This is a genomic window from Pseudomonas sp. GW821-FHT09C10 (assembly GCF_059418085.1).
In genome coordinates, this window is the sequence record NZ_JBWKPE010000005.1 from 339,684 (window position 1) to 397,354 (window position 57,671).

General features: G+C 63.5%; 50 protein-coding genes (1 of these 50 only partly in view). 38 read left to right on the top strand and 12 right to left on the bottom strand.

The annotated features are described in order from the left end of the window. Window positions 1-83: 83 nt before the first annotated feature. The gene (locus AC07OT_RS13095; protein WP_495108239.1) at window positions 84-1,454 is read right to left on the bottom strand and encodes a glutamine synthetase family protein; all 1,371 of its coding nucleotides are present in this window, start codon (window positions 1,452-1,454) and stop codon (window positions 84-86) included. A gap of 345 nt (window positions 1,455-1,799) precedes the next feature. Here AC07OT_RS13095 and AC07OT_RS13100 point away from each other — a divergent pair, with 345 nt between their 5' ends. Together AC07OT_RS13100 and AC07OT_RS13105 are read left to right on the top strand one after the other, a co-directional pair. Beyond that, on the top strand, window positions 1,800-2,573 hold the full coding sequence (locus AC07OT_RS13100; protein WP_495101216.1) for a transporter substrate-binding domain-containing protein: 774 nt from the start codon (window positions 1,800-1,802) through the stop codon (window positions 2,571-2,573). 50 nt (window positions 2,574-2,623) lie between these two features. Then, on the top strand, window positions 2,624-3,463 hold the full coding sequence (locus AC07OT_RS13105) for a cache domain-containing protein (protein ID WP_092356617.1): 840 nt from the start codon (window positions 2,624-2,626) through the stop codon (window positions 3,461-3,463). Between the two features lie 69 nt (window positions 3,464-3,532). On the opposite strand, the gene AC07OT_RS13110 is transcribed toward AC07OT_RS13105, so the two are convergent. Beyond that, window positions 3,533-5,050: an MDR family MFS transporter gene (locus tag AC07OT_RS13110; protein WP_495108240.1), complete on the bottom strand. Its 1,518-nt coding sequence runs from the start codon at window positions 5,048-5,050 to the stop codon at window positions 3,533-3,535. Between the two features lie 66 nt (window positions 5,051-5,116). Next, a complete protein-coding gene (pobA, locus tag AC07OT_RS13115) occupies window positions 5,117-6,301 on the bottom strand; it encodes a 4-hydroxybenzoate 3-monooxygenase (RefSeq protein WP_177414174.1) in 1,185 nt (394 codons plus the stop codon). A gap of 189 nt (window positions 6,302-6,490) precedes the next feature. Here pobA and AC07OT_RS13120 point away from each other — a divergent pair, with 189 nt between their 5' ends. Next, window positions 6,491-7,357, top strand: a complete 867-nt coding sequence (locus tag AC07OT_RS13120) for a helix-turn-helix domain-containing protein (protein ID WP_495108241.1) — start codon at window positions 6,491-6,493, stop codon at window positions 7,355-7,357. Between the two features lie 4 nt (window positions 7,358-7,361). On the opposite strand, the gene AC07OT_RS13125 is transcribed toward AC07OT_RS13120, so the two are convergent. Both AC07OT_RS13125 and AC07OT_RS13130 read right to left on the bottom strand, forming a co-directional pair. Then, window positions 7,362-7,538: a hypothetical protein gene (locus AC07OT_RS13125; protein ID WP_162844255.1), complete on the bottom strand. Its 177-nt coding sequence runs from the start codon at window positions 7,536-7,538 to the stop codon at window positions 7,362-7,364. A 100-nt stretch (window positions 7,539-7,638) separates the two neighbouring features. After that, the gene (locus AC07OT_RS13130) at window positions 7,639-8,544 is read right to left on the bottom strand and encodes a LysR family transcriptional regulator (protein WP_495101214.1); all 906 of its coding nucleotides are present in this window, start codon (window positions 8,542-8,544) and stop codon (window positions 7,639-7,641) included. 107 nt (window positions 8,545-8,651) lie between these two features. On the opposite strand from AC07OT_RS13130, the gene AC07OT_RS13135 reads away from it, so the two are divergent. Beyond that, window positions 8,652-9,515, top strand: coding sequence for an MBL fold metallo-hydrolase (locus tag AC07OT_RS13135; protein WP_495108242.1), 864 nt, complete (start codon window positions 8,652-8,654; stop codon window positions 9,513-9,515). A 34-nt stretch (window positions 9,516-9,549) separates the two neighbouring features. After that, window positions 9,550-10,164, top strand: coding sequence for an NAD(P)-dependent oxidoreductase (locus AC07OT_RS13140; RefSeq protein ID WP_495108243.1), 615 nt, complete (start codon window positions 9,550-9,552; stop codon window positions 10,162-10,164). A gap of 48 nt (window positions 10,165-10,212) precedes the next feature. Here AC07OT_RS13140 and AC07OT_RS13145 read toward each other — a convergent pair whose 3' ends face one another. Continuing rightward, on the bottom strand, window positions 10,213-11,085 hold the full coding sequence (locus AC07OT_RS13145) for a LysR substrate-binding domain-containing protein (RefSeq protein WP_495108244.1): 873 nt from the start codon (window positions 11,083-11,085) through the stop codon (window positions 10,213-10,215). Window positions 11,086-11,196: 111 nt separating this feature from the next. On the opposite strand from AC07OT_RS13145, the gene AC07OT_RS13150 reads away from it, so the two are divergent. Then, window positions 11,197-12,822, top strand: a complete 1,626-nt coding sequence (locus AC07OT_RS13150) for a 5-guanidino-2-oxopentanoate decarboxylase (protein ID WP_495108245.1) — start codon at window positions 11,197-11,199, stop codon at window positions 12,820-12,822. Next, complete coding sequence (locus AC07OT_RS13155; RefSeq protein WP_495108246.1) at window positions 12,819-14,261, top strand: aldehyde dehydrogenase family protein; 1,443 nt, start codon at window positions 12,819-12,821, stop codon at window positions 14,259-14,261. Before AC07OT_RS13150 ends, AC07OT_RS13155 begins: the two co-directional genes overlap by 4 nt. Before the next feature lie 268 nt (window positions 14,262-14,529). On the opposite strand, the gene AC07OT_RS13160 is transcribed toward AC07OT_RS13155, so the two are convergent. From AC07OT_RS13160 to AC07OT_RS13170, 3 genes are read right to left on the bottom strand one after another with little or no spacing between them, the layout of a single operon-like run. Continuing rightward, window positions 14,530-15,462, bottom strand: coding sequence for a sulfonate ABC transporter substrate-binding protein (locus AC07OT_RS13160; RefSeq protein WP_495101208.1), 933 nt, complete (start codon window positions 15,460-15,462; stop codon window positions 14,530-14,532). Continuing rightward, window positions 15,459-16,790, bottom strand: a complete 1,332-nt coding sequence (locus tag AC07OT_RS13165) for an LLM class flavin-dependent oxidoreductase (RefSeq protein ID WP_495108247.1) — start codon at window positions 16,788-16,790, stop codon at window positions 15,459-15,461. Before AC07OT_RS13165 ends, AC07OT_RS13160 begins: the two co-directional genes overlap by 4 nt. A 1-nt stretch (window position 16,791) precedes the next feature. Next, entirely contained in the window at window positions 16,792-18,975 is a 2,184-nt protein-coding gene (locus AC07OT_RS13170) for a TonB-dependent receptor (protein WP_495108248.1), read from the bottom strand. 209 nt (window positions 18,976-19,184) lie between these two features. On the opposite strand from AC07OT_RS13170, the gene AC07OT_RS13175 reads away from it, so the two are divergent. Together AC07OT_RS13175 and AC07OT_RS13180 are read left to right on the top strand one after the other, a co-directional pair. Then, window positions 19,185-20,207 (top strand): LacI family DNA-binding transcriptional regulator, encoded by a 1,023-nt coding sequence (locus AC07OT_RS13175; RefSeq protein WP_495108249.1) that lies wholly within the window; start codon window positions 19,185-19,187, stop codon window positions 20,205-20,207. A gap of 29 nt (window positions 20,208-20,236) precedes the next feature. After that, window positions 20,237-20,851 carry a TetR/AcrR family transcriptional regulator gene (locus tag AC07OT_RS13180; RefSeq protein WP_115486958.1) on the top strand — a complete coding sequence of 205 codons (615 nt, stop codon included), beginning with the start codon at window positions 20,237-20,239 and terminating at the stop codon, window positions 20,849-20,851. A 462-nt stretch (window positions 20,852-21,313) separates the two neighbouring features. On the opposite strand, the gene AC07OT_RS13185 is transcribed toward AC07OT_RS13180, so the two are convergent. Continuing rightward, the gene (locus tag AC07OT_RS13185) at window positions 21,314-24,064 is read right to left on the bottom strand and encodes a beta-glucosidase (RefSeq protein WP_495108250.1); all 2,751 of its coding nucleotides are present in this window, start codon (window positions 24,062-24,064) and stop codon (window positions 21,314-21,316) included. A 507-nt stretch (window positions 24,065-24,571) separates the two neighbouring features. Here AC07OT_RS13185 and AC07OT_RS13190 point away from each other — a divergent pair. From AC07OT_RS13190 to AC07OT_RS13295, 22 genes are all read left to right on the top strand, one after another. Then, window positions 24,572-24,799, top strand: coding sequence for a hypothetical protein (locus AC07OT_RS13190; protein ID WP_065927288.1), 228 nt, complete (start codon window positions 24,572-24,574; stop codon window positions 24,797-24,799). A 128-nt stretch (window positions 24,800-24,927) separates the two neighbouring features. Next, complete coding sequence (gspE, locus tag AC07OT_RS13195) at window positions 24,928-26,658, top strand: type II secretion system ATPase GspE (RefSeq protein WP_495108251.1); 1,731 nt, start codon at window positions 24,928-24,930, stop codon at window positions 26,656-26,658. Beyond that, window positions 26,655-27,857: a type II secretion system inner membrane protein GspF gene (gene gspF, locus AC07OT_RS13200; protein WP_495108252.1), complete on the top strand. Its 1,203-nt coding sequence runs from the start codon at window positions 26,655-26,657 to the stop codon at window positions 27,855-27,857. Before gspE ends, gspF begins: the two co-directional genes overlap by 4 nt. 20 nt (window positions 27,858-27,877) lie before the next feature. Then, window positions 27,878-28,303: a type II secretion system major pseudopilin GspG gene (gene gspG / locus AC07OT_RS13205; RefSeq protein ID WP_027607415.1), complete on the top strand. Its 426-nt coding sequence runs from the start codon at window positions 27,878-27,880 to the stop codon at window positions 28,301-28,303. A gap of 9 nt (window positions 28,304-28,312) precedes the next feature. Beyond that, window positions 28,313-28,744: a type II secretion system protein gene (locus tag AC07OT_RS13210; protein ID WP_027607416.1), complete on the top strand. Its 432-nt coding sequence runs from the start codon at window positions 28,313-28,315 to the stop codon at window positions 28,742-28,744. After that, a complete protein-coding gene (locus AC07OT_RS13215) occupies window positions 28,741-29,109 on the top strand; it encodes a type II secretion system protein (RefSeq protein ID WP_092354855.1) in 369 nt (122 codons plus the stop codon). Before AC07OT_RS13210 ends, AC07OT_RS13215 begins: the two co-directional genes overlap by 4 nt. Beyond that, window positions 29,106-29,735 (top strand): type II secretion system protein GspJ, encoded by a 630-nt coding sequence (locus tag AC07OT_RS13220; RefSeq protein ID WP_495108253.1) that lies wholly within the window; start codon window positions 29,106-29,108, stop codon window positions 29,733-29,735. The genes AC07OT_RS13215 and AC07OT_RS13220 overlap by 4 nt, the downstream gene beginning before the upstream one ends. Further along, window positions 29,732-30,457, top strand: a complete 726-nt coding sequence (locus AC07OT_RS13225; protein WP_043293746.1) for a hypothetical protein — start codon at window positions 29,732-29,734, stop codon at window positions 30,455-30,457. The genes AC07OT_RS13220 and AC07OT_RS13225 overlap by 4 nt, the downstream gene beginning before the upstream one ends. Further along, on the top strand, window positions 30,454-31,497 hold the full coding sequence (locus AC07OT_RS13230) for a PilN domain-containing protein (RefSeq protein WP_495108254.1): 1,044 nt from the start codon (window positions 30,454-30,456) through the stop codon (window positions 31,495-31,497). Before AC07OT_RS13225 ends, AC07OT_RS13230 begins: the two co-directional genes overlap by 4 nt. Further along, the gene (gene gspM / locus AC07OT_RS13235; RefSeq protein WP_065940309.1) at window positions 31,472-32,083 is read left to right on the top strand and encodes a type II secretion system protein GspM; all 612 of its coding nucleotides are present in this window, start codon (window positions 31,472-31,474) and stop codon (window positions 32,081-32,083) included. Before AC07OT_RS13230 ends, gspM begins: the two co-directional genes overlap by 26 nt. Continuing rightward, window positions 32,080-32,604: a type II secretion system protein, XpsN-like gene (locus tag AC07OT_RS13240; protein WP_115486964.1), complete on the top strand. Its 525-nt coding sequence runs from the start codon at window positions 32,080-32,082 to the stop codon at window positions 32,602-32,604. The genes gspM and AC07OT_RS13240 overlap by 4 nt, the downstream gene beginning before the upstream one ends. Beyond that, window positions 32,601-34,823, top strand: coding sequence for a type II secretion system secretin GspD (gene gspD, locus AC07OT_RS13245; protein ID WP_141155550.1), 2,223 nt, complete (start codon window positions 32,601-32,603; stop codon window positions 34,821-34,823). Before AC07OT_RS13240 ends, gspD begins: the two co-directional genes overlap by 4 nt. 1,141 nt (window positions 34,824-35,964) lie before the next feature. Then, window positions 35,965-38,358 (top strand): TonB-dependent receptor plug domain-containing protein, encoded by a 2,394-nt coding sequence (locus tag AC07OT_RS13250; RefSeq protein ID WP_141155549.1) that lies wholly within the window; start codon window positions 35,965-35,967, stop codon window positions 38,356-38,358. A gap of 15 nt (window positions 38,359-38,373) precedes the next feature. Continuing rightward, window positions 38,374-39,339 carry an amino acid ABC transporter permease gene (locus AC07OT_RS13255; RefSeq protein WP_141155548.1) on the top strand — a complete coding sequence of 322 codons (966 nt, stop codon included), beginning with the start codon at window positions 38,374-38,376 and terminating at the stop codon, window positions 39,337-39,339. Further along, the gene (locus tag AC07OT_RS13260) at window positions 39,332-40,105 is read left to right on the top strand and encodes an amino acid ABC transporter ATP-binding protein (RefSeq protein ID WP_065927298.1); all 774 of its coding nucleotides are present in this window, start codon (window positions 39,332-39,334) and stop codon (window positions 40,103-40,105) included. Before AC07OT_RS13255 ends, AC07OT_RS13260 begins: the two co-directional genes overlap by 8 nt. 18 nt (window positions 40,106-40,123) lie before the next feature. Further along, a complete protein-coding gene (locus AC07OT_RS13265; protein WP_115486969.1) occupies window positions 40,124-41,047 on the top strand; it encodes an ABC transporter substrate-binding protein in 924 nt (307 codons plus the stop codon). A gap of 12 nt (window positions 41,048-41,059) precedes the next feature. Then, entirely contained in the window at window positions 41,060-42,643 is a 1,584-nt protein-coding gene (locus AC07OT_RS13270; protein WP_495108255.1) for a flavin monoamine oxidase family protein, read from the top strand. An 11-nt stretch (window positions 42,644-42,654) separates the two neighbouring features. Further along, on the top strand, window positions 42,655-43,077 hold the full coding sequence (locus AC07OT_RS13275; RefSeq protein ID WP_027607428.1) for a RidA family protein: 423 nt from the start codon (window positions 42,655-42,657) through the stop codon (window positions 43,075-43,077). Window positions 43,078-43,310: 233 nt separating this feature from the next. Beyond that, window positions 43,311-43,811, top strand: coding sequence for a DUF2165 family protein (locus tag AC07OT_RS13280; RefSeq protein WP_065940302.1), 501 nt, complete (start codon window positions 43,311-43,313; stop codon window positions 43,809-43,811). Window positions 43,812-43,847: 36 nt separating this feature from the next. Next, the gene (locus AC07OT_RS13285; RefSeq protein WP_141155546.1) at window positions 43,848-44,954 is read left to right on the top strand and encodes an efflux RND transporter periplasmic adaptor subunit; all 1,107 of its coding nucleotides are present in this window, start codon (window positions 43,848-43,850) and stop codon (window positions 44,952-44,954) included. 21 nt (window positions 44,955-44,975) lie between these two features. Next, window positions 44,976-48,059, top strand: coding sequence for a MexW/MexI family multidrug efflux RND transporter permease subunit (locus tag AC07OT_RS13290; protein ID WP_495108256.1), 3,084 nt, complete (start codon window positions 44,976-44,978; stop codon window positions 48,057-48,059). Then, window positions 48,056-49,498 (top strand): efflux transporter outer membrane subunit, encoded by a 1,443-nt coding sequence (locus AC07OT_RS13295; RefSeq protein WP_495108257.1) that lies wholly within the window; start codon window positions 48,056-48,058, stop codon window positions 49,496-49,498. The genes AC07OT_RS13290 and AC07OT_RS13295 overlap by 4 nt, the downstream gene beginning before the upstream one ends. On the opposite strand, the gene AC07OT_RS13300 is transcribed toward AC07OT_RS13295, so the two are convergent. Next, window positions 49,465-50,202, bottom strand: coding sequence for a nitroreductase family protein (locus AC07OT_RS13300; RefSeq protein WP_495108258.1), 738 nt, complete (start codon window positions 50,200-50,202; stop codon window positions 49,465-49,467). The two genes, AC07OT_RS13295 and AC07OT_RS13300, sit on opposite strands and share 34 nt — an antisense overlap. A 35-nt stretch (window positions 50,203-50,237) precedes the next feature. Further along, on the bottom strand, window positions 50,238-50,891 hold the full coding sequence (locus AC07OT_RS13305) for a helix-turn-helix transcriptional regulator (protein WP_065940298.1): 654 nt from the start codon (window positions 50,889-50,891) through the stop codon (window positions 50,238-50,240). Window positions 50,892-51,234: 343 nt separating this feature from the next. Here AC07OT_RS13305 and AC07OT_RS13310 point away from each other — a divergent pair, with 343 nt between their 5' ends. From AC07OT_RS13310 to ribD, 7 genes are all read left to right on the top strand, one after another. Beyond that, the gene (locus AC07OT_RS13310; protein WP_115486974.1) at window positions 51,235-52,290 is read left to right on the top strand and encodes a class I SAM-dependent methyltransferase; all 1,056 of its coding nucleotides are present in this window, start codon (window positions 51,235-51,237) and stop codon (window positions 52,288-52,290) included. Continuing rightward, window positions 52,290-53,183: a VOC family protein gene (locus tag AC07OT_RS13315; RefSeq protein WP_495108259.1), complete on the top strand. Its 894-nt coding sequence runs from the start codon at window positions 52,290-52,292 to the stop codon at window positions 53,181-53,183. Before AC07OT_RS13310 ends, AC07OT_RS13315 begins: the two co-directional genes overlap by 1 nt. A gap of 74 nt (window positions 53,184-53,257) precedes the next feature. After that, window positions 53,258-54,289, top strand: a complete 1,032-nt coding sequence (locus tag AC07OT_RS13320; protein ID WP_027607437.1) for a formylglycine-generating enzyme family protein — start codon at window positions 53,258-53,260, stop codon at window positions 54,287-54,289. Window positions 54,290-54,299: 10 nt separating this feature from the next. Then, a complete protein-coding gene (gene ribA, locus AC07OT_RS13325) occupies window positions 54,300-54,896 on the top strand; it encodes a GTP cyclohydrolase II RibA (protein ID WP_027607438.1) in 597 nt (198 codons plus the stop codon). Between the two features lie 28 nt (window positions 54,897-54,924). Then, entirely contained in the window at window positions 54,925-56,613 is a 1,689-nt protein-coding gene (locus AC07OT_RS13330; RefSeq protein WP_495108260.1) for a WD40 repeat domain-containing protein, read from the top strand. A 17-nt stretch (window positions 56,614-56,630) separates the two neighbouring features. Further along, entirely contained in the window at window positions 56,631-57,287 is a 657-nt protein-coding gene (locus tag AC07OT_RS13335; protein WP_495108261.1) for an SAM-dependent methyltransferase, read from the top strand. Beyond that, a protein-coding gene (ribD, locus tag AC07OT_RS13340; RefSeq protein ID WP_495108262.1) for a bifunctional diaminohydroxyphosphoribosylaminopyrimidine deaminase/5-amino-6-(5-phosphoribosylamino)uracil reductase RibD crosses the window boundary here: on the top strand, window positions 57,284-57,671 show its start. 716 nt of this gene lie beyond the right edge of the window; the window shows 388 of its 1,104 coding nt (coding positions 1-388); the start codon lies at window positions 57,284-57,286; the stop codon falls past the right edge of the window. Before AC07OT_RS13335 ends, ribD begins: the two co-directional genes overlap by 4 nt.

Consider the following 57,671-nt stretch of genomic DNA (forward strand, 5'->3'; position numbering starts at 1 on the left):
AAACGGTAGTGAACGACCTTGATTCGCAGCTTAACCCTTGCAACGTGAAAAAAAGGTCGAAGCCCTCACCGCCGTAAAAACCATCACGCCTGATGCAGATACCAACGCCAGTCCTGCTCGCCCACCTCGCCCATGAACTGGCGGTATTCAGCATGTTTCACCGCCAGGTACACGCCCAGGAACTCGCTGCCGAACGCCTCCCGCGCCCAGCTTGAAGCCTCCAGTGCGCGCAGGGTGGTGAGCCAATCGGTGGGCAGCAATTCCTTGGCCTGGGCGTAGCCATTGCCTTCCACCGGGGCACCGGGGTCGAGTTGTTCGCGAAGGCCACGGTGGATGCCCGCCAGGATCGCGGCCGCCGCCAGGTAAGGGTTGGCATCGGCGCCGCAAATGCGGTGTTCGATATGCCGGGAATGGGCCGGACCACCCGGTACCCGCAGGCTGACGGTGCGGTTGTCCACGCCCCAGGTGGCGGCCAGCGGCGCATAGCTGTTGGTTTGGAAACGGCGATAGGAGTTGGCGTTGGGGCAGAACATCAGCAGTGAATCGAGCAGGGTGCTGAGCATGCCCCCCACCGCGTGGCGCAGCAGTGGCGTGCCGTCGGCGGCTTCACTGGCGAACAGGTTGTTGCCCTCGGCGTCGGCCAGGCTGACGTGCATATGCATGCCGGTGCCCGCCAGGTCATCGAACGGCTTGGCCATGAAGCACGCCGCCATGCCGTGCTTGTGCGCCACGCCCTTGACCAGGCGCTTGTAGCGCACCGCTTCGTCCATGGCTTGCAGGGCATCGGCGCGGTGTTCCAGGGTGATTTCCACCTGGCCCGGGGCGTATTCGGAGATTGCCGTGCGCGCCGGAATGCCTTGCAGTTTGCAGGCGCTGTAAAGGTCGGCGAGGAACGGTTCGATCTGCTCCAGCTCACGCAGGCCGTAGACCTGGGTCGCGCGTGGGCGCCCGCCGTCCACGTCCCGTGCGGGTTGCGGGCGGCCATTGCTGTCGGGCTTCTGGTCGAGCAGGTAGAACTCCAGTTCCGCCGCCATCACCGGGTAATAACCGTCGGTGTTCAGGCCCTCGATCACCTTGGCCAGCAAATGCCGGGGGTCGGCCACGGTGGCGGGCAGGCCTTCGGTGGGGTGCATGCTAACCTGCACCGCGGCAGTGGGGATCAGCCGCCATGGCATGCGCTGCAAACTGCCGCTGATCGGGTAGGCGCGGCAGTCGATATCGCCCACCTCCCACACCAGCCCGGAATTCTCCACATCGTCGCCATTGATGGTCAGGCCGAGGATGGTGCTGGGCAACGGACGGCCGCTTTCATACACCGCCAGCAATTCATCGCGGTGCAGCAACTTGCCGCGCGGCACGCCGTTGTTGTCGAGGATAAACAGCTCGAACATCTCGATGTCCGGATGCTGTTCAAGGAAGGCGTGGGCTTCGTGCAGGCTGGCAAAAACACTCATGGGGGTTCTCTTACGTTTGTTTCAGGCAGGCGCGCACAAGGGTGCGTCATCCGTGGGGTAAATCAGCGTAGGAGAAGGGAATCTGGCGGGCGCGCGTGGCGGCAGTGGAACAGGGCCCAGAAGGCGAGTTCGGAGGGCAGTGTCGCAGGGTGAGTGTCGGGGGAGCCGCCCATGGGTGGATCACAATGATAGAGATGCGCCCAGCGTCACACGCCCGCATAGGTGTTTAAATTCAGGGTTGGCGGAGTTTGGTTGCGACTTGGCTAAACATTCGCCGCGCCTTGCTACCTTGGCCCTTGCTGGAAATAATGACCGCCCCCGAGCATGCCCCAAGGACCCGATCGCATGAAAACAACGATAACCCTGTGCGTACTGGCAAGCCTGGCCACCTCCGCCCTGGCCGACACCGCCCCCTCGCGCCTTGACCAGGTGCTTGAGCGCGGCACCCTCAGCGTCTGCACCACCGGCGACTATAAGCCCTACACCTCGTTGCGCACTGATGGCAGCTATGAAGGCATCGACATTGCCATGGCCGAGTCCCTGGCCAAGAGCCTCAATGCCAGGATCCAGTGGGTGCCCACCACCTGGAAAACCCTGATGCCGGACTTCCTCGCCCAGCGCTGCGACATCGCCGTGGGCGGGATTTCGGTGTCCCTGGAACGCCAGAAAAAAGCCTTCTTCAGCCAGTCCCTCGGGGTCGACGGCAAGATCCCGCTGGTGCGTTGCGCCGACGTCAAGCGCTACCAGACCGTGGAGCAGATCAACCAGCCCCAGGTGCGCGTGATCGAACCGGCGGGCGGCACCAACGAAGTCTTCGCTCGCGCCCACCTGGGCCAGGCGCAAATCCGCCTGCACGACAACGTGACCATCTTCGACGAACTGCTGGCCGGCAAAGCCGACGTGATGATCACCGACGCCAGCGAAGCGCGTTACCAGCAGAAGCAAAAGCCCGGGTTGTGCGCGGTCAACCCGGAGCGGCAGATGCAGTACAGCGAAAAAGCCTTCCTGCTGCCCCGCGATGATGTGGCATGGAAGAGCTATGTCGACCAGTGGTTGCACCTGAGCGTGGCCACCGGCGTCTACGACGGCATCGTCAGCCAATGGTTGGCGGCGCCCTGAGCCAGAGCCGTCTACGCTGTGCTCACATCAATAAGAACGAGGGACGGGACATGAAGGGACTGCTCCGCATAACCTGGCTGCTGCTGTTGTGTTTCAGCCAGGTGCACGCCGCGACCACTCAGGACGAGGACGCCCAGGCTGCCAAGGCCCTGCTGGAAAAAGCCCTGGCCTACTACCAGAGCAACGGCGACAAGGCGCTCGCCGTGTTCAGCCGCCAAGGCGAGTTTGTCGACCATGACCGCTACGTATTCGTGGTCGACACCCAGGGCGTGCTGCTGGCCAGCGGCGGGCCCTCCTCCGCCTTGATCGGCCGGGATGTGTCCGAGGTACTCGGGCCAGAGTTGCGCCAGTCATTCAAGGACGCGCTCAAGGTGCCGGAAGGCCAGGGTATCCAACAGGCCGACTACCGTTGGCAGAACTGGAACGACGGCAAGGTCGAGCACAAGCATGTGTTTTACCAGCGCGTCGGCGAGCGCATCCTGGCCGTGGGTTATTACCTGCCGCGCGCCACCCCGGAACAGGCCCGGGCCCTGCGCAACAAGGCGGTGAACGCGTTGCTGAAGGATGAAGCCGGCACACTCAAGGCCATCAACTCATTGCAGGGCGGTTTCCTGCAGGATGACCTCTATGTGTTTGTCGTGGACTTGAACACCCAGCGCTACGTGGCCCATGGCACCAACCTGCGCCTGATCAACACCGACTTCAGCAAGATCAAGGACCCCGACGGCAAGCCGGTGGGCGAGCCGATCCTCAAGCTGATGGCCGAGCAGGACCAGGGGGAATACAAGTACCGTTGGAAGAACCCGGTGACGGATAAGGTCGAGAACAAGCATGCGTATGTGCGCAAGGCCGGACATTTCATGGTTGCGGTGGGTTACTACAGCCCCTGATCTGAACTGGAATGCATTCAAATGTGGGAGGGGGTAAGCCCCTCTCACATCAAATCTCTATTGTGTCAGTCAGCGGGTTTTGTCTTCTCGCCCGCGCAGCACGCGATTGGGCATCGCGATCGCCGCCGCCAACCCCAGCAGCGACACCCCCGCACTCACCAGCAGCAAATGCCGGAACGTCACCCCCAGCTCCCCGCGCAGGGCATCCTGCGCCGGGCCTGGCGCGGCGTTCAGGCCGTCGAGCAGCACATTGCCGGAACCGCCCTCGGCCACCAGCGCACCGCTGGCCAGGTGGGCGAAGCTGGAGTCCTGCAACAGCGCCAGCAGCAACGCCGACATACACGCCACCCCCACCGCGCCGCCCAGGGAGCGGAACAGGTTGGTGGTGCTGGTAGCAACGCCGATGTCCCGTTGCTGCACCGAGTTCTGCGCCCCCACCAGGGAGGTGGGGAACTGCATGCCGGCGGCGATCCCGCACAGCAACATGAATACGCCGGTCAGCAGCATATCCTGAGGCGCACTGTAGGCCATGCCCAGGATCGCCAGCGGGCTCAAGAGCGCACCGCCGAGGATCATCGGTTTGTAACGCCCGGTCACCGAGGTCATGCGCCCGGCGCAATAGGCGCCGATGGGCAGGCCCATCGCCAGGGGCAGCAAATGCAAGGCGGCACTTTCGGCACCGCCGCCGGTCACTGTCTGAAAGCGCAGGGGCATCAGCACCGTCAGGGCAATCGCCTGGAAGCTGGTGAAGAAAATCGTGCACCAGCACAGCACCGCACTGCGGTTGGCAAACAGGTGCATCGGCAGCAAGGGCTCGCGGGCGCGGCGCTCGTGCCAGACGAACAGGGTCAATGCCACCAGGGCACAGGCCAGCAGCCCCAGCACCTGGCTGTCACGCCAATGATGGCCCTGGCCGATTTCGGTGATGCCCAACAGCAAGGCGGTGAGGCCGATGATCATCAGCACGGTGCCGAGGTAATCGATAATCGGCTTGCGTTGCGGTGCCGGCAGCCCCACCAGGGTGCGATGGGCCACGTACCAGGCACCGGCGCCCAACGGCAGGTTGATCAGGAACACCCAACGCCAGGATAAGTACTCGGTCATGTAGCCGCCCAGCACCGGCCCGGCCACACTGGCCACCGCGTACATGCTGCTGAAATAGCCCTGATAGCGCCCGCGCTCACGGGGCGGGATGATGTCGCCGATGATCGCCTGGCTCACCGAGATCATCCCGCCGGCGCCGATGCCCTGCAGCACCCGCGCCAGCACCAGTTGCTCCATGCTCTGGGCCATGCCGCAGAACAACGAAGCGACGGTGAACAGGCCCATGCCGATCAGCATCATCGGCCGCCGCCCGTAGAGGTCGCCGAGCTTGCCGTAGATCGGCACCGCCACCGTCATCGCCACCATATAACCGGAGATGACCCAGGCCAGCAGGTTGACGTCGTGGAATTGCGCGGAGATGGCGGGCATGGACACGGCGACGATGGTCTGGTCCAGGGCACCGAGGAAGATCGCCATCATCAACGAGGCGAGAATACTGCGCACCGCGGGGAGCGGTGGCGCGGGCTGATTGAGCTGAGTCACGGCAGAACCTTCGAGCAGGGCCCGCGGGAAAAGGCGGCCCGCGGGAATGCTCGATACGATAGCAGGCTATTCGATAGGCTCGTAAGGAAGTCCGACGTAATTTTCCGCGATGGTCTGGCGCCCGGCTTCGGAGTGGATGAAGTACTCCAGCTCGCTCTGGGCAATGCGCTGGCTGAATCCGTCGGACTCAGGGAATTGATGCAACATAGAGGTCATCCACCAGGAAAACCGTTCGGCCTTCCACACCCGGCGCAGGCAGATGGCGGAATAACGTTCCAGCAAGTCCACGCGCCCCTCGCCATACACCTTGAGCAAAATCCGGAACAAGGTGCTCACGTCGCTGGCCGCCAGGTTCAAGCCCTTGGCCCCGGTGGGCGGCACGATATGGGCCGCATCGCCGAGCAGGAACAGGCGCCCGTACTGCATCGGTTCCACCACAAAACTGCGCAGGGGCGCGATGCTTTTTTCGATGGAGGGGCCGGTGACCAGTTGTTCAGCCAAGGCGCTGGGCAGGCGGGTTTTCAGTTCCGCCCAGAAGCGTTCGTCCGACCATTCATCCACGGGTTCCTCGGCCGGCACTTGCAGGTAGTAGCGGCTGCGCGTCGGTGAACGCATGCTGCACAGCGCAAAGCCCCGTGAATGCTTGGCGTACACCAGTTCCGCGTGCACCGGCGGGGTGTCGGCAAGGATGCCCAGCCAACCGAAGGGGTAGACACGCTCGAACACTTTCAGCGATTCAGCCGGGATCGACTGGCGCGCCACACCGTGGAACCCATCACAACCGGCGATGTAGTCGCACTCCAGGCGAAACGCCTGGCCCTGATGCTCGAACGTCAGCCAGGGTCGATCACTTTTAAGATCATGGGGCTGCACGTCGCGTGCTTCATACAGGGTGGTGGCGCCAGCGGCGGCGCGGGCGGCCATCAGGTCGCGGGTGACTTCGGTCTGGCCGTAGATCATCACCGATTGGCCGCCGGTCAGCGCCTTGAGGTCGATGTGGGTCAGTTGGCCGTCCAGCGCCAGCTCGAAGCCATCATGCACCAGGCCTTCGGCATCCATGCGCTGGCTCACGCCCGCCTCGCGCAGCAGGTTGACCATGCCTTGCTCCAGCACCCCGGCGCGGATGCGGCCTTGTACGTAGTCGGCACTCTGGCGCTCAAGGATCAGGGTCTGGATACCGGCGTTGTGCAACAGCTGGCCGAGCAAGAGTCCGGAGGGGCCGGCGCCGATAATGGCGACTTGGGTTTTCAGGGTTTTCATTATTTTTATCGCCCGCAAGTTCCACCCGAACGGATCGAGTGAAAGAGTTGTCATTGATCTTGTGGCTGACAGTTTTCACTTGAGTGCGCAGTATAAGAAGGTGAAAACTGCGACAAAACCTGCGCTTTTTGCCAATTTGGGCGATTACCGCACCACTGTCCTGAGTATCGGATTGAAACCATGACCAACACCGCGATTCCGGTCTTCAAGCTTTACGGAGAAAGCCAGCAATGGCCGACCCCCGATTTGTTGCACTGCGAAACCATTTCCCGGCGCAGTCGGGAATACCAGTGGGAAATCCAGCCCCACCGGCACGCGGATCTGTGCCAACTGCTGTACGTGCACAAAGGCCAGGCCGAGTTGGAAATCGAAGGCCAGCGCACCACCCTCAAAGAAGCCACGCTGCAGGTATTGCCGCCGTTGTGCGTGCATGGGTTTCGCTTTGCCGAAGATGTGGAAGGCTATGTAGTCACCCTGGCGGCACCGCTGGTCAGCCACTTGCAAGCCCAGCTGGGCGCCTCGGCAGGCGGTTTGCAGACCCTGGGCAGCTACCCGGCGGGCAAGGACAGTGACTACCTCAACAGCCAGTTCGCCCGCCTGCAGGACGAGTACGCCGACGACCAACCGGCCAGGGACATGCTGATGCATGCGCTGGTCAGTGTGCTGCTGGTGTGGATCAGCCGCCAGGCCATCCAGCGTCGCCACCCGCGTGCGCCAAGGGGCCGCGAGTATTTCCGGCGCTTTACGCAATTGGTTGAACAGCACTATCGGGAACACCCGAAGATTGAGGATCTGGCCCACAAACTGGGTATCTCGGTCTCACACCTGAATGGGACGTGTCGGGAACTGGGTGGGCAGCCTGCCTTGCAGATCATGCATGACCGCCAATTACTCGAAGCCAAGCGCCTGCTGACCTACACCAGCATGACCATCAACGAGATGTCGGAAGTACTGGGTTTTTCCGACCCAACCAACTTCTCTCGGCTGTTCCGCCGACGGGTCGGGTTCTCACCCAAGGCGTTTCGCGAACAACTCAAGGCCGAATAACCGCCTACCTGAGTGCACTGAAACTGCCGGTGTGGGGAACGCATTGGTCCTGATGGCAGCTGATCGCAAAGGTCGGCTGCATCCGGGTCTGCTCCACGCGGTAGGCGGCGGTGCCATACAGGCCGGTCGCCAAGGCGCAGAGGAAGAAAATCATCAGGTATTTGCGGGTTTTAATGCTCATGGCACAGACCTCTGAGCGGATCTACAGGGTGCTGTTTAAAGCATAGGTCAACCAGGGCGAGTTGCCATTATTGGGCGACATTCAACAGGGTTATGTCGCCCTAAAGACACCTATCCCACACCGGCTCCTCGGGGAACCTCACCACCAGGAAATCCAGCAGGCTGCGCAACGCCGATGGCATGTGTTTGCGTGACGCATAGACCGCGTAGATGTTCATCTGCCGGGGTTCGGCCTCGGGTAGCAGACGTACCAGTTCACCACGGCGGATGTGATCGCCGGCCTGGTAGCTGGGCAACATCGCCACCCCCGCACCGGCCAGCGTCACGCGTAACAACGTACTCGCTTCGTTAGCGGTGATATTGCCGTGCACCGGCACCGAGACGTGCTCGCCGTGCTCCTCGAAATGCCACAGGCTTTTGCCGAAGTACGAATGGGTCAGGCAGTTGTGCCGGGCCAGGTCCTCGACTTTCTGCGGCGCCGGGTGCTCCAACAGGTAGGCCGGGGTTGCGCACACCACGGAGCGACAGACCGTCAGGCGCCGGGCGATCAGGTTGGGGTCCAGGTCGTTGCTGGTGCGGATTGCCAGGTCGATGCGCTCGTCCACCAGGTTCACCGTGCGGTCGAGCATTTGCAGGTCAATCGTCACCAAGGGGTAGCGCTTGACGTACTCGGCAATGGCCTCGGCCAATTGCGCCTGGCCGAACGAGGTGCTGACACTCAGGCGCAACAGGCCACGGGGCGCATTATCGGGCTCACTGACGGCGGCCTGCATATCGCCGCACAACTCCAGGAGTTGCCGACAGCGTGGCAGGGTTTCGCCACCGGCCGCCGTAAGGCTGAGCTTGCGGGTGGTGCGGTGCAACAGGCGCGCGCCGACCCAGTCTTCCAGCTCGGCCAGGTAACGCGACACCACAGGGCGGGACAGGTCCAGATGATCGGCAGCGGCGGACTGACTGCCCAGGTCCACCACCGTGACAAACACGCGCATTGCTTGAAGACGATCCATGATTTGCCCGATTTCAGAAACAAACTATGTCCCAGCATCGCATTTTTAGTCTCGTTTAGTGCAACTAAGCTCTGTGCATCCTTTGAACTCACTGCTGGAGCCGCCCGATGTTCTCAACCCTCAAGCGCTTGACCTTCACCGCTGCCTTGGCGTTTGCCGGCCATGCAGCGGCGGCCGACCTGACCCTGGATGTCTACAACCCAGGCGAGGCGGCGATCTTCCCGGTCAGCTCGGTGCTGGTCAGCGGCGCCAAAGACGCGATCCTCGTAGACGCGCAATTCGGCAAGGGCCAGGCCGAGCAACTGGTGCAGAAGATCCGCGCCAGCGGCAAACACCTGACCACCATCTACATCAGCCACGGCGACCCGGATTACTACTTCGGCCTCGACACCCTGACGGCCGCGTTCCCCGACGCCAAGGTCCTGGCACCGCAACCGGTGGTCGACCATATCAACGCCACCGTGGCCGGCAAACTTGAATTCTGGGGCCCGAAAATGGGGGCCGACAAACCGGGCAAAACCATCGTGCCCCAGGTGCTGCAAGGCCACAGCCTGACCCTTGAAGGGCAGCAACTGGAGGTGATCGGCCTGGATGGCCCGCAGCCGGACCGCAGCTTCGTGTGGATCCCGTCGATCAAGGCCGTGGTCGGGGGCGTGGTGGTCGCGCAAAACATTCACCTGTGGATGGCCGACACCCAAAGCGCGCAATCCCATAAAGACTGGCTTGCGACCCTGCAACGCATCGAACAGCTGAAGCCACGCACGCTGATTCCGGGCCACTACCTGGGCACGCCGTCGCCGCAATCCGTGGCCTTTACTGCCGATTACATCAAGGCCTTCGACGTAGAAACCGCCAAGGCCAAGGACGCCGCCGCCCTGATCGCGGCCATGAAAAAGCGTTACCCCACCCTCGCCGACGAAAGCTCGCTGGAACTGAGCGCCAAAGTCGCCAAGGGCGAAATGAAGTGGTGAATGGCTTTAAACCCTGACCGTACTGGAGAACATCATGAGCAAGATCGCAATCATTGGGGCCACTGGCCGTGCCGGCAGCCAATTGCTGGAAGAAGCCCTGCGTCGTGGGCATAGCGTGGTGGCTATCGCGCGTAACACCGACAAGCTGGCTGTACGCCCCGGCGTCACCGTCAAGCAGGTTGATGCACTGGATGCCAATGCCCTGGAACAAGCCATCAGCGGCAGCGATGTGGTGATCAGCGCGGCACATTTCGCTACGCTGCCCGCCAGCGCTGTGATCGGCCCGGTGAAAAAAGCCGGGGTGAAACGCCTGCTGGTGGTGGGTGGCGCCGGTTCGTTGCGGCTGCCCGGTGGTGGGCGGGTGATCGACAGCGCGGGCTTCCCTGCCGAATACAAGGCCGAAGCCAGTGCAGGCGCCGAGTTTCTTGACGTGCTGCGTCAGGAAAAGGACCTGGATTGGACGTTCCTGTCGCCGTCGGCCTTGTTCGATGGCACCGAACGCACCGGTAAATTCCGCCTGGGCCAGGATGATTTGCTGGTGAGCAGTGACGGTAGCAGCTCGATCAGCTTTGCCGACTACGCCATCGCCATGCTCGATGAAGTGGAAGCACCGAAGCACTCGCGCCAGCGCTTCACCGTCGGCTACTGACACCTGTGAGAGGGGGCTTGCCCCCTCTCACATTTGGATCTTCAGCGCCTACGCCGGTTGCGCCTGGCTCACCAACCAATCCATCAACGCTTCAAGCCCTGCCGACGGCACCGTCCCCGGCGGATACACCAGGTAATAACCCTTCCCCGTCGGCACCCGCAGTTTGAACGGCATCACCAGCCGACCCGCCTTGAGATCCTCGCCCATCAACGCACTGTCGCCCATCGCCACCCCGGAGCCCTGGGAGGCCACGTTCATCGCCAAGTCCAACGTCTCGAAATGATGCCCCTGGCTCAAGTTGCTCAACCGCGTATCCGCCGCCTTGAGCCACCGCGCCCAATCGCGCTCATCCCGCGTGGGGTGCAACAGCACCTGTTGCTGCAGGTCCGCCGGGGTGTGCAAACCGGCGAGCAGCGCGGGGGCGCAGACCGGGGTGAGTTGCTCATCGAACAAATGCCGCGCCTCGGCCGACTGCTCGGCGATGGGCGCATAGATCACCGCCGCGTCGAATTGCTCGCGACGAAAATCCACGCTGTAGGCCACGGTGGTAGTGAGTTCAACCGGCACATCCGGGCGTTCCTTTTGCCACTGCATCAAGCGCGGCAACAACCAGCGCATGACACAGGTGGAGGCCTTGATTTGCAGGGTCTGGCGGCGATTGCCGATCTGTTCCAGCGCGTCACCGAGCAGGCCAAACACCTGCTGCACCCGTTGCGCCCACTCACGACCTTCCTCGGTCAGGCTCAACCCCCGTGCCTGGCGCTGGAACAAGGCGTAGCCCAAATGGCTCTCCAGCCCGGCGATCTGCCGGCTCACCGCGCCTTGGGTGATGTGCAGTTGCTCGGCGGCGCGGGTGAAGTTGCAGCACTGGGCCGTGACCCAGAAGGTATGCAGCGCGGGCAGGGGCGGAAGGCGTTTCATAAGGGCGCAGCCATGACGTGAAGACATGGCTAGTATGACTTTTTATCGATTGTTGCCGCTACGGGCCAGCCGTTCCAATACCGCCACGATTCCATAACAAGAGCGACACCTATGGCGACCTGCGGCGAAGTATTGGTCAACCTCCTGGAACGCTACGGCGTGGACCAGGTGTTTGGTATCCCCGGCGTGCACACCGTGGAGCTGTATCGCGGCCTGGCCCGCTCGAGCATCCGCCACGTCACCCCGCGCCACGAACAGGGCGCCGGCTTTATGGCCGACGGCTACGCGCGCACCCGTGGCAAACCGGGCGTGTGTTTCATCATCACCGGCCCCGGCATGACCAATATCACCACCGCCATGGGCCAGGCCTACGCCGACTCGATCCCGATGCTGGTGATTTCCAGCGTGCAATCGCGCAGCCAGTTGGGCGGCGGGCGCGGCAAGCTGCATGAGCTGCCGAACCAGGGCGCGATGATGGCCGGGGTGGCGGCGTTCTCCCATACATTGATGTCGGCAGCGGAATTGCCCGCCGTGCTGGCGCGGGCGTTTGCGTTGTTCCAGGCCGGCAGGCCGCGCCCGGTGCATATCGAGATTCCGTTGGATGTGCTGGTGGAAAACGCCGATGCACTGTTGGGCAGCAAGCCGATCAACGTCACCCGTGCCGGTGCGGCACCGGCGGCGGTCAGGCAGATGAGCCAGTTGCTCGCCGCCGCCAAACGTCCGCTGATCCTGGCCGGTGGCGGCGCGATTGAGGCGGCCGCCGAATTGACCCGCCTGGCCGAAACCCTCGGCGCGCCGGTGGCCCTGACCATCAATGCGAAGGGCATGCTGCCTTCCGAGCATCCGCTGCTGATCGGCTCCACCCAGTCCCTGGTCGCTACCCGCGCGCTGGTGGCCGAGGCCGATGTGGTGCTGGCCATCGGCACCGAGCTGGCCGAGACCGACTACGACGTGACCTTCGCCGGTGGCTTCGAGATACCCGGCGCGCTGCTGCGCATCGATATCGACCCCGACCAGACCGTGCGCAATTACCCGCCGCACCTCGCACTGGTGGCCGATGCGCAGATCGCCGCCGATGCCTTGCTGACCGACTTGAACCGCACGCCGCTGGGCCCCCGCCACACCGACTGGGGCGCTCAGCGCGTCGCCCGGTTGTGGGCCGAACTGGCCCCCGCCTGGGACGCCGCCACCCGCGCGCAAACCCTGTTCCTCACTACAGTGCTGGAGGCATTGCCGGGCGCCGTGCTGGTGGGCGACTCGACCCAACCGGTGTACAGCGGCAACCTGACCCTGAACCTCGACCACCCGCGCCGCTGGTTCAACTCCTCCACCGGCTACGGCACCTTGGGCTACGCCCTGCCGGCCGCCATCGGCGCGTGGCTGGGCCGTGGCGATGGGCAGCCGGTGGTGTGTTTGATCGGTGACGGCGGGCTGCAATTCACCCTGCCGGAACTGGCCAGTGCAGTGGAAGCGCGCACGCCGATCATCGTGCTGCTGTGGAATAACCAGGGTTATGAAGAGATCAAGAAATACATGCTCAACCGCGCCATCGAACCGGTCGGCGTAGACATCTACACCCCGGACTTTATCGGGGTGGCCAAGGCCCTCGGCAGTGCTGCCGACAGCGCCCACAGCGTTGCACAGCTGCGCAACGCCTTGCGCGCCGCCGCCGATCGCCCGGGGCCGACGCTGATTGAGATCGACCAGGACCTATGGATGAAGGAGACAGCGGTATGAGCGCAGTAGTGAACGGTGTGTATATCGACGGCGCATGGCGTGCCGGCCATGACGTGCTGGAGGTGATCAACCCGGCCACCGAGGCGACCCTGGCCCGCGTCAGCGTCGGCGATGGGCAGGCCGTGACCCAGGCCGTGGATGCAGCCAGCGCGGCCTTTATCGACTGGTCGAAAAGTAGCGGCCGTGATCGCGCCAGCCTGCTGCGCAAAATCGCCCAAGGCGTCAGCGCGCAGCGCGAACAGTTGATGCACCTGCAATCGAGCAACAACGGCAAGCCGCTGTTTGAAGCCGGCATCGATGTGGACGACGTGATCGCCACGTTCGAGTACTACGCCGGTATCGCCGACGACATGGACGCCGGCCAGGACCGCCCGGTGGCGCTGCCCAGCGACGACTTCAGCGCGCGGCTGCGCCGTGAGCCGTGCGGCGTGGTGGGGTTGATCGTGCCGTGGAATTTCCCGATGGTCACCACCGCCTGGAAACTCGCCCCCGCCCTTGCCGCCGGTTGCTGCGTAGTGCTCAAGCCCTCGGAAGTCACGCCATTGGCGGAGTTGCAGTTGGCGCAAATCATCGCTGACGCGGGCTGCCCGGCGGGGGTGTTCAACCTGGTCTGCGGCACCGGCTTGGCCGTTGGCGCACCGTTGGCCGCAGACCGTCGCGTGGCGAAGATTTCCTTCACCGGCAGCAACGCCGTGGGGGTGCAGGTGATGCAACGTGCAGCGGAAACCATCAAAGGCGTGAGCCTGGAATTGGGCGGTAAATCTTCGCTGCTGGTACTGGCGGATGCCGACCTCGACCTGGCGGTGGAGCTGGCGTGTGGCGGTGGTTTTTTCAACGCCGGGCAAATGTGTTCCGCCACCAGCCGCGTGCTGGTGGCCGACAGCCTGGCGGATGAATTCCTGCAACGCTTGCAGGCACAGGCTGAAGGGATTCGCGTCGCCGACCCATTTGCCGATGACGTGGAAATGGGCGCGTTGATCAACTGCGTGCAGTATCAGCGGGTGCTGGGGCATATCCAACGGGGCGTTGAGGCTGGCGCGCGATTGGTGTGTGGCGGCGAACGCCCGGCGAATCTGGCGAAGGGCTACTTCATTCGCCCGACGGTGTTTACCGACGTGCCATTGGACAGTGCGTTGTGGAACGAAGAAATCTTCGGCCCGGTGCTGTGTGTACGAGCTTTTGCCACTGAGGAAGAGGCCATTGCCCTGGCCAACGACAGCGATTTCGGCCTGGTGGCCAGCGTGGTCAGCCGCAGCGTCGAGACCACCGAGCGCGTGGCGAATGCCTTGCAGGCCGGGTTGGTGTGGATCAACGCACCGCAGGTGATCTTCCCGCAGACCGCATGGGGTGGTTACAAGCAGAGCAGTATCGGCCGTGAGCTGGGGCCGTGGGGGCTGGCGGCGTTTCAGGAGATCAAGCATGTGATCAGATCTATCTGACGACGCAGAACAAATATGGGAGGGAGCTTGCACCTAATGCCAGTCAGTTAAGGAGGAACACTGTAACTGTGGTGAGCGGGCTTGCCCCGCGTTGGGCTGCGCAGCAGCCCCAAAACACAGCCCCGGACCTGCCTGGCACACTGCAGCGCTCTTATTGGGGCTGCTACGCAGCCCAACGCGGGGCAAGCCCGCTCACCACAGGTGACTGTTTGCCCGTTCTATCTCTTAACTGATCGGCATTAGGACTTGCCCCTCCCACATTTGGATCTCAGTTGGCTTTGGAATTCCACACGGCCTTGTTGACCTCGATGGCTTTGGGCAACAACCGGTTCTGGAAAAACAGATCCGCCGTCGCCTGCTGCGCCTGAATGATCCCCTCGTCAATCGGCAAAATCGGCGAAGGCGGGCGGTTGTCCATATAGCGCGCAACCACCTCGGCGGGCAGGCCCATGAACTCGGTCAGTACTTTCAAACTGTCTTCGCGCTGGCTGCGGGTAAGGGCTTCGGCGGCGGTGAGTTCGTCGAGCAGGTCATGGATAAAGGCCCCATTGTCCCGCGCATACTCGCGCCGCGCGCTGTACACCGGTCCAGACAGGCCCAAGCCTTCGCCATTGGCCAGCACATGGCTGGGGCTCTGGCTCAAGGCGAGTGACGAGTAGGGTTCCCAAATCGCCCAGGCATCGACGCTGCCTTGTTCGAACGCCGCTCGCGCATCGGCCGGGGGCAGGTACACCGGTTGGATGTCCTTGTAGCTCAGGCCGGCGTTGTTCAGCGCGCGCAGGATCAGGTTGTGGGAGCTGGAGCCCTTCTGGAACGCCACTTTCTTGCCCTTGAGGTCCGCGACCGAATGCAGCGGGCTGTCATTGCGCACCAGGATCGTCTCGGCGCTGGGCTTGGGCGGTTCGGCGCCGATGTAGACCAGGTCGGCCCCGGCGGCTTGGGCGAACAGCGGCGGGATGTCGCCGGTGGAACCCACATCCAGTGCCCCCACGTTCAGCGCTTCAAGCATCTGCGGGCCGGCGGGGAACTCGATCCACTTCACCTCCGTCTTCGGGAAACGCTTTTCCAGCAGGTCATGTTGCTTGGCGAGGACCAGGGCGATGGAGCCTTTTTGGTAGCCGATGCGCAAGGTGGCGGGGTCGGCGGCCAGGGCGGTTTGCGTCACCGCCAGCAGGGCCAGGATCAGTGCTGGAAACTTCATGCTTTACCCTCTGTAAAACGATGGGCCGGGCGCGCCAGGCCGAGGTTTTCGCGCAAGGTGGAACCGCTGTATTCAGTGCGAAACAGGCCGCGCCGCTGCAGCTCCGGCACCACCCATTGCGCGAAATCTTCCAACCCACCCGGCAAGTGCGGCACCAGGATATTGAAACCATCGGCCGCGCCGTTTTCGAACCAGTTCTGCAGCTCGTCGGCAATCTGCGCAGGCGTGCCGATCAGGCTGTAATGCCCCCGGCCCCCGGCAATTCGCCGACCCAATTGCGCGAGGGTCAGTTGCTCACGGTTGGCCAAGTCGCTCAGCAGTTGCTGGCGACTGCGTTGTCCGCTGTCGGTCAGCGGCAGCGCCGGCAACGGCCCGTCCAGCGGATAGCCGGACAGGTCGAAATTGCCCAGCATGCGTCCCAGCAACGCGACACCCACCTCCGGTTCGACCAGATCCTGGAACGCCTCGAATTTGGCCTGGGCCTCGGCCTCGGTCGCCCCGACCACCACAAACACGCCGGGCATGATTTTCAGCGAATCCGGCCCGCGCCCGTACCGGCTCAAGCGGCCCTTGAGGTCGGCATAAAACGCCTGGGCATTGGCCAGCGAGGTCTGTGCGGTAAACACCACCTCGGCGGTCTGCGCGGCCAGCTCACGGCCGGCTTCGGAAGAACCGGCCTGCACGATCACCGGCTGGCCCTGGGGCGAGCGCGCCACATTCAGCGGGCCCTTGACCCGGAAGTGTTCGCCCACATGGTCCAGTACATGCAGTTTCGTCGGGTCGTAATAGTTGCCGCTGGCCTTGTCGCGCACAAAGGCATCGTCTTCCCAGCTGTCCCACAACCCGGTCACCACCTGATGAAACTCCTTGGCGCGGCTGTAGCGTTCGCCATGGCCGAGGTGTTCGTCGCGGCCAAAATTCTGCGCTTCGGCGGCGTTGTCCGAGGTCACCAGGTTCCAGCCCGCACGCCCGCCGGACAGGTGATCCAGCGAAGCGAATTTGCGCGCCACATGGTAGGGCTCGTTGTAGCTGGTGGTCGCCGTGGCGATCAGGCCGATGTTATCGGTCACCGCACTCAGCGCCGAGAGCAGGGTGAGCGGTTCGAAATGGTCCGAGCGCGCCATATGGCTGGCAATCGCGCCGGTGGCGGCGGCGATGCTGTCGGCCACGAACAGCGCATCGAACTTCGCCGCTTCGGCCACCCGTGCCAGGTGTTTGTACTGGGCGAAATCCAGCCCGGCATCCGCCGGCACGTCCGGGTGGCGCCAGGCGGCGACATGGTGCCCGGTGGCCATGAGAAAGGCGCCGAGTTTCAGTTGACGGCTCATGCTAGAAATCCTTGCGCAGTTGCACGCCGAAGTAACGCTCATCGTCACGGGGTACGGCGCGGTAAATGTAGTTGCCGCCACTGGCCAGCAGCGGTGAGTAGGACTTGTCGGCGAGGTTCTTGGCCAGCAACGCCACGCGCCAGCCGTTGGTGTAGTCGGCCAGGGCTACGCTGGCGTTCCAGATGCCGTAGGCGCCTTGCTTGGTGTCGACGTTCTGACTGATGTCGTACTGCACTTCGCTCTGCCAGCTGTAGTCGGTGCCCAGTTCGATGTCCAGGCCGTTATCCAGCGGGATCGTGTAGTCGGCGCGCACGTAGCTTTTCCAGTCCGGGCTGAAGGGCAGTGGCTTGCCATTCACGTTGCACGTCGCCGCTGCACCGGCCGGGCAGGCGAACTCATCAATGCGCGCACGGGTGTAGGCCAGGGCGCCGGAAAGCTTGAGTTGCTGGGTGGCCTGCAGCGCGTAATCCAGCTCGACGCCTTCGGTGCTGACGCTGCCGGCGTTGATCAGGCGGGTCACGACCTGGCCGGCGACGGTGTCGAAAAAGTTCGCCTGGTAGTTGTCGTAGTCGCTGTGGAATACCGCCAGGTTGGTGGTCAGGCGGTTGTTCCAGGCGGTGGCCTTGATCCCGGCTTCCCAGGTGTTGGAGGTTTCCGGCTTGAGCGCGTCGGTGTCGCGCGGTTGCATATTGAAGAACACGTTGTAGGCCGGGCCCTTGTAGCCGCGCGAGTAGGTGAGGTAGCTGGTGACGCTGTCGCTGAGGTCGTACTGCACCCCGAGGCGGCCGGACCAGCCGTCTTCGTCCACCGAGCCGGAGCTGGAGGTGGCCGGTTGAATCCCGCTGACCGTGGTGGCCGAGGTGGAGACGCGGCGGTGATCGTATTTCAGCTCATCGTGGGTGTAGCGCAGGCCGGCGATGCCACGAAAGCGCGAGGTGAAGTTCAGCGTGGTCTCGCCGAACACCGCGTAGCTGTCGCTGGTGGTGCTGTAGTCGGCGATGCCACGCTCGGTGCGCGTGGTGGTCGTGAGCGTGCGCTGATAGGTTTCCTCGTCCTTGCCGTGCATGTAGAACAGGCCGCCGACGTACTCCAGGAACTCACCCTTGGGCGAAGCCAGGCGCAGTTCCTGGGAGTATTGGTCGAAAGCCAGCTCGCCCTTGTCGGCGGTGCCGGGGAAGGCGGCAGTCACCGTGCCGAGGCGGTCGCCGTCCTGGTACTGGGTGTTGTCCCAGCCACGCCAGGCCGTGATCGAGGTCAGGGTGTAGTCGCCGAGGTTCCAGTCCAACTGAGCGGACAAGCCTTTATTGGTGTCCTCGACATGGCTGCGCGTATCGGTGTTGATGTCGCGGTTGTCGCCGGAGGCGCGCACCGGGCTCAAGGCATTGCTGAAGGCCGGGCTCGGGGACTTGCTGACCACGCCATTCGGCACGTCGTCGTGGGACTGCATGTAGTCGGCGATCAGGGTCAGTTTCACGTCATCGTTGGGGGTGAATTCCAGCTTGCCGCGGATGCCCTTGTGGTTGTAGCCGTTGACCTCCTGGCCGTTGTGCGGGTTATCGACGTTACCGTCGTAGCTGCCGAACAGCGTGCTGATCGAGCCCTTGAGCACCTCCGGCACCAGGCTGCCGCCGATGCCGAAACGGGTGCGGCTTTCGTTGCCGCTGTAGTACGCCTGGTCGATATAGCCGTGGGGCTCGGCGCTGGGCGCCTTGCTGGTGATGTTGAGCACGCCGGCCGAGGCGTTCTTGCCGAACAAGGTGCCTTGCGGGCCGCGCAGCACTTCGATGCGTTCCAGGTCCAGCAGGTCGAGGGTGGCCTGGCCGGGGCGTGCATAGACCACGCCGTCGATCACCGTTGCCACTGTCGGCTCCACCCCAGGGGAGGTGGAAATGGTGCCCACGCCGCGCACGAACAGCGAGGTGTCCTTGTTCGAGGCGCCGGTGCGGAAGTTCAGCGACGGCACTTGCTGGGTGATGCTTGCGACGCCGTTGCGGTTGTCGCGCTCCAGTTGTTCGCCGTCCAGCACCGAGACCGCCACCGGGACTTTTTGCAGGGATTCTTCACGCCGGGTGGCGGTGACCGTCACCGCTTTGAGCGTGGGTTCCTGCTCGTCGGCGGCAAAAGCGCCGGGCACAGGGAGGGCGGTCAAACCGGCGAGAAGGAATAAGTGCGTGTGCCTGTGCATGGTGTGTTCGCTCGAAAAAATGCCCTGAACCGCTGCGGTTCTTACGACCGTCAGCGCCTGTGGAAACTGCCTTGGGCATTCGCTTGAGCGAGTAGCAGACAGCGCGCCTTGTTAGCGCTAACATCGGCATTATTGGTAACTCGGGTTTAGAACGTCAAAGACTTAAAAATTATCCCTATATTCTTTTTGGTTGTTAGCAGGATGGTCCCGTGAGCGAAGACAAACCGCGCAAACGCCGTGGCGCCGGGCGCGTCACCTTGAACACCGTGGCCCGCCAGGCCGGGGTGTCGGCGATCACCGTGTCGCGCTATTTCAACCAGCCGGAGCAAGTCTCGTCCGAGCGTCGCGAGCGCATCGCCGAGGTGGTGGCGGAGCTGGGTTATGTGCCCAACCTGGTGGCCGGCGGGCTGGCGTCGGCGCGGGGGCGGATCGTGGCGATGGTGATCCCGAACATCTCGGGGCCGATCTTCGCCAACACGATCCAGGGCTTCAGCGACACCCTCAGTCGCCATGGGTATCAGCTGTTGCTGGCGTCCAGTTACTTCAGCGCCGAGCAGGAAGAAAGCGCGGTGCGCGCGTTCCTCGGCTGGTCGCCGGCGGCGCTGGTGTTGACCAGCCGCTTCCACAGTGCAGGCACCGAAAAGATGATCGCCGACACCGATATCCCGGTGGTGGAAACCTGGGACTACGTGCCCGAACGCGCGCCGGTGCAGATCGGTTTTTCCCACTACGACGTCGGCGTCACGGCCGCGCGCTACCTGCATGGCAAGGGCTATCGGCGCATGGCCTTCGTGCAGAACAGCGCCACGGGCGACTTCAGCGCGCTGGAGCGGGGTGATGGGTTTGCCGCGACCCTGATCGAACTGGGTGTACAGCCCCGGGTCTTCGTCCCGGACGCTGACAGCGCGCCGTTCGAAGCCGGCAAGCAGGCGATGCAAGCCCTGATGAACCACGCCACCCCACCTGACGCGATCTTCTTCGCCAATGACAACCTCGCAGCCGGTGGTTTGCTGGCGGGGCAGCGTTCCGGGTTAAAGTGCGCGGTGCTTGGGTTCGGTGACTACCCGTTTGCCGAAATGCTGTTGCCCAGCCTGAGTACGATCAAACCGCCGGCCCTGGAGATCGGCGTACTGGCGGCAACCCGCGTGCTGGAAAGCCTCGGCGTGTTGCCGCATGCCGTACAGCGTTTGAACCTGTTGGATTGCCGCTTGATCGAACGGGAAAGCGCCTGAGCTTTTTTATCTCCCACTAGGACCTGCCCATGACCGAACCCGCCCCCAAGACCCGCCGCGCCCCCAAAGGTGAAAAACGCCGCGAAGAGCTGCTGGACGCGGCCCTGCAGGTGTTCTCCCTGGAAGGCTACAGCGGCGCCTCGATGGCCCAGGTGGCGGCGATCGTGGGTATTTCGGTGGCCGGGCTGCTGCATCATTTTCCCAGCAAGATCTCGCTGTTGATGGGGGTGTTGCAGCGTCGCGATGAGGTCAATCAACGGATTGCCGATGAAGTGCGTGCGGAGAAAACCCTCAATGGCTTGCTCGGCAGCCTGCGTGCGATCAATCGTTCGAATGCCACGGCACCGGGCGTGGTGCGCGCGTTTACTATCTTGAATGCCGAAAGCCTGCTGGACACCCATCCGGCCTGGGCCTGGTTCCAGGCGCGCTATGCGGCGATTCACCAGCGCATGCAGGGGCAGTTTGCCGACCTGGTCGCGGCGGGGGAGGTGCGCAGCGATGTGGACATCGCCGGGCTGGTGGAAGAAATCCTGGCCATGATGGATGGCCTGCAGATCCAGTGGCTGCGGTTTCCCGAGCAGGTGGACCTGGTGGCGCGGTTTGACGGCTACATCGCGCGGGTCGAGGCAGCCATCAGAACCTGAGTCGAACACAGTCAACATGTGGGAGGGGGCTTGCCCCGATGGCGGCCTCTGGGCCGACCATCTGCTGGGGTTGGAATGAGTACATATCCGTTGCTGCGGTAACGGCTACTTAGGGTTCCGCTCTTACAGCGGGTCACTTTTGGAAGAGCGCCAAAAGTAACCAAAAACGCTTCGCCCCACCACTCGGCACCTCGCCTAGGCTCGGTGTGCCCGTAATCCGACAGTGATGTGGGGGGCCGCCGCCACGCGCCATCCATGGCGCGGGGCGGCTAAACCGGCATCCCTGCCGGTTTACCCCCCAAATCACTATCGAATTCCGGCCAGCGTGGTTTAACGGGGCGCCTGAGATCAAGATCAAGATCAAGATCAAGGGCGGCTCGCTTCGCATCGTGGTTAGCGTTGGCTGCTACACAGTTGTGTAGATACCCATGCTCATCGGGGGCAAGCCCCCTTCCACAGGGATCAGTTGCCGGTGGCACTGCCCTGGCTGCTGTCATCGCTCATGTCGTAGCCATCACCGTCACTGGTGCCGCTATCCCCTTCATTTTGATGCAGCACACCGCCGGTCTTCACCGTCGATTCACGCAGCGTCGAGTTGAGCGCCGAGCGCGGCAGCGGGTTGCTGGTGGTGGTCGACAGTTCCTGGCGGAACGGGTTGACCAGCTTGGCGTTCAGGCGAATATCCTGGGACGACGCGCCCACCGACAGGTTGAAGCTATCGGCATCCACCACCCATTGCTTGCTCGCTACGTCGTAGTAGGCCAGCGAGCGATCGTTGAGCTCGATGGTCACGCGCTTGCTCTCGCCCGGCTTGAGGAACACCTTCTTGTAGCCCTTGAGTTCCTTGATCGCGCGTTCGACTTTCGGGTTGTTCTGGCCCACGTACAACTCGGCCACTTCGGCGCCCGCGACCTTGCCGGTGTTGGCCAGGTCGAACGACACCTTGATCGGCGCACCGGCCACCGCCACCCCAGGGGTCACGCTGATGTTGCTGTAGCCGAAGGTGGTGTACGACAAGCCGTAGCCGAACGGGTAGAGCGGCTTGATGCCCTTTTTCTCGTAGCCGCGATAGCCCAGGAACAGGTCGTCCTTGTAGCTCATCTCGGCCAGGGTTTCCTGGTTGTCGAACTTGGGGAAGGTCGCGTAGATCGGGTTGTCTTCGATGTTGCGCTCTATGCTGATCGGCAGCTTGGCCGACGGGTTGACCTTGCCCAGCAGGATCTCCGCCAAGGCCTGGCCGCCGTTCTGCCCAGGGTAGAACGCATGCAGCGCAGCCGGTACCTGGTCGATCCAGTCGCTCATCTTCAGGCCGGTGCCGCCGTGCAGGGTGACCACGGTATTCGGGTTGACCTTGGCGATGCTCTGGATCAGCAGGTTCTGGTATTCGGGCAGGTCGAAGCTGTGGTCGAAGCCTTCGCCTTCGTACTCATTGCTGTTACCGGCCGCGACCAGTACCGCGTCGTACTTGGCCAGGTCCTGCGGTGCCACCAGCGACGCCCAGCTCATCTGCACACCGACGAGGCCGCCCATGGTCGACAGGTAGCCGTTGCGACGTGAATATTCCAGCTTGATGTCGACCGGTTTGCCGGCTTCCAGGTTGACCTTGGCAAACACCGGGATGGTCGGCGGAATGCTGTTGTTCGGCAGCGGTTTGCCGTCGCCGTTGTCGAGGACTTTCTTGCCGTTGACGTAGAGGCGCACGGCGCCGTCGGCACGCACCTTGAACACCTGCTCGCCGCTGACCGTCGGGGTGATCTGGCCGCTGTAGCGAATCGAGGTGGCGGCGGTATCGCCGTTCACCGGCAGGCTGTCGGTGGACCAGTCCAGGTCGACATGGGGGTCGGTGCGGCTGGCGGCCGGGTCGCCGGACCAGTTGGTGTTGCTGAAGAACTCGGTCTTCAGGCCTTTGACGCTGTTGCCATTGCTGTCGGCATGGGTCCAGGTCGAGGTGGCCGGGTCCAGGGACAGCCCGTCGATGAACTCGACCTTGGCGCCTGGCGCCAGTTGCTGCAAGCCGCTCAGCTCACTGATGTAGTTGGCGGCCATGACGTTGGCGCTGCCGAAACCGGTAGGCGGCGCGTACTTGGCCAGGGTGCCGACCACGGCGATGCGCTTGACTTTCCTGGCGTCCAGCGGCAGCAGGCTGTTCTGGTTTTTCAGCAGCACGATGCCTTCGCGGGCGGCGTTCAGGGCCACGCGGTTACTGGTGGCGCTGTTCATGTTGTGGCTGGTCAGCGGCGCCTTGCTGTCGAACTTGTACAGGTAGATCTGCTTGAGGATGCGGCGCACCTTGTCATCGATGGTCGCGCTGCTCAGCTCGCCGCTGTCCAGGTACGGCTTGAGGATGGTGCTGTTCATCTGGTAGCCCATCATGTCCAGGTCGGTACCCGCCTGTGCCGCCGGCAAACCGTCGACCACCGCGTTGTAGTCGCTCTGCACGAAGCCCGGGTAGCCCCATTCGGTCTTGAGGATGTCACGCATCAGGTGCTTGTTCTGGCACGCGAACTCGCCGTTCACCTTCTGGAAGGCGCACATCATCATCGCGACCTTGCTGTTCTTCGAGGCGGACTCGAACGGCGGCAGGGTCATCTCGCGCAGCACGCGTTCGCTGATGATTTCATTGAGGTGGAAGCGGTTGCTTTCCTGGTCGTTGGCGGCGAAATGCTTGGCATTGGCCCACACGCCACGGGACTGAATGCCGTTGATCACGGCCGGCGCCAGGCTGGCGCCGAGGAACGGGTCTTCACCGGACAGGTACTCGAACGCCCGGCCGCTGTACGGCATGCGGTACAGGTTCACGCCAGGGCCGGTGACGAACTGATAACCACCGCTGGCGGTGTCATAGCCCAGGGCGCGGCCCAGGTCGATGGCGCGCCGTGGGTTCCAGCTGGCGGCCAGGTTCGGCCCCGACGGGTAGACCACGCCCTGGGCGTTGCCTTCGCTGGTGTAGCGCACGCCCACGCCGCCATCGGCGCCGTGGATCTGCGGGATGCCGTACTGGGTCAGTGGCTTGACGTCCCAGCCACCGGTGCCGCCGATGTAGGCGAGTTTTTCTTCTAGGGTCATCTTCGCCAGGGTCTTGTCCGCGGCTTTTTCCGCGCGGCTGACCCGGCCTTCATCCAGGGCCGGGCTGGTGGCTGCATGCACCTGGGACACGGCCAGTGCCAGCAGGGCGAAAGCCGACTGTGCACCGATCATTTTGCGTTTATTCATGGGTCTCTCCGACAACAGTTCAGTAAACAGGGCGCGCCGAGAAGTGCGTATTGCACTGCACCTCGTCACTTTTTTTCGGGCAATAGTTGCCCGTGATCGCAATTTTTAACCGATGGCTAATTGCAACTATTTGGCGAATTTCGCAGTTTTATAAGTGTAATAATTGTATTAGTTATTGTTGTGGATAGTGTCTAAGCGATATCACGAGATGGCATTTTGAACCGCTAAAACCGCATAATTAAGGCAATTCTTGCGGTTATAAGTCAAACGAAAGCTAATTTTTGCGTGAAATAAGAAATATTTTCTTACCTTTCGGAACTAAGGCTAAACCTACCAGTCGATTGGTTTAAGAAAATTTGTCGAGTCGTGGCTAACTAGTGGCATTGCTCGGTAGTTCTAAAGTGCCATGTTTACACAAGCTGTCATACACAACGCTTTGGTGTAGGGTCTTGATCGAGTTCAAGGCGCCACTTGGGCTATCTGCTGTTTTTGATCTGGAGAAAGTTGATGAAGATTTCCCTGTTGGGTGCCGGTGTTGTATTGGGCGTTGCGCTAAGTGGCGCGGCGATGGCGGCCGAGTCCACGGACGCCGATGCGAAATCCGGCGCCGCCGATTCCACGGTGTTGACCCAGGCCCACGATGCCAAGGCCGTCAAAAAACAGAAGGCTGAAACCACCAAGGGTGGGCGGCCGCTGAGCCAATCTGCTACCTCTAAAACAGCGCCAACCAAGTAAGCCTGACCCCCTGTAGGAGCGAGCTTGCTCGCGAAAGTATTCCAAGCGCATCGCGGCGTCGGATGTACCTTTTTCGCGAGCAAGCTCGCTCCTACAGGGGGCTCATATAGCCCCTCAGATTTTTACCCATGCCCAGCCCTTCAACGCCCATCGATGCCTGCCAACTGCACATCCCGCACACCGAACAGGTCTGCGCGTGGCTGATGCAGCACGCCGGCTTGAAAACCGTTGACCTGGAGCGCGCCCGACGCTTGTCCCAGGAGGGCGGTGACACCGAATTACTGGGCCTGCTCACGCGCCTGGGGCTGGTCTCGGAAGTGGAGCTGGCCCGTGCCTGGGCCGATCTGCTCGGCGCACCGCTGCTGTTGGCCGATGCCGCGCCGCCGCTGCTGGACCCGCTACCGGTGTTGACCGAGCGTTTCATGCGCCACTACCAGGTGGTGCCCGTGGGCTGGAGCCAGGGCGGCCTGCGGGTGCTGGCGGCCAACCCGTCGCTGGTCTACCCGTTCCAGGCCATGGCCTATGCCTGTGGTGTGCCGGTGTGGCTGGCCGTGGGCCCGCGCAACGAAGTCGAAACCCTGATCGAGCGCTACTACGGCCAGGGCCGTTCGGCCATGGGCACCCTGATCGAAAACCTTGACGAGCAGGGCGGTGCCCTCGAAGACATCGAACACCTCAAGGACATGGCCTCCGAAGCGCCGGTGATTCGCCTGGTTAACCTGATCCTGCAGCGCGCGGTAGAACATCGCGCCTCGGACATTCATATCGAACCCTTCGAAAACCAGCTCAAGGTGCGCTACCGCATCGACGGCGTGCTGCACGACGCCGAGGCGCCGCCGTCCAGCTCTTCGGCAGCGGTCATTTCGCGGGTGAAGATCATGGCGCGCTTGGACATCGCCGAGCGGCGCCTGCCCCAGGACGGGCGCATCATGCTGCGCATCCAGGGCAAGGAGCTGGACTTGCGGGTGTCCACGGTGCCCACCAGTTTTGGCGAATCGGTGGTCATGCGTTTGCTCGACCGCCAGACCGTGCAGTTCGATTTCCAGAGCCTGGGCTTTGATGGCCAGCGCCTGGAAACCTTCCTCGAAGTGCTCGAACGGCCCCACGGCATCCTGCTCGTCACCGGGCCCACCGGCTCGGGCAAGACCACCACCCTCTACACCGCGCTGTCGCAGCTCAATACCGCCGAGCGCAAGATCATCACCGTCGAAGACCCGGTGGAATACCAGCTTGAGGGCATCAACCAGATCCAGGTCAAGCCGGCCATCGGCCTGGACTTCGCCGGCGCGCTGCGCTCCATCGTGCGCCAGGACCCGGACGTGATCATGATCGGTGAAATCCGCGACCTGGAAACCTGCCGCATCGCTATCCAGTCGTCCCTCACCGGCCACCTGGTGCTCTCGACCCTGCACACCAACAGTGCGGCGGCGAGTATCACGCGCTTGCTGGACATGGGTGTCGAAAGCTACCTGATTGCCTCGACCGTCAACGGCATCCTCGCCCAGCGCCTGGTGCGGCGCCTGGACCCGGCCACCCGCGAAGCCTTCGAAGCACCGGCGGAATTGATCGCCGAACACGGCCTCGACCGGTTTACCGAGCAGCGCCCGATCATGCTTTATCGCCCCCGCGCCGATGCGCCGGGCGGTGGTTACCACGGCCGCAGTGCGATCACTGAACTGCTGGTGATGAACGACGAACTGCGCAGCCTGTTGATGCGCCAGGCCGACGCCGCCACCCTCGAACAGGCCGCCCGCCGTGGCGGCCTGCGCACCTTGCATGAAGAGGGCCTGCGCCAGGCCGTGGCCGGTGTCACCTCACTTGAAGAAGTGCTGCGCGTCACCCGGGGAGAGGGCGCATGAGCCTGTTCAAATACCGCGCCCTCGACAGCCAGGGCCAGGCGCAGAACGGCACCCTCGAAGCCAAGGACCAGGATGCCGCCGTCGCCGCGCTGCACAAGCGCGGTTTGCTGCTGTTGCAGATCGAGGTGGCGGGCGCCCAGGGCCTGCGCAAGGCCTTTGGCCGGGGTCAGTTGAACGGCGCGGCGCTGGTCAGTTTCACTCAACAGTTGGCCACGCTATTGGGGGCTGGCCAGCCGCTGGAGCGCTCCCTGGGCATCCTGCTCAAGCAGCCCGGCCAGCCCCAGACCCGTGCGTTGATCGAGCGTATCCGCGAACAGGTCAAGGCCGGCCAGCCGTTATCCAAGGCGCTGGAGTCGGAGGGCAGCCAGTTCTCGCCGCTGTACTTGAGCATGGTCCGCGCCGGCGAGGCGGGCGGCGCCCTCGAAGACACCCTGCGCCAGCTCAGCGACTACCTGGAGCGCAGCCAGTTACTCCGGGGCGAAGTGATCAACGCACTGATCTACCCGGCCTTTCTGGTGGTCGGCGTGCTCGGTTCGCTGGCGTTGCTGCTGGCCTATGTGGTGCCGCAGTTCGTGCCGATCTTCAAGGACCTGGGCGTGCCGATTCCGCTGATCACCGAAGTGATCCTGGACCTCGGCCAATTCCTCGGGGCCTACGGCCTGGTGGTGCTGGCCGGGTTGATTGTCGGCGCCTGGGCCCTGGCCGCGCGCCTGCGCGATCCCCAGCGCCGCGAACGTTATGACCGCCGCGTGCTGGGCATCCGCATCATCGGCCCGTTGCTGCAACGGGTCGAAGCCGCCCGTTTGGCGCGCACCCTCGGCACGCTGCTGAGCAACGGTGTGGCGCTGCTGCAAGCGCTGGTGATTGCACGCCAGGTCTGCACCAACCGCGCCCTGCAAGCCCAGGTCGCCCAGGCCGCCGAGTCGGTCAAGGGCGGCGGCACCCTGGCCAGTGCCTTCGGCAGCGAGCCGCTGCTGCCCGACCTGGCGTTGCAAATGATTGAAGTCGGCGAACAGGCCGGCGAACTCGACAGCATGCTGCTCAAGGTCGCCGAGGTGTTCGACGTCGAAGCCAAACGCGGCATCGACCGCCTGCTCGCCGCGCTGGTGCCGTCCCTGACCGTGGTCATGGCGGTGCTGGTGGCGGTGATCATGCTGGCGATCATGCTGCCGCTGATGAGCCTGACCAGCAATATATGAACCCTTAAGGAAACACGCTGATGCGCCATACCCGATTCAAGCCCGCCCGCCGCCAGGGCGGTTTTACCTTGCTGGAAATGCTCGCCGTGATCGTGCTGCTGGGAATCGTCGCGACCATCGTGGTACGCCAGGTCGGCGGCAATGTGGACAAGGGCAAATACGGCGCGGGCAAGGCCCAGTTGGCCAGCCTGAGCATGAAGATCGAAAGCTACGGCCTGGACGTCGGTTCGCCGCCCAAGAGCCTGCAGCAACTGGTCGACAAACCGGGCAACAGCGCCGGTTGGGCCGGGCCGTATGCCAAGCCGTCGGACCTCAAGGACCCGTTCGGCCATGCCTTCGGCTATCGCTTCCCCGGTGAGCACGGTGCGTTCGACCTGATTTTCTACGGTCAGGACGGCCAGCCCGGCGGCGAAGGCTACAGCGCCGACCTGGGCAACTGGGAATAACCCACGACCATGGCCAACGCCCAACGCGGCTTTACCTTGCTGGAAATGCTGGTGGTGATCGTCTTGATCAGCATCGCGGCCGGGTTGGTAGGGTTTGGCCTGCAACAAGGCCTGCGTGCGGCCAAAGAGCGCCAGGCCGTCGGGCAGGTGGTCGAGGCGTTGCGCAGCACGCGGGCGCGGGCGATTGTCAGTGGCACCACCGAAAGCACGGTGTTCGATTTGCGCAACCTCAGTGTGCAGGCGCCGGGCCGTCCGAAAAAGTATTGGCCGGCCGGGCTGCAAGTGACCCTGCACACCGCCGAGCAAGCCGGCGCGGCGGTGGATTTCTACCCCGATGGCAGCTCCACCGGCGGCCACGTGTTGCTGGCCAACGGCAGTCGGCGTTGGCGCATCGACATCGGCTGGCTGACCGGCAGCGTCGAATCCAAGGCCCTGCCATGAAGCGCCAGGCGGGTTTCACCCTGCTGGAAATGCTCGCCGCGCTGACGCTGATGGCGATCTGTAGCACGGTGCTGCTGGTCGCCTTCGGCCAGAGCGCACGCTCGTTGTTGCAGGTGGCCCACAGCGACCGCCTGACCCATGCCGCCTTGAGTGTGATGGATCAGGAAGGCATGGGCCCTTTGGCCAGCGGCACACGCCAGGGCGAGTTGGACGGCATCGCCTGGCAACTGCGCATCGCCCAACAACCCAGCCGGATCGGCCAGGCCCATCTGTTTCGCCTGGACCTCACCGTCAGCGAAGGCCCGCGCCAGGCCCGTTTCAGCACCTTGAAACTGCGCGCTGCCGGCGTCGGGGCCGGCTTGTGAAGGCGCGTCAGCAGGGCTTTACCTTGCTTGAGATCATGATCGTACTGAGCCTGCTCGGGGTGTTGCTGACCCTGGTCGGCGGGGCGTTGCTGGGCGCCAATCGCGCCGTGCTCAAGGCCCAGCGCTACACGGTCAGCCTGGATGAAATGCGCGCCGCGCAGCAGTTTTTGCGCACCGCCATCAGCGAGGCGTTGCCGCTGGATGTGACCGAGGACGACAGCCAGACCGATGGCTTTTTTGCCGGTGGGCCCCAGCGCATGCAGTTTGTCGCGACCTTGCCGGGTGTACTCGGTGGCGGGATTCAGCGCTTCACCTTGCAGTTGGTGGGCCCTGAATCGCAGCGCGATTTGCAGGTGGCGTTCGCGCGGTTTGAGTCTGAGGCACAGGTGAGTGTTCCGGCCTCGCGCAGTGAGCCGCAGGTGTTGTTGAAGGATGTCGAGGACCTGCAATTCAGCTATCGCGGGGTGTCGCCCAAGGGCCAGGCCACCGGCTGGATCAGTGAGTGGCCGTGGACCAAACGCCTGCCTTACGCAGTGCGGATTGACGCACGGGTGAACGGGCCGGTGCCGTGGGTAACCCAGGTGGTTGCCCTGCGCCTGAACCTGTCCGGCGGGGCACCCGAATGATCCGCCATCAACGCGGTGTGGCCCTGCTGCTGGTGCTGTGGGTGCTGGCCTTGCTCAGCCTGTTGCTCGGCGGTTTGGCCGGCTGGGTGCAACTGGAAACCCGCCAGGCCGCCTGGCACCGCCAGCACACCCAGGCGGTGCTGGCGGCCGAGGCCGGGGTGGCGTTGGCGATGCAGGCCGTCGCCGACCCATTGCAGCGCAAGCAGTGGATTGCCGACGGGCGTGAAATTCCGCTGGTGTTCGACGATGCGCAGCTGCGCGTCAGCCTGCACAGCGAGCGCGGCAAGTTGTATTTGAACAGCGCCGAGGTGGGTGATTTTGCCCGCCTGGCCCTGGCCTGCGGTGCGACCCAGGCCCAGGCCAACCACCTCGCCAGGGCCCTGGAAGTACGGCGCAACCAGGGCCTGGCGCCGTTTCGGGTGGTGGAAGAGGTGCGCCAACTGCCGGGCATGACCCAGGCGCTGTACAGCGAGCTGGTGCCCGAGATCAGCTTGTGGAGCGGCCTGGACCGGCCCGATCCGGCATTCGCCAGTGCCTTGATGCGCCGCGCACTGAACCTGCCGCACCAGAATGCGGTGGGTGCCGATCCCGGCGACGTGCTGGTGGTCAGCAGCCGCGCCCAACGCCCCGGCGGTTACCACGCCCAGGTGCAGGCCACCGTGTTATTGAGCCCCGCGCAAGGCAGCGCACAACCTTATCGAGTCTTACGTTGGCAAGAATGAACGAACAGTTAACCGCACGGCTTCAGGCGCTGGCGCAGCCCATCACCCAGCGCTGGCGCGGCAGCCTGCTGCAACTGGGCTGGCGCCTGTGGCTCAAGGAGCTGCGTGGCTGCCTGCCGGCATGGTTGTCATTTGCCGAGATCCCCGAGCATGCCTACGCCTGGCCGCTGACCGCGCCGGTCGAAAAGCTGCCCGGCGAAGCGCGTCAGGTGTTGGTGCTGCCGCCTGAAACGGTGTTGGTGCAAACCCTGCAACTGCCCCCGGCGGCAGCGCGCAACCTGTCGACGGTGGTGGGCTATGAACTGGACCGCTTCACGCCGTTCGACGCCGCCCAGTTGTACTTTGTTGCGCGCCAGGAGCGCCGTACCCCTACGCACTTGCACGTCACGCTGGTGGCGATCCTGCGGGAGCGCCTCGACCAGATCCTCAATGACTGCGCGGCCCTCGGCTTGCAGCCCCATGCCGTGGATGTCGCCGATAGCGCAGGCAAACCCATGGGCATCGACTTGCTGCCGGCGCCGTTGCGTCCCCGTCAGCGCCCCCAGGGCAAGGGCCTGCAACGCAGCCTGCCGTGGTTGTGCGGGGCCTTGCTGATTGCGGCGATGCTGCTGTGGCTCAACGACCGCCAGCGCGTGCTCGATGCCATGCAACACAGTGTGCGCGAGCAGAAAGCCCAGGTCGCCGAGATCCAGGCCCTGCGCCAGCAATTGCTCAATACCCGTGGCGCCGCCCAGTACCTGATTCGCCGCAAGGCCGCCCAACCGCCGTTGGCGGCGCTGCTCAACGAGCTGACCGCGTGCCTGCCCTCGGACACCTGGCTCGACCAGTTGGAAGTCAACGACGGCGCCGAGGTGTCCTTCTCCGGGCAGAGCGCCAAGGCCAGTGCCCTGATCACCCGGATCAAGGGCTGCCACAGCCTGGAAAACGCCCAGTTCGAAGGGGTGATCCAACCCGATGCGCAAACCGGCAAGGATCAATTTTCCTTGCGCGCCCACCTGCACCAGGAGGCCGCCGATGCGCCGACCACTGACACCCCGTGAACGCCGTGGCGCCGCCCTGATCGCCCTGGCCCTGGTGCTCGGCGCCGGTTACTGGCTGTTGATCGACAGCTGGTTCGCCGGCCCCTTGCGCGCCATGGGCGAGCAGGCCGAGCAACTGCGTGAACAGCAGCAACGCTACGCCGGCGTGTTGCGTCAGGGCGACAGCCTGCGCCAACAGTTGGAACAGGCGCGGCAGGACCCGGCCAGCAGCACCAGCCTGTTGCCCGGCGACGACCCAAGCGCGGTGGCGGCGGACCTGATGCAGCGCATCGCCGACCTGATCAACAGCCGCGCCGGCCTCGGTGGCGGTTGCAGCCTGACCCAGCGCATGCCCATCACCCCGGAGCAGGACGACGCCGAGCCCTATCGGCAGGTCAAGGTCAGCCTGACCCTCAACTGCGCCATCGAACCCTTGACCGCGATCCTGCATGAGCTGGAGTACCAGCGGCCGTTTCTGTTCGTCGATGAAATGAGCATTCGTCGCCCACCGAACGCACCGGCCAGTGGCGGCGCCGGGCAACTGGTGGTGCACCTGTTGGTGCGCGGTTACCTGCAACCGGCCGCCGCCCGGCAGGTGCAGCGATGATCCATGCATTGCGTCCCCTGGAATGGCTGTTGCTCGGCGTCGCCGGGCTGCTGGGCCTGCTGATGGTCGGCATCCTCAGCAGCATCGGCGATGCGCCGCAGTGGTTGCCGGCGCCAGAGCCCGATGCGCGCGCCAACACCGCCGCCAAGGTGCTGGTGGCGCCGAGCGCGACCCTCGAAAGCCTGGCCGGCACCTGGCAGGCGCCGCTGTTCAGCCCCGACCGCAGCCCCGACCGTGCGGTGGGCCAGGCCGGTGTTTCCAGCCTGTCGAGCCTGGTGCTGACCGGGATCGTCCTCGACGGCGACCTGCGCGTGGCGCTGCTCAAGCGTGCCGATGGCCCGCCGCTCAAAGTCCACCAGGGCCAGACCCTGCCCAATGGCTGGCGCCTGGAACAGCTGACGCCCCGCGATGCCCGCTTTGTCCTCGACGGCCGTACGCAAACCCTGAGCCTGCGGGCCCTGCGTTTGCCGCCGCCGTCCACCACACCCCCGATTACCCTTCCTCACGAGTCCACCCCTTGATCGATACCTTCCCTGGCGCCTTGCGCACCACCGTGTTCTGCCTGGCCACCGCCGTTTCCCTCGGTGGCTGCGGCACCTTCCCCGAGCATCTCGACCCGGACGAGGCCCTGTTGCATGAGGCGATGCAGGGCACCGGTTCGCAACGCCCACCCGTGGACCCGGCCAGCGAACAGGCGCCGGTCGACAGCGGCCAACCCCAGGCGAAGACTCCGCCCCAGCGCCAGTTGATACGCGGCAACCAGCAGTTCGTGCGCCAACCGACGGCGGTCTCGGCCGCCAAGGAAGAGGGCAGCGGCGACATCGTGTTCAACTTCGCCGACCAGCCCATCGAAGCGGTGATCAACAGCGTGATGGGCGACCTGCTGCACGAGAACTACAGCATCGCCCAGGGCGTGAAGGGCAATGTCAGCTTTTCCACGTCCAAGCCGGTGAACAAACAGCAGGCCTTGTCGATCCTGGAGACCCTGTTGTCGTGGACCGACAACGCCATGATCAAACAGGGCAACCGCTATGTGATCCTGCCGGCCAACCAGGCGGTGGCGGGCAAGCTGGTGCCGGAGATGCGCGTGTCGCAGCCCTCCAGCGGTTTGTCGGCACGCCTGTTTCCGTTGCGTTATATCTCGGCCACCGAGATGCAGAAACTGCTCAAGCCGTTCGCCCGCGAGAATGCGTTCCTGCTGGTGGACCCGGCGCGCAATGTGTTGAGCCTGGCCGGCACCCCCGAGGAACTGGCCAACTACCAGGACACCATCGACACCTTCGACGTGGACTGGCTCAAGGGCATGTCGGTGGGCGTGTTCGGCCTGCAACGGGCGTCGGTGGCCGAGCTGATGCCCGAGCTGCAAAAAATGTTCGGCCCCGACAGCGGCATGCCCCTGGCCGGCATGGTGCGCTTCTTGCCCATCGAGCGGACCAACTCGGTGGTGGCGATCTCGTCGCAGCCGCAGTACCTCAGTGAAGTTGGCGACTGGATCCACACCATCGACGAAGGCGGCGGCAACGAGCCGCAGATGTACGTCTACGACGTGCGCAACATGAAGGCCACCGACCTGGCCAAGTACCTGCGCCAGATCTACGGCACGGGCGCGATCAAGGACGACACCCCGGCCAAGGTCGCCCCCGGTTTGCGCACCGCGACCTTGTCCTCGCCGGGCACCAACAGCACCTCCGGCAGCACGCCCGGTGGCCTGAGCAACAACCTCAATGGCAACCCACCCGCCGCAGAGGATGAGGAGCAGGAGCCCGAGGCCGAGCAGGACACCGCTGAGCAGGGCGCGACTGAAGACGCCCCGGCCAAAAGCCTCGACGCCGGCACCCGTATCACCGCGCAGAAAAGCAGTAACCAACTGCTGGTCCGCACCCGCCCGGTGCAGTGGAAAGAGATCGAATCGGCGATCAAACGCCTCGACAATCCACCGCTGCAGGTGCAGATCGAAACGCGCATCCTCGAGGTCAAGCTCACCGGCGAACTGGACCTGGGCGTGCAGTGGTATCTCGGTCGCCTGGCGGGCAATTCCACCAGCACCACCGTGGCCAACACCGCCGGCAGCCAAGGCGCGTTGGGCGGCGGCGGTGCAGGGTTGGGCGCGACGGATTCGTTGTTCTACTCCTTCGTCAGCTCCAACCTGCAAGTGGCCCTGCACGCCCTCGAAACCAACGGCCGCACCCAGGTGCTGTCGGCGCCGTCGCTGGTGGTGATGAACAACCAACCGGCGCAGATCCAGGTGGGCGACAACATCCCGATCAGCCAGACCACGGTCAACACCGGCACCTCCGACACCACCTTGAGCAGTGTTGAATACGTGCAGACCGGGGTGATCCTCGACGTCGTGCCACGCATCAATCCGGGTGGTTTGGTGTACATGGACATCCAGCAGCAGGTCAGCGATGCCCAGGACCAGCAGGCGTCCAGCAACGACACCCAGGCCAACCCACGTATCTCCACGCGCTCGGTATCGACCCAGGTCGCGGTGCAGAGCGGGCAGACGGTGTTGCTGGGCGGGTTGATCAAGCAGGACAACGCGGAGAGTGTCAGTGCGGTGCCTTACCTTGGGAAAATTCCGGGGTTGCGCTGGTTGTTTGGCAATACCAGCAAGTCCAAGGACCGTACGGAATTGATTGTGCTGATTACCCCGAGGGTGATTACCAGCAGCAGCCAGGCGCGGCAGGTGACGGATGACTATCGCCAGCAGATGCAGTTGTTGAAGCCGGCTAACTGAAATGTGGGAGGGGCGGTGCGACGATTCGACTTGCCCCCGATGGCGGCCTCTGGGCCGACCATTTTTTTGGATTGGACCGGGTACATATCCGTTGCTGCGGTAACGGCCGCCATGGGTTCCGCCCTTACGGCGGCTCACTTTTGAACAGCGCAAAAGTAAGCAAAACGCTTCGCCCCACCACTCGGCACCTCGCCTAGGCTCGGTGTGCCCGTAATCCGACAGTGATGTGGGGGGCCGCCGCCACGCGCCATCCATGGCGCGGGGCGGCTAAACCGGCATCCCTGCCGGTTTACCCCCCAAATCACTATCGAATTCCGGCCAGCGTGGTTTAACGGGGCGCCTGAGATCAAGATCTAAAGCAAGATCAAGGGCGGCTCGCTTCGCATCGTGGTTACCGTTGGTTAATACAACGTTGTGTAGATACCCATACTCATCGGGGCATAGGTATCTACACAATTTTCAGAGACTGGCGAGTTCCCCTGTGGCGAGCGGGCTTGTCCCGCGTTGGGCTGCGTAGCAGCCCCAGTAAAGCTGAATGTGGTGTATCAGAAACTCCATAGCAGCTGTTTTGGGGCCGCTACGCGGCCCAACGCGGGACAAGCCCGCTCGCCACAGGGAGATTTATCAGAGGCTGAAAAGTTGTGTAGATATCCATGCCCCGATGCGGGAGTGTCAGTTGATGCATCTGTAGCTGACCCACTGCCATCGGGGGCAAGTCGAACCGTCGCACCGCCCCTCCCACATTTGGATTTGCATACCTCAGGTAGACCTCGGCCTGAGCTAAAGGCCAATCTCAAAAAGACATTATTTATATGAATAAAAAAACTAAAAAATAATAAAATTAGAGAATATTAGCTTATATCAAAACAGCATTATATTTTCAAAACCCATTCCGTTATGTTTGATCGCAACAGCCTACCCCTGACCTCGGATGGTACCCAGCGTAATCAAGATTCTGCGCGCCATAACCGGGTGATCATCCCCGCAGCAGAATCGTTGGAAGGGAGTTCAACGTATGTTGCCAATTCAAAACCAGCGCAACACCTAGTCCCCAATCGCCGCAACCCCCCTGAAAAAAATCGAGCACCGCGCCCGCCCGCGTGACTGCCCGACTTCGCGATTTGGAATGTCTGGAGTGGCTATGAAGCAAGTCTTACAACCGACCGCCATCCTGGCGCTGGCGATCCTGGCCAACACCGCCCGGGCCCAGGACGACAGCACCCTGTCCACCGTGGTGGTCACCGGTAACCGTGGCGCCGAACAACGCACGGTCACCAGCAGCCCGGTGCCGATCGATGTGGTCAGCGCCAAGCAACTCCAAAGCACCGGCAAGCCCGGTTTGATGGAGGCCTTGAGCGCGGTGATCCCGTCGCTGACCCTGCCGGAAAAAACCGGTTGGGACGCCAGCGGCATCGCCCGTGCGCCGAACCTGCGCGGCATGAGTGCCGCCGAAGTGCTGGTGCTGGTCAATGGTAAGCGCCGCCACACTGCGGCCACCCTGAACATCAACGGCATCAACACCGGCGCCGCGCCGGCCGATCTGGATTTGATCCCGATCAGCGCCATCGACCACGTCGAAGTCCTGCGCGATGGGGCCGCCGCTCAGTACGGCTCCGATGCCATCGCCGGGGTCATCAACGTGATCCTCAAGGCCGACACCAGCGGCACCTCGGTGACTAATGTCGGCCAGGGTTACGACGGCAAGAAACAGACCGTGCAGCAAAGCCTCAACAAGGGCTTCGAGATCGGCAACGGCGGCATCGTGCAGTTGGCCCTGGACGCACGCAGTCAGAACGACGACAACAAGGCCAGTGCCAACGGCTACACCTACGCCCAGGCCTTTGAGCAGGCCGGCCGCTCCACCTATGGCGGCTACGGCACACCGAAGACCAACCTGCTGACCCTGGGCTACAACGCCGAATTGCCGATCGACGACAGCTTCAGCCTGTATTCCTTTACCACCTATTCGCGGCGCAAGGCCGAGCAGGGCCAGAACTTCCGCCTGCCGACCATCACCAACACCATCACCACCGGGCCTAACGGTTACCCCGGCGGCTACACGCCGACCTGGTATATCGACGAGGACGACTTCCAGGCCGCATTCGGCGGTAAAGGCACCGTCGGCGAGTGGGACTGGGACTTGTCCAGCACCTACGGGCGCAACGAGGCGGAGCAGGGCACCACCCATAACCAGAACCCGTCCCTGGGCGAGGCCACGCCGAACAGCTTCACCTCCGGCACCTGGATTTCCACCGAACTGACCACCAACCTCGATTTCAAGCGCGGCTTCGACATCGGCCTGCAAAAGCCGCTGGACCTGAGCTACGGTTTCGAACATCGCCGCGACACCTATGAGGTGCAGGCCGGTGACTATGAGTCCTATGCCAACGGCGGCTACTGCGTGGCACCGGGTAACTGTGCGTCGTCCGGGGCCCAGGTCACCAACGGCATCTCCCCGGATGAAGAAAGCAGCGCCTCGCGCAACAGCCTCGCCAGTTACGTCGACGTGGGCTTCAACCCGGTGCCGGACTGGTACGTGGGCACCGCGTTTCGCTACGAGCATTACAACCAGGGCGTGGGCGCTACCCGCAGCGGCAAGCTGACCACCCGCTACGACTTCACCCCGCAATTCGCCGTGCGCGCCACCGTGAGCAATGGCTTCCGTGCGCCGTCCCTGGCCAACAGCCTGTTCAGTGCGCGGTCCACCACCTATGGCGTGGTCGACGGCGTGTACCAGTCGATCAACTACGGCGTGCTGCCGGTAGGTTCGGCCGCCGCCCAGGCCTTGGGTGCGCAGGAACTGAAACCCGAGCGTTCCACCAACTTCAGCCTGGGTTTCACGCTGACCCCCACCGATCGCCTGAGCTTCACCGCCGACGCCTACGTGATCAACCTGCGCGATCGCATCACCCTCACCGGCACCTTGCTCGGCCCGGAGATCACCCAGGTGCTGCAAGGCAATGGCATCACCTCCACCTCCGGCGGCCAGTACTTCATCAACGGCGCCGACACCCGCACCAAAGGCCTGGACCTGGTCAGCAACTACAGCCAGGACCTGGGTCCCTATGGTGCGCTGAAATGGACCGCCGCGTTCAACTGGAACCAGACCAGAATCCTCAACTACAAGGAATCCACCACGATCCTGGGCACGGCCTATGACCTGATGGACCGCCAGGCACGCAACCTGATCACCGGCGTGCAGCCCAGCACCAAGCTGATCCTCGGTGGCGACTGGAGCATCGAGCGCTTCAACCTCAACCTGGCCCTGACCCGCTACGGCTCCTACAAAGAGGTCAACGTCTCTGCCGACCGCAGCCTCGACCGGGTCTACAGCGCCAAGTGGATCACCGACCTCGACCTTGGCTACAACCTCACCAAAGACCTCAACGTGGCCATCGGCGCCAAGAACCTGTTCGACGTCTACCCGAAAAAACAAGGTGTACCGAGCAGCACCATGGTCAGCAGCTACGGCACCTATTCGCCCTACGGTTTTACCGGCGGGTACTACTACACCCGCTTGACCTATGCCTTTTAGGCCGAGGAATACACCATGCCCATCGTTGCCAAATCCTATGACCTGATTGACACGCCCGGCGCGCTGCGCCAAGCCCGAGTGTCCACCCCGATCAAAGCCCTGCAGGTGGTGCCCGCGCGACACCCCTGGCGCTGGGCCGGGTCGATCTTTGCCGCGCTGGTGCTGCTCGCCATTGGGCATTCCCTGGCCACCAACCCGCGCTGGGAGTGGGGCGTGTTCGGCCAGTGGTTCTTCTCGCCGTCGGTGCTGCGTGGCCTCGGCCAGACCCTGTTACTGACGCTGCTGAGCACGGTGTTCAGCGCCATCCTCGGCACTGCGCTGGCGTTGGCGCGGCTGTCGGGCTCGCCGCTGCTAGCGGCGCTGGCCTGGGGTTACATCTGGTTTTTCCGCTCGATGCCGGCGCTGCTGGTGCTGATCATCCTCTACAACTTCGCCTACCTGTACGACCACATCGTCCTCGGTGTGCCGTTCACCGGCGTAGTGTTCGCCGAGTGGTCGACGGTGGACGTGCTCAGCCAATTCACCGTGGCCGTACTGGGCCTGAGCCTGATGCAGGCGGCGTACGCGGCGGAGATCATTCGCGGCGGCCTGATCGGTGTGGATGCCGGCCAGCATGAAGCGGCGGCGGCCCTGGGCCTGCCGGCCTCGCGGCGCATCTTCCGGATCATCCTGCCCCAGGCGCTGCGCTCGATCCTGCCGTCGGGGTTCAATGAAATCATCGGCCTGGTCAAGGGCACCTCCATCGTCTACGTGCTGGCGCTGCCGGAGCTGTTCTACACCGTGCAGGTCATCTACAACCGCACCCAGGCGGTGATCCCGTTGCTGATCGTCGCCACCGTCTGGTACCTGATCATCACCACCGTGCTCACCAGCGCCCAGTACTACGTCGAGCGGCATTTCGCCCGGGGTACGGCCAGGGTGCTGCCGCCTACGCCGTGGCAACGCGTGCGCCGCTGGCTGAAGGAGAACACCCATGAGTGAAGCCCGCGCCGGCCGTATCCAGATCCAGGGCGTGGGCAAGCGCTTTGGCAATCAACAGGTGTTGAAAGACATCGACCTGACCATCGATCCAGGCAAGGTCACGGTGATTCTCGGGCCGTCCGGCTCGGGCAAGTCCACCTTGCTGCGCACCATCAACCACCTGGAAAAGATCGACAGCGGGCACATCACCATCGACGGTGAATACGTCGGCTATCGACGCAAGGGCGACCTGCTTTACGAGCTCAAGGAACGCGAGATTCTCAAGCGCCGTATCGACGTCGGTTTTGTGTTCCAGAACTTCAACCTGTTCCCGCACCTCACCGCCTGGGAAAACGTCGCCGAGGCGCCGCTGGCGCACAAGCGCTGGAGCAAGGCCGACGCCCAGGCCAAGGCCACCGCACTGTTGGCCAAGGTTGGCCTGGCGGACAAGGTCGATGCCTACCCACGCCAGCTTTCCGGCGGCCAGCAACAGCGCGTCGCCATTGCCCGCGCACTGGCGCTGGACCCCAAGGTGCTGCTGTTCGATGAACCCACTTCAGCCCTCGACCCGGAACTGGTGGGCGAAGTGCTCGACGTGATCAAGGGCCTGACCCAGCTGGGCGTGACCCTGGTGATCGTCACCCACGAAATCGGTTTTGCCCGCGAAGTGGCCGACCACGTGGTGTTTCTCTGCGACGGCGAGTTGATCGAAGAGGGCCCGCCCGAACAGATTTTCCGCCAACCCCGGCATCCCCGCACCGTGGCCTTTCTCGGCAAGGTGCTTTAGTTCAAGGAGTGACTGCCCATGTTCATCAACACCACCCGTGTGGCCCTGCTGGCACTGGCCGTCAGTGCTGCGCAAAGCGCATTCGCCGTGCAACAGGTCGACCTCAGCCCCGACCGCCCGCGCATCCATGTGCCGCGTAACGAAGCGGCGATTGCGCAGATCCCGCCGGGCTTCAAGTTCGCCCAACCGGGCAAGTTCACCGTGGCCGTGTCCGGCGTGGCCGGGCCGCCCCTGGCGCTGCTGGCCAGCGACGACAAGACCACCATCGGCAGTGAAGCCGACACCGCGCAACTGGTGGCCGACAGCCTCGGCCTGCAACTCAATGTGGTGCAGACCAGCTGGGAAGACTGGCCCCTGGGCGTCAGCTCGGGCAAGTACGACGCGGTGATCAGCAACGTCACCGTGACCGAGGCGCGCAAGAAGCGCTTTGACTTCGCCACCTATCGCCAGGATGTGCTCGGCTTCTACGTCAAGACCACCAGCAAGATCAGCGAGATCAAGCAGGCAGCCGATATTGCCGGGCTGAAGATCATCGTCGGCTCCGGCACCAACCAGGAAAAAGTCCTGCTGGCCTGGAACGAGGCCAACGAAAAGGCCGGTCTCAAGCCAGCGCTGTTGCAGTACTTCGACGACCAGGCCGCCGCGCAACTGGCGGTGCAGTCGGGGCGCAGCGATGCGCTGTTCGGGCCCAACTCGGTGTACGCCTATTCGGCGGCGATTACCGGCGGCATCAAGCGCGTCGGTACGGTGAACGGTGGCTGGCCATTGCAGGCGGACATTGCCGTGACCACCCGCAAGGACAACGGCCTGGTCAAGCCGATCCACACCGCCCTGGAAGGCGCGATTGCCGGCGGCCAGTACGCGCAGGTGCTGCAACGCTGGGGCCTGGATGTGGAACGTGTCGACAAGTCGCTGATCAACCCACCGGGCCTGCCGGATTAAGGAGCAATCGACATGGGACTGACACGACGTGAAGCGTTGTCGAGCATCGCGGCGGTAGGCGGCGAAAAAGCCGTCAAGGATGCACTCGCGGTACTCGGCCTGGGGCCGTCATCGCACCGCCGACCGCAACCGTTGAAACTCAAGGACGGCCTGGGGCAGGGCACCCGCGTGCTGGTGCTGGGCGCCGGGATTGCCGGGCTGGTCACCGCCCTGGAACTGACCCGCGCCGGGTTCAGCGTGCAGGTGCTGGAAGCCCGTGAGCGGGTCGGCGGTCGCACCTGGACAATCCGCCATGGCGACCGCGTGGACTACCAGGATGGCCGTACGCAGACCGCCGCGTTCGAGCCGGGGCATTACTTCAACGCCGGGCCGGCACGGATTCCCAGCCAGCACCGCACGATCCTCGATTATTGCAGTGAGCTGGGCGTGCCGCTGGAAGTGCTGGTCAATAGCAGCCATGGCGCCCAGGTGCGGCCGGATGTGAACCAGCCGGCCTTCACCGTCGGCCAGGCGATCAACGATGCGCGCGGGCATTTGTCCGGGTTGCTGGCCAAAGCGGTGCAGCGTGATGCCCTCGACGATGTGCTGAGCGCCGAGGAACGCACGCGCTTGCTGGCGTTTTTGCACGTGTATGGCGACCTGTCCCAGGAGCTGACCTTCGAGGGCACGATCCGTTCGGGGCACCTGGAATCGCCTGCACATCCTGGCGCCTTGCCCGCCAGCCGCAGCCCGTTGGCACTGGACCAACTGCTGCACCCCGAACTGTGGGGCGCCTTGCTGCACACCGAATTCCCGGAGTTTTCGGCGACCATGTTCCAACCGGTGGGTGGCATGGACCGCATCACCGACGCCTTCTACCGGCGCGTCAGCGATCACGTGCAACTGGGCGCCCAGGTGCGCCAGATCCGTCAGTTGGAAGGCGGCGTGGCGGTGACCTACCACGACCAACGCAGCGGTCGCGAGCAGGTGGTGCGCGCCGACTATCTGGTCTCGACCTTGCCGTTGCCATTGCTGGCCAAGCTCGACACCGACTTCAGCGACCCGATCAAGGCCGCCTTGCTCAGCACCCGCAGCGACCAGGCCACCAAAGTGGCGTGGCAGTCCCCACGCTTCTGGGAAACCGACTACCGCACCTACGGCGGCCTGTCGTGGATCGAACACCCGGCGCGCCTGCTCTGGTACCCGAGCAACGACCTCAACACCCGCGAGGGCCTGCTGGTGGCCGGCTACGTGACCGGGGAGGGCGCCGATGCGTTTGGCGCGCGACCGTTCGACCAGCAGTACGCCACTTCCAAGGAAGCGGTGGAACTGCTGCATCCGGGCTACTCCAGGCACCTGCGTCACCCGCTGGCGGTGTCCTGGGAACAGATCCCCTTCAGCGAAGGCCCGTGGCTGCAACGCGAACACTTCCCCGCCGATGCCAGCGCCTTGCTCGAACAGGGCCACGGCCGCGTGTACTTCGCCGGCGACGGCCTGGTGCAAAGCGGGGTGGGCATCTGGCAGGAATCGGCGGCCAACTCGGCGCGGCATGTGGTCGCGCAACTGGCTGAACGCGTGACCCAACAACGACAGGTCGCGGCACTCGCCGCCTCTTAAGGAGACACATCATGAGCGACAGCATTCAACGCACCAGCGTCGGCGATTTCCCGATCTCGCAGACCGTCACCGTACCGGCGTCCGCCAGCCTGATCTTTGTCAGCGGGACCTTGCCGGACCTGGTTGATCCAACGGTTCCCGGGGTGTTTGGCAACACCGAAGTGCAGACGGTTTCGGTGTTCAACAAGCTGCGCCAGATCCTGCGCCAGCAAGACCTGGACCTGGGCGATATCGTGCAGTTACGGGTATTCCTGGTCGGCGCCGAGGAAACGGGCGGCAAGCTGGATTTCGCCGGGTTGCAGCGTGGGTATACGCAGTTCTTCGGCACCCCCGAGCAGCCGAACAAGCCGGCACGTACCGCGTTGCAGGTCGTGGCGTTGCCATTGCCAGGTGCACTGGTGGAAATCGAAGCCATCGCCGCCAGGACGGCGTGACAATCCCTCGCAAGTAACTCCCCTCCAGCCCCCTCACAACCGCTTCGGGGCTTCGGCGTGACTGCGCCGAACGCCCCCGGCGGGCGCCTGCCAGACAGCGTTTCCAACCTTCCTGAAGCCCCTCCCGCACAAAGATAAATCTTGTATTTAAACGCCTGCGACGTATTATCCAAGCAATGTCTTGTGTATATACCTGAGGCTGGATTTCCCTTTCGACAAATACGGAGGTTTGAATGACTGTGGAGGCAGGGTTACTGGGTCACTCGATGTCAGTGTTCCTGGGCGTACAGGCCGTTGGCTTGAGCCTGTGGCTGAGCATTGCGGTGCTTAACAACTGGCAAGCGTTTCGCAGCTCGGTAGGCGCGGTAGGCGCGACGATGGCCATGGAGCCGTTGCGCCAGAGCCCCGCCATCGATATTCCCTTGCTGGTGCGGGCCGTGCGTTCACCCCGTCTGCACCAACTGGCGCTGCTGGTGGTGCTGGCCCTGCAATTGGTCGCTGCACTCGCGGCCTGGACCGGCAGTTATCAGTTGATCCTCGGCGATGGTCTGCTGTCGGCAAGGCCCTGGCTCAACCTCGCCCTCAGCGCGTTTTCGGCGTTTGTCTTCGCCATGTTGCTGGGGGGCTTGTGGTTCGGCTACTGGATTCGCCAGGAGGGGTTGCAACTGACTCATCTGGTGCTGTCGATCTGGGCGGTACTGGCCTTCTTCCTGTTCAACCACAGCTGGCTGTGAACCGCGCGTAACGCACTCATCGTGATAAGGACGTCCATGAACAACAAGAAGATAACCAGCCTGGTGTTGATTCCGGTGGCGGTCATCGCGGTGGTGATGATGTCGCGCGCGCCGTCCCAGGCCCAATCCGCCGACGCCCCCGCCAGCGCCTTGACCAAGGTGGCCCTGGGGGCGGTGCAATTGCGCCCGGCCAATGTGTATTTCGCCGGCGTCGGTGAGCTGGAAGCGGCCTCCCAGGTGCAGGTTTCCGCCGAGGCAGGTGGGCGGGTCACCTTGATCAACTTCGAGTCGGGCCGCCAGGTCAAGGCCGGCGAGGTGCTGGTCAAACTCAACGATGCCCCGGAACAGGCCGAGCAGTTGCGGCTGCAGGCCCAGGTGCGCAATGCCGAGATCATCCGCAAGCGCGTGACCGGGCTGGTCAGGGAAAACGCCGCGACCCAGGAACAACTCGATAACGCCCGGGCCGCCCATGACATGGCCCTGGGCGAGTTGAAAAAAGTCCAGGCCCTGATTGCCCAGAAGACTATCCGCGCGCCCTTCGCCGGGGTGCTGGGGATTCGCCAGGTCAACGAAGGGCAGTACCTCAATGTCGGCGACCGCATCGTCAGCCTGGTCAATACCCAGGTGCTCTATGTCAATTTCTCCCTGGATGAGCAGCTCAGCCGCCGCCTGGTCGTCGGGCAAACCGTGGGCGTGCTGATCGACGCCTACCCTGACCGGGTGTTCAAGGCGCGGATCAGTGCCGTCGACCCGATGATCGGCCGCTCACGCACGGTGCAGGTGCAGGCCACGCTGGAGAGCCCGGACGCCCCCCTCAAGCCGGGCATGTACGCCAGCGTCAAAGTGGCCGATACCGAGGTGGCCGATGTGCTCACCGTGCCGGAAACGGCGGTGGCCTACACCGCCTATGGCGATACCGTTTTTCTTGCCCGCCCGGACCAGGGCGCCACGCTGGTGGTCAAGCGGGTGGCGGTGAAAATCGGCCAGCGCCAGGACGGTTGGGTCCAGATCCAGGAAGGCTTGCACGAGGGTGACCAGGTGGTGACCTCCGGGCAACTCAAGCTCAGTGACGGCATGGCGGTGCAGGCGACCGATGACACCCTGGCCCTGCCTGCGTCCAAACCGCCTGTGACGGGCATCTGATTCTTCGCCCAGAGAACGCTCATGACTTTCACCGATATTTTCGTTCGGCGGCCGGTGCTCGCGCTTGTCGTCAGTATTCTGATCCTGCTGCTGGGGATCATGTCCTTGTTGCAGCTGCCGATCCGCCAGTACCCGATGCTGGAAAGCTCCACCATCACCGTGACCACCGAATACCCCGGCGCGTCATCCGACCTGATGCAGGGCTTCGTCACTCAACCGATTGCCCAGGCGGTGTCATCGGTGGAAGGCGTGGATTACCTGTCGAGTTCGTCGGTGCAGGGGCGCAGCGTGGTCACGGTGCGCATGGAGCTCAACCGGGACTCGACCCAGGCCCTCACGGAAGTCATGGCCAAGGTCAATCAGGTGCGTTTCCGGCTGCCGGAGCAGGCCTATGACCCGGTGATCGAACGCTCGTCCGGCGAGTCGACGGCGGTGGCCTATATCGGGTTCTCCAGCCCGACCCTGTCCACCCCGGCCTTGACCGATTACCTGGCACGGGTGGTGGAGCCGGTGATGAGCACCATCGAGGGCGTGGCCAAGGTCCAGGTGTTCGGCGGGCAAACCCTGGCGATGCGCCTGTGGATCGACCCCGCACGGCTGGCCGCGCGCGGCCTGACCGCCGCCGATGTAGCCGACGCGGTGCGCCGCAACAACTACCAGGCGGCGCCGGGCAAGGTCAAAGGCCTGTTCGTGGTCGCCAACCTGCGGGTCAATACCGACCTGACCAACGTCAATGACTTTCGCGATTTGGTGCTGCGCAACGATGGCAACGGCCTGGTGCGCCTGAAGGATGTCGGCACCGTGGAGCTGGGCGCGGCGTCGAGCGAAACCAGTGCCACCATGGACGGTGTTTCGGCCGTGCACCTGGGGTTGTTCCCGACGCCCGGCGGCAACCCGCTGGTGATCGTCGACGGTATCAAGAAACTCCTGCCGGACGTGCGCAAGACCCTGCCGCCGGACGTCAAGGCCGAGCTGGCGTTTGAAACCGCGCGCTTTATCCAGACCTCCATCGACGAGGTGATGAAGACCCTGCTCGAGGCCTTGCTGATCGTGGTGATCGTCATCTACCTGTGCCTGGGGTCGTTGCGCACGGTACTGATTCCGGTGGTGACCATCCCCTTGTCGATGCTGGGGGCCGCGGCGCTGATGCTGGCGTTCGGTTTCAGCCTCAACCTGTTGACGCTGCTGGCGATGGTGCTGGCCGTGGGGCTGGTGGTGGACGATGCGATTGTGGTGGTGGAGAACGTGCACCGGCATATCGAGGAGGGCAAGACCCCGGTGGCGGCCGCCCTGATCGGTGCGCGGGAAGTGGCGGGGCCGGTGATCGCCATGACCATTACCCTGGCGGCCGTGTATGCGCCTATCGGCATGATGGGCGGCCTCACGGGTGCGTTGTTTCGGGAGTTCGCCCTGACCCTGGCCGGCGCGGTGATCGTGTCCGGCGTGGTGGCGCTGACGTTGTCGCCGGTCATGAGCTCGTTCCTGCTGCAGTCCAAGCAATCGGAAGGGCGCATGGCGCACCTGGCCAACCGTTTCTTCGACGGCCTGGCCCTGCGTTATGCCAAGGTACTGGACCTGTCGCTGCGGCATCGCTGGCTCAGCGGGCTGTTTGCCTTGCTGGTGATGATCAGCCTGCCGTGGCTGTACCAGTTGCCGCAGCGGGAGCTGGCGCCCACCGAGGACCAGGCCGGGCTGCTCACCGCCATCAAGGCGCCGCAACATGCCAACCTGGAATACGTCGAGCGCTTTTCCGCCAAGCTGAATGAGGTCTATGGGCGCCTGCCGGAAACCGTCAGCACCTGGATCATCAATGGCAGCGACGGCATCGCCTCGAGCATTGGCGGCATCAACCTGACGTTGTGGGGCGAGCGCGAGCGCACCGCCGCGCAGATCCAGGTCGACCTGCAGGCGGCCACCAACGACGTGGAAGGCACCAGCATCTTTGCCTTCCAGTTGCCGGCCTTGCCGGGCTCCACCGGTGGCCTGCCGGTGCAACTGGTGCTGCGCAGCTCCCAGGATTACCGCGTGCTGTACGAAACCATGGAGCAGATCAAGCAGAAGGCCCGCGACAGTGGGTTGTTCGCCGTGGTCGACAGTGACCTGGACTACAACAACCCGGTGGTGCAGGTGCGGGTGGACCGGGCCAAGGCCAACAGCCTGGGGATTCGCATGCAGGACATCGGCGAATCGCTGGCGGTGCTGGTGGGGGAAAACTACCTCAACCGCTTTGGCCTGGAGGGCCGCTCCTATGATGTGATTGCCCAGAGCCCGGGCAGTGAGCGACTGACGCCCGAAGCCCTGACCCGCCAGTATGTGCGCACGGAAGACGGCACACTGATTCCGCTGTCGACGGTGATCCAGGTGTCCGAGCACGTCGAACCCAACAAGCTGACCCAGTTCAACCAGCAGAACGCCGCGACCTTCCAGGGCGTGCCGGCGGCCGGGGTCACCCTGGGCGACGCCGTGGCGTTCCTGGAAGGCGTCACCGCCGAGTTGCCCGTGGGGTTCAGCTACGACTGGCAATCCGATGCGCGGCAGTACACCCAGGAAGGCAATGCGCTGCTGCTGGCGTTCCTGGCGGCGGTGATCGTGATTTACCTGGTACTGGCGGCGCAGTACGAAAGCCTGATGGACCCGCTGATCATCCTGATCACCGTGCCGCTGTCCATCAGCGGCGCGCTGATTCCCCTGGCGCTGGGCTATGCCACGATCAATATCTACACCCAGATCGGCCTGGTGACCCTGATCGGGCTGATCAGCAAGCACGGCATCCTGATGGTCGAGTTCGCCAACGCCCTGCAGGCCCAGGAACACCTCGACCGTTCCGAGGCGATACGCAAGGCCGCGCAGATTCGCTTGCGGCCGATCCTGATGACGACGGCGGCCATGGTGGTCGGCCTGGTGCCGCTGCTGTTCGCCTCGGGGGCCGGGGCCAACAGCCGCTATGGCCTGGGGGTGGTGATTGTATCGGGCATGCTGATCGGCACCTGCTTCACCCTGTTCGTGCTGCCGACGGTCTACACCCTGCTGGCCCGCAAGCATTCCTTGGCGGCCGCGACCCCACGGGCCCAGTCCCTGGCGCAAACCCTGAGGAGCGAACCATGAAGCCCGGCAAAACTGTCACGACCCTGCTGGCGTTGGCGCTGCTCAACGGCTGCATGGTCGGGCCGCATTACGAAAAGCCCGTAACCCCGCCGATCAGCCTGGTCACCGCGCAAAAGGATTTGTTTGCCCGGCAGGCGCCGGTGCAGACCCAGTGGTGGGCGTTTTTTGACGACGCCGAGCTCGATCGCCTGATCGACACGGCGTTGGCGCATAACCATGACATCCGCCAGGCCCAGGCCAACCTGTTGGCCTCCCGTGCGGTGTTCGATGACCGCCGGCTCGACCAGTATCCCGGCGTCACCGCCCGTACCGCCTATGGCCGCAGCCTGGAGCAGCAGTTGCCGTTCGACGGTGGGCCTCCCGAGCGGATGCTGTCGCAGACCTATCGCGCCGGCTTTGATGTGCAGTGGGAGATCGATGTGTTCGGGCGTTTGCAACGCCTGACCGCCTCGGCCATGGCACGTTCTCAGGCAGCCCAGGCGGACCTGGCGCTGATGCAGTTGAGCATCGCTGCCGACGTGGCGCGTTATTACTACGAGCAGCAAGGCTTGAGCCGCAGCCTGGAGGTGGCCCAGGCCCAGGTCAGTGCCTGGCGCGAAACGCTCACGCTGACCAGCGCCCAGGTGCGCGCCGGTAGCGGCCAATTCGAGGATCAGCAAAACGCCCATGCCAACCTGCTGCTCAGTGAGGCGGCGATTCCACCGTTGCTGACGCGGATCCAGGAAACCGGTTATCGCCTGGACGTATTGACCGGCCAGCCACCGCGTCAACGGCAGGCCCTGGCCAAGGCGCATTTCCTCGCGCCCCTGGCCCGGCAACTGCCCTTGGGCGATGTCGACCAGTTGATCCGCAATCGTCCGGATGTGGTCAGCGCCGAACGCCTGCTGGCGGCCAGCACCGAAGACGTCGGCGCCGCCACGGCGGACTTGTACCCACGCCTGAACCTGGGCGGTTTCATTGGCTTCTTCGCCCTGCGCGGCGGCGACCTGGGCAGCGCGTCCCGCGCGTATGAGCTGGCGCCGTCGGTGGACTGGCCGGCGTTTCGCCTGGGCAACGTGCGCGCACGCCTGCGCGGTTCCCAGGCCCAGGCCGAAGGTGCCCTGGCGCGCTATCAACAGTCGCTGCTCAAGGCCCAGGAAGATGTGGAAAATGCGCTGATGCGCCTGGCGCAGGACCAGACCCGCCTGGGCGCCTTGCTGGCGTCCGCCACCCATGCCGAGCAGGCGATCGACATCGCCAGCAAACGCTACCGCAGCGGTTCGGGCACCTACATGGCGGTGCTGGAAAACCAGCGCGCGTTTTTCCTGATCAAGAAGGACGTGGCCGATGCCGAGACGGCGTCCTACCTCAACGCCATCGCGTTATACAAGGCGCTGGGCTGGGGCAGTGGCGGCGCGCAGCAGGCTCAATCAGCGGACAAACCATTGGCCAGCAACTGAGCCTTGAGATCGGGCCGGTAGTTACGTGCATACGTGCGGCCCACGGTGCTTGACCAGGACTGGCCGTCCGCACGGCCGATGATCTGCCAATGGCGCATCAGGTGCTGGTCATAGGCACTGATCGCCGGTGCCAGCGCGGCCGGGTTGTAGCGCTCGTCGTGACGGAAGGCTTCGATGCCCATGCGCGGTTTCTGTGCCGCCGGCTCGTGCACATGACCCAGGGCCAGGCCGCACAGGGCGAAGGTCTGCTCGGGCAGCCCGAGCAGCTCGATCATCGCCTCGGCGTTGGCACGAATGCCGCCCACCGGTACCACGCCCAACCCCAATGAGCGTGCGGCGATCATCAGGGTGCTGAGGATGATGCCGCCGTCGGTGCTGGCGGCGATCAGCCCTTCCAAATGCCGTTGGATCTGCTGTTGCTGGCCATTGAGCGAGGCACCGACGGCGGTCTTGTGAAAGTCCACCACCAGGGTGATAAACACCGGCGCCGACGCGATCCAGGGCTGGCCGCCGGCTATTGCCGCAATGCGTTGGCGGGTGCCTGCGTCGCGCACGACCACCACGGAAATATGCTGGGCATTGAAGGACGTCGGCGCCAGGTGGCCGGCCCGCAAGATGGCATCCAGGTGTTCGTCGCTGACGGGCGTGGGTTGGAAGCTGCGCTCGCTGCGGTGGTTGGCGAGCAAGTCGATAGTCGGGGTCATGGCCTTATTCCTTTAGGGCGGTTGGTGTGGGGCAGTCAGGTGCGCGGTTGAATGTTATAGACGCAACGCCGGTCCCCGGAGATCAGGTGTTCGCAGCGTTCGACAAGGGTGTCGTCACCCATGGCTGCACGAAATATCTGCAGCTCCGAGCGGCAGAAACCCTGGCATTTGCGCGCGGCGGCGCAGATCGGGCAATGGTTTTCGATCAGCAGCCAACCTTCACCTGCGGGTTCCATATGCGCCATATAGCCGGCGAGTTCGCGGATGCGCACCAGGATGGCGACTTTTTCTTCCAGGGATGAGGCTTGCGAACACGCCTGGACGTATTCCTGGCGGTTGGTCGCTTCCATGCTGGTGATGATTTTCTCGATGCCGTCACTGCCGAAAACGCCCTCGATGGATTCGATCAGGTGCAGGGTCAGCACACTGTGGGAATCGGGGAATTTATTCTGCGCGGTGTCCGTCAGGGCCCACTTCAACGAAGGGCGGCCGGCCCCGGAGGTGGGTGCCGAAACGCCGACGATCAGCTCCGATGTCTGCAATTTCTGGATTTGTTGCCGGGTTGCCTCAAACGTGAGTTCCAGCAGGGACGCCAGTTCGGTGGTTTTCAGCGGACCACGGGTCTTGAGCAAAAACAGGATGCGTTCAGCGGTGGATGACTGGGTATCGTCGGCAGGTCTGGAGGTCATAAATCGCGTGTAACCATGGGGAGTGAGGGCATCACTGGAGTTCGTCGACCTTTGGCGCCATCCATTGCGTAAGGGGTAGTGGGCATGAGCATAGTCATTTTTGCTGCTCAGGAAAATAATAAATAAATGGAATCAATAGGTAATTATAAATAGCAAATAATTATAAAAGGTTTGGCTTGCTTTTGTAGGACTTACGACTAGGATCGTAGCTAGCTTTTTGGAAGCTGCTCGTAAACATTCATTTGCACACGACTCCGGACCGTTAAAAAAACACGCTGCGTCCCAAGCACTCATCGCTCACCGACGCCAGTGAAGACAAAAACATTCAAGGAAGAGAATCTGTATGAATGCGCAAAAGCCGACGACCATCTATGAGCACGCCGATGAAGTAACCGCTCTGTCCAGCGTGGTCGACCTGGTGAAACTCTCCGACCAGTATCGACAATCCGCCATCCTTCACTTCGCCGTAGCGCAGCACCTCTTCGATCACACCGCCCGCCCGGCTACCGCCAAGGCGATCAGCCAGCAATTGGGCTGGGTGCCCAACAAGGCGAAGATCTTTCTCAATGGCCTGGTCGCCCTGGGCCTGTTGAAAAAGTCCGCCGACACCTATACCAACCAGCCCCTGGCCGAGCGTTTCCTGGTCAGCCGCAGCGCCGAGTTCATCGGCCCGATCATTGCCCACCAGCGCTTGCAGTGGCAGAACTGGCCACGCCTCGGGGAAATCCTGAGCAGCGCCGAGTCCATGGATTTCCAGCAGGAGAACCGCTTCAAGCACGACATTGCCGCACGTGATGCCTTCAACGATGCGATGGTGCGCTTCAGTCAACCCATGGTCGATGTGCTCAAGGAATTGCCGGTGTTCGATACCGCCAGCAAGGTCATCGACCTGGCCGGTGGACACGGCACCTATATCGCCGAAATCGCTCGGCGGCACCCTCAGGTCCAGGGCGAAATCTGGGACCTGGCCGCCACGCGCCAGTCCGCCGAAAGCACCGTCGAGAAGTACCAGTTGGCGGGGCGCCTGACGTTCAAGGAGCGTAACCTGCTGGACCTGGCCCGCTACGAAGGTGAAAGCGCCGACGTGATCATGGTCAATGATTGCCTGCACTATTTCACCCGCGAAGAAACCAGCACGCTGATCCGCTCGGCGGCCCAATTGGTCAACGACGGCGGTTCGTTGCTGGTGCTGAGCATGACCCTGGAAGACGATGAAATTCACCCGGCGCTGTCGGCGGATTTCTCCCTGCACATGATGGTCAACACGGTGCACGGCGAACTGCATCCCACCCGCTGGATCGCCGAACAGATGGTTGCCCAGGGCTTTGAGGTGGTCCAGGAGCCTATCGGGCGCTACAGCCTGTTGATCGGTCGCCGCACTGAGGGGAGGGTCGCCTGATGCTGCGCTTTATTACCTTGTACAGCTCCGACACGGCCGCACGTCTGAACGGCTTTCTCGAGTCGTTGAACACCTGCGCGAAAACCGCCGGTTTTGAACTGTGCGCGGCTGTTGAGGGCGCGCAGTTACCCCAGGCCGACGGGTTTATCCTGCTGGTGTCGGCGGCAGACAGCCTCGATACCCTCACTGCCCGGCTCGCGGCATTGGCCGATGGCTACCACAACAAGGCGGTCAGCATCGTGCGCCTTGCCGAAGGCAGCGCCGGGCAACCTGCCGGCGATCCGCTGAACGCGGCATTGCTGCAACGCACGGCCTGTTTCATTTACCCCCATGGCCTGGCGATCACTGACGCGGGCGTATCCCCGGACACGGTGAAAAACTGGCTGGCCGGTTTCTCCAAATTCGCCGCCGCGATCAAAATGTGGCGGTCCCTGGAAGGCGTATCCATCGAGGCGGCCGCGCTGGAATCCCAGCGTCCGCAACTGACCCACATCAACATCCTCACCCGTAACCTGGAAGCCTCCCAGGCGTTTTATCGCGACATCTTCGGCGCCCACTATTGCTACAACCTGGGGCCGCGCAAAGTGGTGATGGAGTTGAACGGGTTCGACTTCTTCATCGAGCACAATCCCGACTTTGTCTACCCGCCGGGCTACCACATCGGCATTCGTGCGCTGCCGGAGGATGTCAAGCGCATCGCCGACAAGGTGGCTGCCGACGACAACATCACCCTGGTCAAGGGCAATGGCCCCGCGCCGGGTTATCACCACGGTCCGGACAACGTCCGCACGGCCGTGTACTTCGAAGATCCCGATGGCCTGGTGGTTGAGGTGTACTCCACCGAAATCGAGATGATCGAGACCAATCGAAGGTTGCTGCTCGACCGACTCTGATACCTGACTGATCCACACGCCGAGCGGTTTCGCGCTCGGTCGTGGATGTGTTCGCTCGGAATAAAGGTGTACCTATGACGAATCAATACGGTTGGCATTGGCCGACGCTGCCGAGCCCTTTGCCGAAGAACGTGTCTGATCGGGTATTGATGGGCTACCCGCAGGCTTACGTCGAATATGAACTGACCCGGCAAATCGCCGACGCCACCGGACAGCTGATGAGTGCGCCCATCGAGCAGCTGCTACGGGTGGTCGAGTCGGTTGCCGAACCCCTGGTGCGGCGTATCGCCGCCGGTGAAGTGCTGGGCTACAAGGGCGACCCGCGCATCGACGTGTTCAGCCCCGCCATGTGCGACGTTCCTGCCGCCCAGGTCGAGATCGGCCTGGAGCCGCAGCGCGTCGACGCGGTCATGACCGCCTACGCCGGGCTGGGCCTGGACCGCAGTTGGATCGAGAAAGAAACCCCCAACCATCGGGTCGACCTGGCGAGCTTTCGCATCGGTCGCTACCCGGTCACCAACAGCGAATATCGCGCCTTCCTGCTGGATACCGGTTATCCGTTCCTGCCGACCGGCTGGGCCTTTGGCCGCTTTCCCCAGCACCAGGCCAACCACCCGGTCTACAGCGTCAGCGACGTGGATGCCGACGCCTATGCCCAATGGCTGAGCCGACGCACCGGGCGGGCGTTCGCGCTGCCCAGCGAAGCACAGTGGGAATACGCCGCGGCAGGGCCGCAGCGCTCTCAGTTTCCCTGGGGCGAAACCTTCAATGTCGAGTACGCCAATACCATCGAGTTGGGGTTGCTCACGTCGACACCCGTCGGGGTGTTCCTCGAGGGCGCCTCGATGTTTGGCGCGCTGGACATGGCCGGCAACGTGGAAGAGTACGTTGCCGACGATTATCGGGCCTATCCGGGCGGGCCTGAGATCAACGATGACCTGGTGCTGGATGTTGGTAGGCACCGGGTAGCCCGTGGCGGCAGTTTCACCCGCTTCAGGGATCTTGCGCGCAATCAGCGCCGACATGGACGTTATCCAAGACCCATCTATGTCATGGGATTCCGTTTGGTAGAAAACCACTCTGGCCAGAACGCGACACTTCCATAGAGGCTATGCCATGGACACTCCAGTAACGCTTCATACGCAAGTTCCCATCTCCATTCTTGGCGGTGAGGTCAACGCCCACTTCTACGGGTTCAAGGGCTTTGACAAGAACAATGAACACTTTGCCGTCAGAGCCGGTGAGCCCGATGCCGATGTGCCCCTGGTGCGCGTGCATTCCGAATGCATCACCGGTGATGTATTCGGTTCCCAGCGCTGCGATTGCGGCCCGCAGTTGCAGGAAGCCCTGAAGGCGCTCGATGCCGAAGGCGGCTACCTGATCTACCTGCGCCAGGAAGGTCGCGGTATCGGCCTGTATTCGAAGTTCGAAACCTACCTGCTGCAAGACGCCGGCATGGACACCTACGAGGCCAACGTGAAGCTCAACCACCCGGAAGACTCGCGCAGTTTCGCCCCGGCGGTCGCCATGCTGAGGGCCCTGGATGTGCATCGCTGCCGGCTCCTGACCAACAACCCGGACAAGGTCAAGCAGTTGCGCGATGGCGGGATCGACGTGGTCAGCTCAGTGCCGACCGGGGTGTTCCTGACCAAGCACAACCACAACTACCTGCGATCAAAAGTCAGCAAGTCGAGCCACACCATCAAGCTTTGATTTCATTCTCCAGGAAAAGGACTTTTCGATGAGACACATAGGCCCTATCAGCGGCGTCGCCGCCCATGCTGGTGAGTTCATCGCCACCGCCGGCTACGACAACCAAGTCATTCTGTGGAACGCCCAGACCGGGCATTCGATCCACCGTGTCAGCCATGACCACCTGGCCAACCAGTGCGCGTTCAGTGCCGATGGCAAGTACCTGGTGAGCGCCAGCAGCGACTACACCGCCCGCGTCTGGGAAGTGCCGAGCATGCGCCTCAAGGCCGTGCTGTCGGGGCATGACGACGACGTGGAAATGGCGGTGTTCTCGCCGGACGGTGCGTCGATCGCGACCTGCTCGCGCGATCATCAACTGCGCCTCTTCGACCTCGACGGCAACCTCAAGGGCACCTGCCGGGGGCATCAGGCCGATGTGATTTCCGTGGTCTGGTCGCCGGATGGCAAGCGCCTGATTTCCAGCAGCGACGACGGCACGGTGCGCCAGTGGGACACCAGCACCTTCGAGCAATGCGATGAAGTCGACATCGGCGGCGTCGAGACCGATACCGTCGCCATTACCCGTGCCGGCGTGGTGTTTGCCGGTGACGATGAAGGGCGCATCTCGATCATCCATGGGGGCGAGATCCGCTCCATTCCTGCCCACGATGCCGGGATCAAGCGCATTGTCTGGAATGATGAAAAACAGCTGCTGGTGACCTTGAGTTATGACCGTCTGGCGATCCTCTGGCGCTTCGATGGCACCCAGCTGGAGCGCCTGCGCAGCACCAATTTGCCGAGCATCGTCTGGCCGCGCAGCTGTGCGTTCGTCGGCAGTGACGCCTTGGTGTTCGCCACCTTCGGCTCGCGCTACGCCACTTGGGATTATGAACACGATCAGTGGACCGTGGACGGCATTCAGCCGGCGGTGAGTATCAACGCCGTGGTGACCACCGAGGGCGGGCAATACAGCATCGGTGACGCGGGCCTGCTGTTTCGCGATAACCAGCCCGTGAGCGGCGTCGGCAGCCTGTGCAACTTCCTGCTGCCGTTCGGCCCACTGTTGCTGACCGGTGGGCAGATGGGCCAGGTGTTCGATGCCCTCAGCGGGCGCCTGTTGTATCAGCATCGCTCGCCGCTCAACTGCGGCACCACGTTCCAGCGCAATGGCCAGCTTCATGCACTGATCGGAACCTACACCGGCGAAGGCCTGGTGTTTGTCATCGCCGGCGATAACAGCCTGGAACTGGTGGCCTCGATCCCGATGCACGACAACGCGATCAAAGGCGTGGCCGCCAACGAGCATCACTTGTTCAGCGTGTGCGCCTCGGCCGCCGCCGCCCTGCACAATATCAGCGACTTCAGTTGCGCGCGGCATATCGAAAATGCCCACACGCGCATCTCCAACGGTTGCTGCCGGGTCGACGGCGGTTTCGCCAGCATTGGTCGCGACCTGAAGCTGCGCCTGTGGCTGGAGTCCGGTGACGAGGTCTATGACACGCCGCACCGCAATTCCATCAAGTGCATTTGTGCCTCGGCCGACGGGGAGGTGATTGCCACCGCGAACTACAGCGGCACCATCGCGCTGTTCGACTTGCCCAGCCGTTCCTGGCAGCAAGTGCAGCGTCCCACCGCCAGTGGTATCTCCTGCATCACCCACAGCACGGCCAGTGATGACTTCCTGGCCAGTTCCTACGATGGCCAGATCTACGGGATCGCCACCCGTCGCGCCTCTTGACCCAAGGACTGCCTGATATGAGCAAGCAAGCGCAATTCATGGACGTATCGACGTACCGCCGTGCGCTCGACACCTCATTTGTCCACCGCTACAGCCATGGTGAAGATGAGTGGTCCTGGGACATCGGCATGGCCAAGGCCGCTCGGGTATTCCTCGAGGCACTGGGGCCGGCGCCGGACCAGCATATCCTCGACGTGGGCGTCGGCCGTGCGCGGGATGCCTCGGAGTTTATCCTGGCAGGGCACCGGGTGACCGGCCTAGACATCGTCGAGAATTCCAGCTGGCCGCTGCTGCGCAAACGCTGGGGCGAGCGTCTCAGCCTGGTGTGCAGCGCCCTGCAGGATTGGCAGCCACCGGCAGGAGAGGTGTTTGACGGCGTACTCGACAATGGCTGCTTCCATCACCAGCATCCGGATGAATGGGACCGTTACCTGGCCAATATCCGCCAGTACGCCCGCCCTGGCGCGTTGATCGGGCTCAACGTCTTCGGCGTCGACGCGAGCAACCCGGAGCCGGGCTGGCGCGAGATGGATAACCAGCGTCAAGGTTACTTCTTCACCGAGCAGGGCGTGCGCGACACCCTGGAAGCGTTTGGTTTCACCTGGCAGGATCTGGTGGTGATCGAGCGCCAGCATGGTGAGGCGGTGTACCTGTTGGCGCTGGTTCGCACATGAGCCTGGCGCTGGCGCGCGACATGCACTTCATGCGGCTCGCCCTGAAACTGGCCGACCGCGGCGCCTTTACCACGGCGCCGAACCCGCGGGTCGGTTGCGTGATCGCCAAGGGCGACCTGCTGCTTGGCCAGGGCTGGCACGAGTGGGCGGGGCAGGCACATGCCGAAGTCAATGCCCTGCGCGAGGCGGGCGTCGATGCGCGGGGCGCCACCGCCTATGTCACCCTGGAGCCGTGCGGCGGTCATGGGCGCACGCCGCCCTGTGCCGACGCGTTGATCAGGGCCGGCGTGGCGCGAGTGGTGATCGCCAGTGTCGACCGCTCCCAGCATGAGCATCATGGCATTGAGCGACTTGAGGCGGCGGGGGTGCTGGTCGAACACTTGC

Bases quoted from the DNA above. Each gene is read 5' to 3' on its own strand.
- AC07OT_RS13095 (WP_495108239.1), bottom strand. From the start codon at position 1,454: ATGAGTGTTTTTGCCAGCCTGCACGAAGCCCACGCCTTCCTTGAACAG.
- AC07OT_RS13100 (WP_495101216.1), top strand. From the start codon at position 1,800: ATGAAAACAACGATAACCCTGTGCGTACTGGCAAGCCTGGCCACCTCC.
- AC07OT_RS13105 (WP_092356617.1), top strand. From the start codon at position 2,624: ATGAAGGGACTGCTCCGCATAACCTGGCTGCTGCTGTTGTGTTTCAGC.
- AC07OT_RS13120 (WP_495108241.1), top strand. From the start codon at position 6,491: ATGACCAACACCGCGATTCCGGTCTTCAAGCTTTACGGAGAAAGCCAG.
- AC07OT_RS13125 (WP_162844255.1), bottom strand. From the start codon at position 7,538: ATGAGCATTAAAACCCGCAAATACCTGATGATTTTCTTCCTCTGCGCC.
- AC07OT_RS13130 (WP_495101214.1), bottom strand. From the start codon at position 8,544: ATGGATCGTCTTCAAGCAATGCGCGTGTTTGTCACGGTGGTGGACCTG.
- AC07OT_RS13135 (WP_495108242.1), top strand. From the start codon at position 8,652: ATGTTCTCAACCCTCAAGCGCTTGACCTTCACCGCTGCCTTGGCGTTT.
- AC07OT_RS13140 (WP_495108243.1), top strand. From the start codon at position 9,550: ATGAGCAAGATCGCAATCATTGGGGCCACTGGCCGTGCCGGCAGCCAA.
- AC07OT_RS13145 (WP_495108244.1), bottom strand. From the start codon at position 11,085: ATGAAACGCCTTCCGCCCCTGCCCGCGCTGCATACCTTCTGGGTCACG.
- AC07OT_RS13150 (WP_495108245.1), top strand. From the start codon at position 11,197: ATGGCGACCTGCGGCGAAGTATTGGTCAACCTCCTGGAACGCTACGGC.
- AC07OT_RS13155 (WP_495108246.1), top strand. From the start codon at position 12,819: ATGAGCGCAGTAGTGAACGGTGTGTATATCGACGGCGCATGGCGTGCC.
- AC07OT_RS13160 (WP_495101208.1), bottom strand. From the start codon at position 15,462: ATGAAGTTTCCAGCACTGATCCTGGCCCTGCTGGCGGTGACGCAAACC.
- AC07OT_RS13165 (WP_495108247.1), bottom strand. From the start codon at position 16,790: ATGAGCCGTCAACTGAAACTCGGCGCCTTTCTCATGGCCACCGGGCAC.
- AC07OT_RS13170 (WP_495108248.1), bottom strand. From the start codon at position 18,975: ATGCACAGGCACACGCACTTATTCCTTCTCGCCGGTTTGACCGCCCTC.
- AC07OT_RS13180 (WP_115486958.1), top strand. From the start codon at position 20,237: ATGACCGAACCCGCCCCCAAGACCCGCCGCGCCCCCAAAGGTGAAAAA.
- AC07OT_RS13185 (WP_495108250.1), bottom strand. From the start codon at position 24,064: ATGAATAAACGCAAAATGATCGGTGCACAGTCGGCTTTCGCCCTGCTG.
- AC07OT_RS13190 (WP_065927288.1), top strand. From the start codon at position 24,572: ATGAAGATTTCCCTGTTGGGTGCCGGTGTTGTATTGGGCGTTGCGCTA.
- gspE (WP_495108251.1), top strand. From the start codon at position 24,928: ATGCCCAGCCCTTCAACGCCCATCGATGCCTGCCAACTGCACATCCCG.
- gspF (WP_495108252.1), top strand. From the start codon at position 26,655: ATGAGCCTGTTCAAATACCGCGCCCTCGACAGCCAGGGCCAGGCGCAG.
- gspG (WP_027607415.1), top strand. From the start codon at position 27,878: ATGCGCCATACCCGATTCAAGCCCGCCCGCCGCCAGGGCGGTTTTACC.
- AC07OT_RS13210 (WP_027607416.1), top strand. From the start codon at position 28,313: ATGGCCAACGCCCAACGCGGCTTTACCTTGCTGGAAATGCTGGTGGTG.
- AC07OT_RS13215 (WP_092354855.1), top strand. From the start codon at position 28,741: ATGAAGCGCCAGGCGGGTTTCACCCTGCTGGAAATGCTCGCCGCGCTG.
- AC07OT_RS13225 (WP_043293746.1), top strand. From the start codon at position 29,732: ATGATCCGCCATCAACGCGGTGTGGCCCTGCTGCTGGTGCTGTGGGTG.
- AC07OT_RS13230 (WP_495108254.1), top strand. From the start codon at position 30,454: ATGAACGAACAGTTAACCGCACGGCTTCAGGCGCTGGCGCAGCCCATC.
- gspM (WP_065940309.1), top strand. From the start codon at position 31,472: ATGCGCCGACCACTGACACCCCGTGAACGCCGTGGCGCCGCCCTGATC.
- AC07OT_RS13240 (WP_115486964.1), top strand. From the start codon at position 32,080: ATGATCCATGCATTGCGTCCCCTGGAATGGCTGTTGCTCGGCGTCGCC.
- AC07OT_RS13250 (WP_141155549.1), top strand. From the start codon at position 35,965: ATGAAGCAAGTCTTACAACCGACCGCCATCCTGGCGCTGGCGATCCTG.
- AC07OT_RS13255 (WP_141155548.1), top strand. From the start codon at position 38,374: ATGCCCATCGTTGCCAAATCCTATGACCTGATTGACACGCCCGGCGCG.
- AC07OT_RS13260 (WP_065927298.1), top strand. From the start codon at position 39,332: ATGAGTGAAGCCCGCGCCGGCCGTATCCAGATCCAGGGCGTGGGCAAG.
- AC07OT_RS13265 (WP_115486969.1), top strand. From the start codon at position 40,124: ATGTTCATCAACACCACCCGTGTGGCCCTGCTGGCACTGGCCGTCAGT.
- AC07OT_RS13270 (WP_495108255.1), top strand. From the start codon at position 41,060: ATGGGACTGACACGACGTGAAGCGTTGTCGAGCATCGCGGCGGTAGGC.
- AC07OT_RS13275 (WP_027607428.1), top strand. From the start codon at position 42,655: ATGAGCGACAGCATTCAACGCACCAGCGTCGGCGATTTCCCGATCTCG.
- AC07OT_RS13280 (WP_065940302.1), top strand. From the start codon at position 43,311: ATGACTGTGGAGGCAGGGTTACTGGGTCACTCGATGTCAGTGTTCCTG.
- AC07OT_RS13285 (WP_141155546.1), top strand. From the start codon at position 43,848: ATGAACAACAAGAAGATAACCAGCCTGGTGTTGATTCCGGTGGCGGTC.
- AC07OT_RS13290 (WP_495108256.1), top strand. From the start codon at position 44,976: ATGACTTTCACCGATATTTTCGTTCGGCGGCCGGTGCTCGCGCTTGTC.
- AC07OT_RS13295 (WP_495108257.1), top strand. From the start codon at position 48,056: ATGAAGCCCGGCAAAACTGTCACGACCCTGCTGGCGTTGGCGCTGCTC.
- AC07OT_RS13300 (WP_495108258.1), bottom strand. From the start codon at position 50,202: ATGACCCCGACTATCGACTTGCTCGCCAACCACCGCAGCGAGCGCAGC.
- AC07OT_RS13305 (WP_065940298.1), bottom strand. From the start codon at position 50,891: ATGACCTCCAGACCTGCCGACGATACCCAGTCATCCACCGCTGAACGC.
- AC07OT_RS13310 (WP_115486974.1), top strand. From the start codon at position 51,235: ATGAATGCGCAAAAGCCGACGACCATCTATGAGCACGCCGATGAAGTA.
- AC07OT_RS13315 (WP_495108259.1), top strand. From the start codon at position 52,290: ATGCTGCGCTTTATTACCTTGTACAGCTCCGACACGGCCGCACGTCTG.
- AC07OT_RS13320 (WP_027607437.1), top strand. From the start codon at position 53,258: ATGACGAATCAATACGGTTGGCATTGGCCGACGCTGCCGAGCCCTTTG.
- ribA (WP_027607438.1), top strand. From the start codon at position 54,300: ATGGACACTCCAGTAACGCTTCATACGCAAGTTCCCATCTCCATTCTT.
- AC07OT_RS13330 (WP_495108260.1), top strand. From the start codon at position 54,925: ATGAGACACATAGGCCCTATCAGCGGCGTCGCCGCCCATGCTGGTGAG.
- AC07OT_RS13335 (WP_495108261.1), top strand. From the start codon at position 56,631: ATGAGCAAGCAAGCGCAATTCATGGACGTATCGACGTACCGCCGTGCG.